This is a genomic window from Pseudomonas agarici (assembly GCF_900109755.1).
Taxonomy (GTDB): Bacteria; Pseudomonadota; Gammaproteobacteria; order Pseudomonadales; family Pseudomonadaceae; genus Aquipseudomonas; species Aquipseudomonas agarici.
Map to the genome: position 1 here is coordinate 1 of NZ_FOAR01000033.1, position 53,339 is coordinate 53,339.

Below are 53,339 nucleotides of genomic sequence, written 5' to 3' on the forward strand. Positions count from 1 at the left end.
CGACAATCACCCCGGCTTTGCCGCATAACGGGCAAGGGGTGGTTTTATCGCCGAGCCGCAAGACGCCTCGACCACCGCCTTGCGTGGCACTGGGCAGGCTGCTGATACACACCGCGCCAGTGGTGGTCCGATCACCGTCCAGGCCTTGTCCCATGCCGTTGACACTTCCTCGACCCATGATTCAGCCCTCAATCGATGGCAGGCAAGCGAATTCCTCGCAGCCAGCCAGTGGCGGTTCGGTAAAAGCCGACGGATTCAGCGTGCCGAAAACTTCAAGGGAGGTTGGGTGGGTGTAGCGCTGCTGCAAAGGTATATTCATTTTGTTATTCCTAGTCCTTTGGGCTTTTTGGGCGGCTGTTCCTGCGTCACGTTGTTGTGTGCCTGTAATCGGACGAATATCAGGGCAATGACTGCAAGAAGAGCGGCTGGCCGTTCAAAGGCTAGCGTCCGGGTCGCCAAAAGTAAGTAGGACGCGTCTGAAACAGACTTTGGGGTGGTGTGCCCCACAAATGAATGCTTTATGGAGGGCCCATCGGTTGCAGCCAATATAAGCACGTGGAAATGGAGTGCCAGCTCACTCGCGGCTAATGTGGGCGAGGAAACTATCGGTCACAATTGATGAGCAAAAAACGGCGTCGATGACAAGTCCCTATAGCTGCACCCATCCGCGGCTCATAATCATCAGCACGGTGGCTCACAATCACCGGAGTCCTTGTCGAATTATTGCTGACCATTCCTTCCTCATGATCGGAGTTGTCCGACAGCTAAAAAACTAAAAGTTCGTACAATGCGAAGCCTGATTCTCATTCGAAAAGTTACGGAGACAGGTGTCTTGATAGCTTTATCTGTAAGGCTATTTGTTTTCGTCTGTATGAATAATGAGAAGTTCCCCTCGAAGCTTTTGGCGTTCGGGTGTTATGTGTTTTTCAGGCTTTATAGTTTTTGAATACATAGGGTTGGACATCATGAGCAGAGTGTTCGTGATTATTAATGGGTGACATCAATAAGGAAACGGCGTGTACCGCGTTGGGATAGCGTTTCATCGCCAAATATGACTCTGGAGTTGGATTACATGATAAAAAAACTTTCAAGTTCGGTATCGATAGGGGGTTCTTCCCTGGCCATGCTAGCGGCGCTGATTGCTTCGCAACAGGTGGCGGCGCATGGTTATCTGAGTGATCCACCTTCACGGGCCTATGCCTGTCAGCAAGGCCTCAACAAGGAGTGTGGAGGCGCTCAGTACGAACCGCAAAGCGTCGGTGAGACGTTCAAGGGATTCCCGGCGGGGGTGGGTGGAAGCCCGCTTCAAGGTCCCATCGACGGCAAGATTGCCAGCGGCGGTTCCGCCAACTTCGCCGCGCTGGACACCCAGAGCGCGACGCGTTGGCATCTGACCGAAATCAAGGACCGTGATATCGAGTTCACCTGGCAGTACACGGCGGCGCACCCGGCGACCAAACATGAGTATTTCATGACCCGCGCCGGATGGAACCCCAATCAACCCTTGAGCCGTGCCTCGTTTGACGCGACGCCCTTCTGCGTGGTCGATGGTCAGAATGCGCTGCCGGTTTCCGGCACCCGGCATGCCTGTGTTATTCCTCCGGACAAGACCGGCCATCACATCATCCTGGGGGCGTGGACGGTAGGTGATACCGATGCGGCCTTCTATAACGTGGCCGATGTGAACATCCTGGCCGAGGCGGTCGCGCCGGACGGCTGGAGCACCGTCGGTCACATCACGCCGGCGCCGGCTGCGTTGTGGGTGGGAGATGCGGTCAAGGCCCGGGCGTTTGGCGCCGATGGCGAGATCAATGAACGGCGTGTCGAGATCGCCATCGATACCGCTGAAGAAGGCCGGCCTGAGAACTGGTCGTTCAAGTTGGCCGAGCAGATCAATCGCACCCAGGAACTGGTCCGTGCGGGTGTGCGTGACGAAGACGGCAATATTCATCCGATCAAGGGTGCGAACAAAGTCTTCGCCAAGGCCGAAAGCGGCGTCAAGCGCTACGAGTTGCAGATGGAGCTGAAGGAAGATACCGAGGCCGATCTGCGCATCTCGGCGGTGAGCAACGACTACTCGCTGGACAAGGGGCGAGTGACCTTACCCGTGCCGATCTTTGGCAACCGCGCGATGAACGTCGAAGTCACGGTCTTCGATGCCAGCAACAAATCGGTGGGTTCCACCACACTGCAGGTGCAAGCCGGTGCGGCCTGGTTGAACGTGGATGTGCGTAGCATGCCGGGCACTCATCAGCTCAAGCTGGTCGGTACGACCGTCGATGGTCGCACTACGCGCCAGGACTTGGTGTCCATCGAACTGGGCGGCGAAGGGAGCGACCAGCAATACGATGCGGTCTATCCGCAAGGTATTGCCGACTACAAGCCTGGCACGACGGTACTTCAGGGCGACACGGTCTATGAGTGCAAACCTTTTCCCGCAGGAGATTGGTGCAAGATCAATAGTCACCACTATGTACCTGGGCATGGTTCCAATTGGCAAGATGCCTGGATAGTCAGATAACGCGAGTATCAAGCACCTGAGGCAGCTTGTGGGTAAGTTGCTTCAGGTTCGTGTGTCGGCTTTTTATTGTGTTATCGATAATTTTTGAGCGTTTTTTAGTAGTGATATTTGTGAATGTTTATTTTTGGTTTGAAATGGATGATTTCTATAAATAATAAATTTATATCTTCGGATAAAACGGCAGTACTTATACAGATGAATAAATCGACGCCCTGGCGCATAGGCCGATGAATACCCGGATGATGCGGTATGCCGCGGTTCTGCCGCGAGTGCTGCTGTGCTTGGCGCCCCTGGTATATGGCGCTTGGTTGGCGTGGCATGAGTGGGTATTTCGTCAGGCAATGCCAGCGGCTCCGGTCTTCAACTTCATCGCTGCGGCACCGGCACAAAGGCCCGAGCCACTCGACCCGGTGGCGGTTGCAACGGTGTTCGGCCTGTCGACCTCCGATGCGCTGGCCCGTAGTGCCGAGCCGCTACAACTGCGCGCCAGTTTTGTCGCCAGCTCAGGCGCGTCACGGGCGTTGCTGGCCGGGGCACAGGGGCAGCGAATCTATCAAGTTGGCGACCGCCTGCCCGGCGGCAGTGTCCTGCGTCGGATCGAGGTTGGGCGCGTGGTGCTCTGGCGTAATGGGCGCGAGGAGTGGTTGGCCCTGGAGCAACCCGTCAAGCGGCTGTTGCTGGCGGCCGGCCCGAGTACCGGTGCCGAGTCTTCTATTTATCTGCGGCCAACGTCCGCCAAGCCTCAGAGTGAGTGAATGAACCCGTCCGCCAGAACCGCCATGGGGTGCCTGATCGTCCCCGGCCTGCTGTTGTCGATGCTGCTTGGGGGCACTATGGTTGAGGCCGAGGAGCCCCGATGGCAACTGGCAATGAACGATGCCGAGTTGCGCGATGTGGTTCGGGAAATGTCTTCGATTCTCGCCACCACGGTGGTCCTCGACCCGCGGGTGCAGGGTCGTATCACCGTGCTCTCGGAACAGGCGCTGGATCGTGAGGGTGTGCGTCGGCTGTTCTATTCCGTGCTCGATGCCCACAACTTCACGGTCATCGATGAGGGTGATCGTATCCTGGTCGCGCCGGTGGCGGATGCCCGTACCCGTGCCAGTAGCACCGATAGCCGTGTGGCCGAGACCGGGCAGTTCGTCACCGAAGTGGTGACACTGAACAACAGTGTGGCCACCGAAATCGCCGGGCTGATGCGTCCGCTGGTGTCGGTCAATGGTTATGTCGGTCCTTCGGCATCGGCCAATGCCCTGGTCATCACCGATGGTGCCGGCAACGTCCGGCGTATCGCGAGGATCGTCCGGCAATTGGATGCCGGCCACAAAAATGCCCATGCCGTCGTGCCACTCAAGCATGGCCTGGCCACTGACCTGGCTCGCGTGATGGAACAATCCCTGGGTAAGCAGGGGGCTGAGTCAGGCAGCCAGGTGATTGCCGATACGCGCAACAATCGCCTGCTGCTCATCGGCCCCGAGGTGGTGCGCAAACGCCTCGGCGAGCTGGCGCGTTCACTCGATACCCCCGCGCCGGCCCTCTCGGACAACGCCCGGGTGATCCGCCTGCGCCATAGCGATGCCACGCAGTTGGCCGAGGTGCTGGATGCCATGGGGCCGGGGCTCGGCCAGGATGCCGGCGGTGCGGCTGGCCGGGACAGCTCGTCCAGCAAGGCGTTGGTCAAGGCCGACGAGAGCCAGAACGCGCTGATCGTGATTGCCGAGCCAGCCCAGGTGCGCACCCTGGAGAGCATCGTGCGCCAACTCGACCAGCCGCGTTCGCAGGTGCTGATTCATGCGGCGATCGTGGAGATTACCGGGGATATCAAAGAGGCTCTCGGCGTGCAGTGGGGCGGCAAATCCGGCAGTGTTCAGGGCAGTATCGCCTTTCCCGGCACGGACATTACCCTGCCGGGTTTCGAGGCCGGTACGCTGCCGCGCGAAGGCGGCACTGTATTGCGTTTCGGTTCCGATCGTTTCGGCATGCTGGTGTCCGCCCTGGCTAGCAACACCCGCAACAATGTGCTGTCCACCCCCAGCCTGCTGACCCTGGACAACCAGGAGGCGGAGATTCTGGTTGGCCAGAACGTGCCGTTCAAGAGCGGCTCCTACCAACCTACCGACGACGGCAACGGTAAGCCCTATACCACGGTTACGCGCCATGATATCGGCATCAAACTGAAGATCCGCCCGCATATCAATGAAGGATCGACCCTGCGCTTGCGGGTCGAGCAGGAAAACTCCGAACTGACCAAGAGTGCCGAGATTACCGACGACCTGATCACCAACAAACGCTCCCTCAAGAGCACCATCCTGGTCGACGACGGCGAAATCATCGTGATCGGTGGCCTGATCAAGGACAGTATTCGCATCCAGGAAAGTGGCGTGCCGTGGCTGCGCAATATCCCGTACCTGGGCGCGCTGTTTCGCTGGAACAGTGAAACACACGAAAAAACCAATCTCATGGTGTTCCTCCGACCGAGCATCGTGCGTGGCAAGGAAGACCTGGTCGAAGTCAGCGCGCAGCGCTACAACCGATTGAGGGAACTCAGCCGGCCTTCGGCCCGCCAGGGTAATTCGCTGCTGCTGCCCAGCGATCCGGGGCAACTGTTCGACGGTCGTGAAGACGAGGCGATCGATCTGCGTCGGAACCAGGCGACAACACCATGAGAACACAATTGCCGTTCGGCTTTGCCCGGCGTTTTGGCGTGCTGCTGGAAGCCCAGGGCGAGACAGCGTTGCTGTCGATACGCGACGATACGCCGCTGACGGCCTTGTCCGAGGCGCGGCGGGTGCTCGGCCGGGACTGGCCCGTGCAGGTACTCGACGAGCCGATGTTCGCGGCGCGTCTGGCTGCCTGCTACAGCGATGGTCAGAGCGCCGCCGAGCAAGTCGCCCAGGGCCTGGACGACGAACTGGACCTGATCAGCCTGGCCGATCGAGTGCCGCAGACCGCCGATCTGCTGGAACAGGAGGGCGATGCGCCGATCATTCGCCTGATCAATGCCCTGCTCAGTGAAGCCGTGCGCGAAAAGGCCTCGGACGTGCACCTGGAGACCTTCGAGCACAGTGTCTCGGTGCGCCTGCGGGTGGACGGCCAATTGCGCGAAGTGTTGAGGCCCCGGCGTGAACTGGCCACCCTGTTGGTGTCGCGGATCAAGGTCATGGCGCGACTGGATATCGCCGAGAAACGAGTGCCCCAGGATGGTCGGATGGCCTTGCGACTGGCCGGGCATGAGGTCGATGTGCGGGTCTCCACCCTGCCCACGGCCCATGGCGAGCGCGTGGTGTTGCGCCTGCTCGACAAGCAGTCCGGGCGCCTGCAGCTCGAGCGCCTGGGTATGCCGGCGCAGACCCTGGAGCGTTTCCGGCAAATTCTCGGCAAGCCCCATGGCATTTTCCTGGTCACCGGCCCCACCGGCTCCGGCAAGACCACCAGCCTCTACGCGGCGCTGAGCCATCTCAACGACCAGACGCGCAATATCCTCACGGTCGAAGACCCCATCGAGTACCACTTGCCGGGCATTGGCCAGACGCCGGTCAATCCCAAGGTCGAGATGACCTTTGCCCGTGGGCTGCGGGCAATCCTGCGCCAGGACCCAGACGTGGTGATGGTCGGCGAGATACGCGATCAGGAAACCGCCGCCATCGCCGTGCAGGCGTCCCTGACCGGGCACCTGGTGCTTTCGACCTTGCACACCAACAGCGCGGCGGGAGCGGTGACGCGTCTGCTGGACATGGGCGTCGATGCGTACCTGCTGGCGTCATCGCTGGTCGGCGTATTGGCCCAGCGCCTGGTGCGCACCCTGTGCCCCGCGTGTAAGACACCCTGTGCCGTGGACCTGGCGGCCCGCCAGCGCCTGGGTCTGGCCCCGCAGGCCACGGCGAGGCTGTTCAAGGCCGTGGGCTGCGAGCTCTGTCAGCAAGGTTATCGCGGGCGGACCGGGATCCATGAGCTGATCAGCATGACCCCGACCCTATCCGAGTTGATCCACCGTGGCGTCGGCGAACCGGAACTGGCCCGCCAGGCCCGGAGTGTGGCGCCCAGCCTGTTCCAGGACGGGCAACGGCTGGTCCTGGAAGGTCGCACCAGCCTTGATGAGCTGCTGCGCGTGACGCAAGAGGATTGAGAATGCCGACCTTCGATTATCACGCCCAGGACGTTCACGGTCGCCGCTGCCGTGGCCAACAGCAAGCCGAGAGTGCCCGGCACGCCCGGCAGTTACTGCGCGAGCGTGGCCTGTTGCCAAGCGAACTCAAGGCGGCCCGCGAGCCCGGTACCGCGCTCGGCGGCCATGGTGGCGGGACACGCCTGGGGGCGGCTGAGTTGGCGTTGTTGACGCTGCAATTGTCGACCCTGATCCAGGCCGGGCTACCACTGGAAGAAGCCTTGCGGGCAGTTGCCGCGCAGAGCGAGAAGCGCCGGGTCAGCAGCCTGCTGGCGGCAGTTCGGGGCCGGGTCATGGAGGGCTATGAACTGTCCTCGGCCCTGGCCGGTTTCCCCCGGGCCTTCCCTGAGTTGTTCCGCGCCACGATTGCCGCCGGCGAGCGCTCGGGGCACTTGGGGCAGGTGCTGGAGCAATTGGCGCACTACACCGAAGCTCGCCAGCAATCACGACAGAAGATCCAGTTGGCGCTGGTCTATCCGCTGATCCTCCTGTTGGCGTCCCTGGGCATCGTTGGCTTTCTGTTGGGCTATGTGGTGCCGGATGTGGTGAAGATCTTTATCGACGGTGGTCGTGAGTTGCCCTGGTTGACCCGTGGGCTGATCGGCCTGAGCGACGGCCTGCGTGAATACGCGCTGCTGATCCTGTTGGGCCTGATGGGTCTTGGCCTGCTGCTGCGCGGCGCGTTGAGTCGTCAGCCCGTGCGCCTGCGCTGGCATGCCTGGCTGTTGCGCCTGCCCCTGGCGGGTGGGGTTTTTCGTGCGGTGGAGGCGGCACGCTTTGCCAGCACCCTGGCGATTCTCTGCAAAAGTGCGGTGCCGCTGGTGGATGCCCTGGAAATCTCCGCCACGGTGATCGGCAACTTGACGATTCGTGCGCGCATGCTCGAGGTTGCCCGGTCGGTACGCGAGGGCGGCACTCTGACCCGGGGCCTGGAGCAGAGCGGCGATATTCCGCCGTTGATGCTGCACATGATCGCCAGCGGCGAGCGTGCAGGCGAACTCGACGGCATGCTGGCGCGTGCCGCCGAACAACAGGAGAAAACCCTCGCGGCCCGTATTGCGCTGGTCGTGAGTCTGTTCGAACCGGCGATGCTGGTGGTGATGGGCGGCGTTGTGCTGCTGATCGTCATGGCCATTCTGCTGCCGATTCTCAGCCTCAACCAAATGGTGAATTGACCCATGAAAGCTTTTGGAACCTCTGTGCAACGCGGCTTCACCCTGATTGAAATCATGGTGGTGGTGGTGATCATCGGTGTGCTCGGGGCACTGGTGGTCCCGCAGTTTATGGGTCGTACCGACCAGGCCAAGGTCACGGCTGCCCAGACCGATATCCAGTCCATCGGCACCGCGCTGGAAATGTACCGTCTCGACAATTTCAACTATCCCTCGACGCAGCAGGGGCTGGAGGCCCTGGTACGCAAACCGTTGGGCACGCCGGAACCGAAGAACTGGAATCCCCACGGCTACCTGAAGCGTCTGCCGGTCGACCCCTGGGGCACGCCCTACCAATACCTGAGCCCAGGCACCCGCTCCAAGTCCTACGACCTCTATTCCTTCGGTGCCGACGGCGTGTCCGGCGGCGAGGAACAGGCTGGCGATATCGGCAACTGGGGAAGCTGACCGATGCACGGGCGTTCGCGTGGCTTCACTTTGCTGGAGTTGTTGGTGGTCGTGGTGATCATGGGCGTGGTGGTCGGTCTGATCGGCTTCTCCATGAAACCCAGCCCGGCCCGCCAGGCCCGCGATGAAGCCGGCGCTCTGGTGCAACTGCTGCAACAGTTGCGTGAGCTGGCCGTGCTCGATGGCCAGGAGTTCGGCTTGCGTGTCGATGCGGGTGGCTATCAAGTGGTGGTCTTTGAACATCCTGACTGGCGTTCGGCGGGCGCGCCTTATCGGTTGCCCGATGGGCTTTACTTCCGCCTGGAACTCGAAGGGCGACCGCTGAAACTTGGCAGCCGCCTGAACCAGCCACAGCTGCTGGTGCTCAGCAGTGATGAAATGAGCGCCTTCACCTTGCATTATGAAACGGCCCAACGGCGTTGGCTGAGTGTCTCGGGGGACGGTCTTGGCGATCCGGCCATCGATGAGAGCTGAGCGCGGTTTTACCTTGCTGGAAGTCATGGTCGCCTTGGCGGTATTCGCTCTGCTTGCCGCCGCCGTGCTGTCGGCCAGTCAGTATGTATTGCAGCAGGCCGGCACCCTGCAGGAGCGTCTTTTCGCCAGTTGGCTGGCGGATAATCAGTTGACCGAGCTGCGTCTGCAACCTTCTGTGGCGCCGGGTCGGCAGCAACTGGTGCGACACTTCGACCGACGTCAATGGCGCCTGAGTCAAAGCCTGACACCAGCGTTCGATAAACGCCTGATCAAGGTCGAATTGGAAGTCCGCCTCGGCGACAGCCAGCACGTGGTGTATCGCGGCACAGGCTGGTTGCCGAACGTGGAGGGTTTGTCCCGGAATGAATAGGTCAGCCGGCTTTACCTTGCTGGAGCTGGTTATCGCCCTGGCGATTTTCAGCCTGCTAAGCCTCGGCTGCTGGCAGTTGTATGACGGGCTATTGCGGGTCCAGAGCCAGGTGTCCCAGCACCAACAGGCGTTGCGCAACCTGCAACGGGCGATCAGCGTGCTTGAACGGGATGTCTTGCAGGTCGCCGTGCCCAGGGACGCGGCGTTGCTGGGATTACGTCAGGGCGTCCTGAGCCTGCAACGGGGCAACTGGCGCAACCCTCTTGACCAGCCGCGCAGCGAGCGCCAGGAGATCAGCTATCGCCTCGAAGCCGGTACATTGTGGCGACACAGTCGCAGCCCCGAGTCGGCGACAGTCCAGCGACAGGTCCTGCTCGCGGATGTACGGCGATTGCAGTGGCGATTCTACGACGCCAAGCTCGGTTGGCGTGGCGACTGGCCAACCACGGCCAGTCAGCCTCGGGCCCTTGAGATCACCTTGTCCACCGGACGCTTCGAACAGATCCGCCGGGTCATCCCGTTGCCGGAGGGCCCATGATGCCAATGCCACAGCGTGGGGTGGCGTTGATCAGCGTGCTGTTGATCATGGCCCTGGCGCTGCTGCTGACCGCCGGCCTGCTGCGCAGCCATCGCCTGACCTTGCACAGCAGCGCCCAACATATCCATCAGGTGCAACTGCGACAGTGGGCACTCGCGGTGGAAGATTGGGCCGGGCAGCTTCTGCACAACCCACAGCTGGCCGCGACGCAGAACATCAACTTGTCCCAGGAGTGGGCTCGCCAGCCAGTGGCTTTCAACATTCCCGACGCCCAAGTGCGGTTGGAAATCGAGGACCTGGCCGGGCGCTTCAACCTGACCCCGTTGCTCAGGCCCGGCAAGGCCGACGAAATTATTCTCGCTCGTTGGGCACGGTTGCTTGAATTGCTGGAAATTCCAGCCATCGATCTTACGCCGCTGCGGGGCACCGAAGTCAGCGACCCGAGTCAACTGCGGCTGATTCCTGGCGTGGACCGGACGAGCCTGCAACGCCTGTTGCCTTGGATCGCCCTGTTGCCGGGCGATGCGACCCTGAATATCAACACCGCTGGCGTGCTGCTGCTGTCGACCCTGGAAGGCGTGGCGGCCACCGAGGCCCGGACGCTGATCCAGCAACGTCCCGCCGAGGGATACCTCGATGCAGGTGCTTTTGCGCTGGTCTCCGGTCTTCAGGGCCGGGGCATCGCCAGCCATGGCTTGGGTGTCGGCAGTCGCTGGTTCAGAGTTACCGTGGACGTCAGCGCCGGACGCAATCACCTACGGCTGGTCAGCGATCTGGAGCGCGACCCGAAAACCCATCGCATGCGCGTAGTACAGCGCCGTTTTCCAGCCCCGACCCACAGTGAACCGCCGTCATGAACCACTGGCTTTACCTTTATCCCTCCGGGCTCGATATGCCGGGTACCGACTGGCCGGTTGCTTGCTGGCGGGGCGCCGAGGAGCCGAACGAAATGACCCTCGTCGAGGCCGCCAAGGCATTGGCGGGACAGTCCATACGAGTGGTCCTGCCGATGGAAGCGTGTAGCTGGTTACGCAGCGAGCCATGGCCCGGGCGGCGGCAACCGACCGTCCAGGCGCTGGCTTATGCGATTGAGGAGCAATTGGCGGATGACTTGGAAAACCTGCATATCGCCGTGGGCCTGGCTGACCAGGCGCGTCGTTACCCGGTGCTGGTGATCGATACGGGGTGTCTGCGCGCTATCGTCGACCTGCTAGAGGGGTTGGACCTGCACCTCGCCAGCGTCCAGGTCGATGCTGAATTGCTGCCGGCTGATCAGGCCTATGGCGTCTGGTGGGGCGGTCGCTGGCTGTTCGGTGGTGCAGCGCAGGTACGCCTGGCGTTGCCGGCGTCGACGTTACAGTGCCTGCGCCCGCGACTGCCGGTCGATGTTTGCTGGTTGGGACCGTCGCAAGCGTCCGAGGTCCGGGCGCTGCTGACATCGGCGCAGAGCACGGACTTGCTCCAGGGTGCGTTTCGACGCACCGGCGGTCGCCGACCCTGGCCGCTGTTGCTGGTTTCGACGCTGGCGCTGTTCGCCCTGTCCTGGGGCTTTACCCAGGCACGCAGCCAGTACCTTGAAGACACCGCCGCGCATTTGTATGAGCAAAGTGTCCAACGTTTTCAAGCGCTCTACCCGGAGCAGACCCGTATTGTCGATCTGTCGGCGCAACTCAAGGGGTTGGCTGCTGGCGATGCACAAGCACCCCGGCAAATGGCGCGCCTGGTGCAACTGGTCGAACAGGTGGTCGGTGGCGCCAGCGTCGAGGTGCAGCGCATCGAGTACCGGGCCACTAAAGGTTGGACGGTGGTGCTGACGGCGAACAGTTTCACGGAGTTGGAGCAACTGCGTGAACGCGGACGACAAAGCGCGCTGCCGGTCCATCTGGGCAGCGCGAGCAAGGACCGCCAGCGCGTGCAAGCGGTGCTGACCCTGGAGGAGAACGGATGATCGGGCGTCTGTATGCTGCTGTTGCGCCAATGCTGGGCGAGCGTTGGCGAGGCTTGGCCCGGCGAGAGCGCCAGCTATTGGGCGGGCTGGGTATTTTCCTTCTGGCGGTGATACTGTTCAGCGGCCTCTGGCAGCCGACGCAACAGCGTCTGGAGCAGGCACAACGGCTGTATCAACAACGCTTGGCCCTGGCCGCCGAGGTACAGCGTGCCCGACCGGCGGCGGTACGGTCGGCCTCGACGCAACCGTTATCGACCCGTCTCGGCGAGACCGCGTTGGCCGCCGGGCTTGAATTGCAGCAATTGGACCAGGAGGGGCAGTCGCTGCGCGTGACGATCTCGGGAGACGCCCTGACCCTGCTCGGCTGGCTGGACCAGATCGAACAGGGCGCAGCGTTGTTGCAGACCCTGAGCCTGGAAAAGCGCGACAAGCTGCTGGAGGCGAAGGTAGTGTGGACGAGCCCTTAGTTCAGCCGGCCAAGGTTCAGGTTGGATGGTTAGCGGGCAGCACCGGCAATCGCGCCAGCTTCAGCGCCACCAGCAAGGCCACCACCAGCAGTCCACCGATAAACAGGCCAATGCCGTTCCAGCCCGCGTAATGCCAGGCCACGCCGCCCAGGGTGCCGGCGACGCTGGAGCCGGCGTAATAGCTGAACAAGTAGAGCGACGACGCCTGACCCTTGGCTTTCAGCGCCCGACGCCCGATCCAACTGCTGGCCACCGAGTGAGCACCGAAGAAACCGAAAGTGAACAACAGGACCCCGACGATCACCACTGTTAGAGGCAGGGCCATGGTCAGCGCGATCCCCACCAGCATGATCAGGATCATCGTCCACAGCACCTTGCGCCGGCCCAGTTTGTCGCCCAGGGAACCAATTTTCGCCGAACTGTAGATCCCTGACAGATAGACAATCGACAGCAGGCCGACAAAGGCCTGGCTCAGGCTGTAGGGTTCGGCCAGCAGGCGATAGCCGATGTAGTTGAACAGTGTCACGAAGGCACCCATCAACAGAAAACCTTCGAGGAACAGCCACGGCAGGCCGGCGTCGCGAAAGTGGATGGTGAAGCCATTGAGCAAGTTGCGGGTATTGAGCCTGCTGGGGCGGAAGTTGCGCGATGGCGGCAGGATCTTCCAGAACAGGGTCGCCGCAATCAGCGCCAGGCCGCCGATCAGCAGCAGGGCGGTGTGCCAACTGACGAAGTCGATCAGTACCCCGGCGATCAGTCGCCCGCTCATCCCGCCGATGGCGTTGCCGCCGATATACAAACCCATCGCCAGGCCAATGTGCTGGGGGTGAATCTCCTCGCTCAGATAGGTCATGCCGACCGCCGCCAGGCCGCTCAACGACAGCCCCACCAGCGCTCGCATCAGCAACACGCTCTGCCAGTTGGGCATGAACGCTCCGAGGAGGGTGAACAGTGCCGCGCCGAACAAAGCGACCACCATCACCGGCTTGCGCCCCAGGCTATCGGAAATCGGCCCGGTGATCAGCAGGCCGATGGCAAGCATCGCGGTGGCCACCGACAGGATCAGGCTGCTTTGGGCGGCGTTGATACCGTATTCCTCGGACAGCACCGGCATCATCGGCTGCACGCAGTACAGCAGGGCGAAGGTGGCGAAGCCGCCGCTGAGCAGTGCCAGGACCGTGCGCCTGAACGCCGGAGTACCTTTTTCGATATAGCTGACATTGGGTTGGGCGACAACATCGTCCGGCGCGCCAGGGGAAATTTCGTGGAGCAGTGAAGCAACAGCAGTTTTCACGGAGGACCTCGGGAGGAGCGGCCGATCAGGCAATGGAAAAAGCATATAGCTGGCTAACTATTCTTTCCAATATATTGTTCGATCTGTCTGATAGGTTTGGCGATTCAATGAGGTATTTGTGCAATGGGAGCAGGTGCGCCACTTCATTGCGTGGTCGAGGATGCTGGTCAGGGCATTCACCTCGACCTTTTTTTGCGGAATCGTTTTCTCCACCAACGGCGAAAAAAATCAGGACCAGCGACGAAACACCAACGAGGTGTTCACACCGCCAAAGGCAAAGTTGTTGTTCATCACATATTCGTTGCTCATCTGCCGAAACTTGCCGCGCAGGTAGTCCAGCTCGCCGCATTGTGGGTCGAGCCGGTCGAGGTTCAGGGTATGGACGTAGCTGTCGCGGTTCATCATCTCGATGCTGAACCAGGACTCCAGTGCGCCGCAGGCGCCCAGGGTGTGGCCCAGGAAACTCTTCTGCGAACTGATGGGCATGCGGCTGCCGAACAGGCTCTGGGTCGCCAGGGTCTCGGCGATATCGCCTTGTTCGGTGGCGGTGCCGTGGCCGTTCACGTAGCCGATGGCATCGGGGCTAAGACCCGCGTCCTCCAGCGCCAGCTCCATGGCCCGACGCATGGTGGTCTGCTCCGGTCGAGTGGCGTGCTGGCCGTCGGCGTTACTGCCGAAACCGACGATTTCCGCGTGAACAGTGGCGCCTCGAGCCTGGGCATGTTCAAGCTCCTCAAGCACCAACATACCGCCGCCTTCACCGATCACCAGGCCGTCGCGGTCGCTGTCGTAGGGACGCGGGCTGGTGTGCGGCGCATCGTTTTTCAGGCTGGTGGCGTAGAGCGCGTCGAACACCATGGCTTCGGTCGGGCACAGCTCTTCGGCGCCGCCGGCGAGCATCAGCGGCAGGCGGCCGAACTTGATCGCTTCGTAGGCATAGCCGATGCCCTGGCTGCCGCTGGTGCAGGCACTGGAAGTGGGGATCAAGCGCCCAGTGAGGCCGAAAAAGATGCTGATATTGGCCGCCGTGGTGTGGGGCATCATGCGCACGTAGGAGTTGGCGTTCAGTCCCTCGGCCACGGAGTTGATCAGCATCATGCCAAAGGCCTTGATCTCGTCGGTGCTGCCGGTGGACGAACCGCAGGCCACGCCCATGCGCCCGTCGCGGATGCTCGTGTTGTCCAGCAGACCGGCATCGGCCAGGGCCATTTCCGCAGCGCCGACGGCGAAGCGCGAGACCCGGCCCATGCTCCGCAATTGCTTGCGGGTCCAGTGGGAGGGCACCGCATAGTCATCGATGGGGCCGGCCAGGCGAGTGTTCAGTTCAGTGAAGCGATCCCACTCATCCATGCGCCGGATGCCGCTGCGGTTGGCGCGAAAGTGGGCTTCGATACTGGCCCAGTCGCTGCCCAGCGAGGTAATGCCAGCCATGCCGGTGACGACGACGCGCTTCATCAGCACAGGCCTCCGTTGACAGCCAAAACCTGGCGGGTGATATAGGCCGCTTCCGCCGACATGAGAAAGTTTACCGCTCCGGCGACTTCTTCAGCAGTGCCCATGCGCTGTGCGGGAATCATTTTCAGCAGCTCTTGCACGGGCACGTTTTCATCGAGCATGGCGGTGTCGATCAGGCCCGGAGCGACGCAGTTGACGGTGATCCGGCGTTTGCCCAACTCGATGGCCAGGGCCTTGGCGGCGCCGATCAAGCCGGCTTTCGAGGCACTGTAGTTGACCTGGCCGCGATTGCCGATCAACCCCGAGACCGAGGTGATGCAGACGATCCGCCCGGCGGCGCGGCGGCGGATCATCGGCATCATCAGCGGATGCAACACGTTGTAGAAGCCGTCGAGGTTGGTGCCTAGCACCTGGTCCCAGTCGTCTTCGGAGAGGGCCGGAAAGGCGCCGTCGCGGGTCAAGCCGGCATTGAGCACCACGCCGTAGTAGGCACCGTGGGCCTCGACATCGGCTTCGAGAATTGTTCGACAGGTCGGGCGGTCGGACACATCGAATTGCAGCACCCGGGCATTGCGCCCCATGGCCTGGATTGCGGCTTGTACCGCGTCGGCTTCGGCGCGGCCACTGCGGCAATGCAGTACCAGGTCATGGCCGGCCTGGGCCAGGCGCAGGGCGATAGCGCGGCCAATGCCACGGCTGGACCCGGTGACCAGAATGGATTCAGTCATGCTTGGATTCCTCTGATTCGTTGAGATAAGCGGCGGCCAGTGGCGGACGGAACACGTTCAGGCGGGCCGAGGCACGGATAGCCGGGCCGGTCAGCAGGCATTCGAACACGCCCATGCCGTTGCCGTCTTCCAAGGAGCGTTGGGCGTGAATGGTCAGCTCGCTGCCTACTGGGAAGTGTGCCACGTTGCACTCGAACTTGCGGGTGCCGAGCAGGAATCCAAGCTCCACCGGCCGGTTCGCGCCACGGGCGTGGCAGCCGGCATAGGCGGCCACGCTTTGGGCCATCAGTTCGATTGCGATCCAGGCCGGTAGGCTGCCGTCCTCGCGACTGAACAGGCCGTCTGGGCGCACGGTGAGACGCGTATGGATCTGTTCTTCATCGAACGCCAGGACTTGCTCGATCAGGATCATGTCGCCGGCGTGGGGCAGCAATTGGGCGAGCGACCAATCGATCATGGCGCGTCTCCGATAATCAGGCTGACGTTGTTGCCACCGAAGGCAAACGAGTTGCTCATTAGCCGGCGTGGGGCCGTGGGATCGAGACGCTGGTGTGCGTCGACCCAGTTCAACGGCGGCAGCGCCGGATCCGGCTGGCCGTCCCAGATATGAGGTGGCAGCGCGCCGCTCGGGTTGTCAGCACTCAGGGTCAACCAGCAGAACGCCGCTTCCAGCGCCCCGGCGGCGCCGAGGGTATGGCCGGTCATGGGCTTGGTCGAAGAGCATGGCACGCCGTCTGGGAACAGGCCGGCCACCGCCAGGCTTTCCATGGCATCGTTGTGCTGGGTCGCGGTGCCGTGCAGGTTCAGGTAGGCGATCTGCGCCGGCTGCAGGCCGGCTTTGTGCAGGGCCTTGGCCATGGCACGCGTCGCCCCCTGGCCACTCGGTTCCGGGGCTGAGATATGGTACGCGTCGCTGCTGGCACCAGCGCCCAGCAGGGCCAGCGGCTGCGCCTCGGTGGCCCGTCTGCTCATCAGGAACAACACGGCGGCTTCGCCGATATTGATACCGTTGCGGTTGACCGAGAACGGATTGCAGCGTTGCCCCGACACCGCCTCCAGCGAAGTGAAGCCGTTGAGGGTCAGTTTGCACAGACTGTCGACTCCGCCGCACAGGACAGCATCGCACAGGCCCAGGTCGATTAGGCGCTGGGCGCTCATCAGCGCGCGGGCGCTGGAGGTGCAGGCGGTGGAAATCACATAGGCCGGGCCGCTCAGTTGCAACCAATCGGCGAGAAAGTTGGCCGGGGCGCCCAGTTCCTGTTGCTGGTAGTCGTAGTCGCCAGGGAATTGCCGGTTGCGCAAATAATCGGCGATACCGCGACTGGCCTCATCAATGCCCGAAGTGCTGGTGCCCAGGACAATACCGATGCGGTCGCGACCATAGGTGTCGATGGCTCGCTGGATCGGCTCGGCGATCTGCAACGTGGCCTCCATCAGCAACTGGTTGTTACGACTGCGTTGTGCGCTGAATTCAGGCGGGATCGCCGCCAGCTCACCGCGCACGGCGGCAACCGGCAAGACCCGATCAGGAACCCAGCCGCTTTCGTCGCGGATGCCCGAGCAGTCGCCGGCGAACAGGTTGCGGGCGATTTCGCGCTTGCCGCGGCCAAGGGCACAGATCAGCCCGAGTGCATTCAGGTAGGCGGTCATGGTGTGCCCTCGTTCAGCGGGCTGATGCGGTAATGCAGACCTTGCGACAGCTCGAGGCTGAAATCCAGCGGCTGTCGATAACGAACCTGCCACTGTTCACCGAGGCTGCGTTGTGCCGGCTGCTGGCGGGCAGTCGGATAGTTATCAGGCAACTCGGCGGGCGGTGTCAGCGCGAACAGCAGCGCGGCGAAGAGTTCGAGGGCCTGCGGGTTGGGTGGCAGCAGGCCGTCGGCCTGCCAGTCGCCGTCATGCAGGCGCTGGCGTGCCAGTGGGATACCCAGCGGGTCCATCAACGACCAGCGCAGGCCACCGGCTTCGCGCTGGATCACCAGCAGCCAGTCCTGTCGTGCGCCGTCCTGCTCGCGTTCGATATGCAATTGCAGAGGCAGGGGCAGGGTCGGCGTATGCGCGGGCAATGGCAGTCGGCTGGCGCAGGCGCCCAGCAACAGGAAGCAGCTCAGCAGCAGTGCGCGAATCATTCGGTATGACCTGCCAGTGGCTTGCGCGCGACCACGTTGCCCCGCGTTTCCTCGCTGTAGGTATCGCTCAGGTATGGATTGTTCATGCCGGCGTGCTCGCACAGATTTCAGAGAGCATCCGCAGGCGGCGCTTGGATTCACTGACAAACGGATTGCGCTCGTCCCAGGCATAACCGGCGAGGATCGAGCTGATCATGGCGCGGATTTGCGGTGAGCTGTCAGGGTGATAGATCACATCCTGGAAGGTCCCGTCGTACCAGCCTTCGACGTAGCAGCGAAAGGTGTCGACACCGCGCTTCAACGGTTCGGCGAACTGGCTTTGCCAATCGACACGTTCACCCTGCAAGTGGCGGTGCAGCAGGCCGGCGGCCATGCTGGCCGAGCGCATGGCAATGGTCACGCCCGAGGAGAATACCGGGTCGAGAAATTCCGCGGCATTGCCCAGCAGGGCGAAGCCTGGGCCGTGCAGACGCTTGACGTTGGCCGAGTAGCCGCCGATGGCCCGTGCCGGGGTGTCCCACACGGCGTTTTTCAATACCCGTTGCAGGCTGGGCGTTTCGGCGATAAAGCTTTTCAGGCTGGCGTCCAGATCATCGCCGCGACCGGCAAAATGCCCGGCGGCGGCGACGACTCCGATGGAGCAGCGGCCATCGCTGAAGGGAATGGTCCAGAACCAGATGTCCCGTTGCTTGGGGTGAGTGGTGATCAGGATCTTTTCCCGCTCGAAAGCCGCCGCGTCGATCCGATCTTCGACATGGGCGAAGATGGCCTGGCGTGCCGGGAAGTTCGAGGGTGCCTCAAGGTCCAGCAGGCGCGGCAGGACACGTCCGTAACCGCTGGCATCGAGGACGAAGCGGGCCTCGATCAGGTACTCGCGGCCATCTTCGCGTCGGGCTCGCAACTGTGGCTGCGAACACTCGAAGTCGACGCTGACGATTTCCTCGCCATAACGGATTTCCACGCCTTGCAGGGCGGCTTGATCGGCCAGCAGTTGGTCGAAATCAGCGCGCTGGACCTGGAAGGTGGTCGGCTTGCCCTGGCTGAAGGTCTGGCCGAAATCGAAGGCGCTGTAGCGCTCTCCCCAGGCGAAGGCCGCGCCGTTCTTCAACTGGAAACCGGCGGCGTTGACAGCATCGAGCATGCCGGCCTCCTCGACGAAGTCCAGGCAGTGCGACAGCAGGCTTTCACCGATGGAGAAACGCGGGAAATGCTGGCGCTCGACGATCAGCACGTCATGGCCGTTGCGCTTGAGCAATGCGGCGGCGATGGCGCCGGAAGGGCCGGCGCCTATCACCACGACTTCGCGGTGTTGCGTTTCAACTATTGGCACACAAGCTCCTTGCCGGTTTCGGCGTTATGGGTGGGCGATTGGCGTCCGGCCCAGGGCGCCAGCAGGAAACTGAAGACCAGGCCGAGGCTGACCGAGAGGCCGAAATTGCTGATGGCCGGGGTGTTGGAAATCGCCAGCAGACCAAACGACAACCAGGTAGTCAGCGCAGCGAGCAGGGTGCCCAGCAGACTGACGGCGGCGCCGCCGATCTGCTCGCGCATCAGGATCGCGTAGTCGACGCTGATGGCCGTGACCAGCAGCAATCCGAACAGACTGAATAAGGTCAGTGGCTGGCCCAGCCACCCGAGACTGGCGAGGCTGCACAGCGCCGCCAGCAGCGGCAGTGCGACAATGCGCAAGGCACCGCCGAGGCCGAACGGCAGGATCAGCAGCAGCACGATCAGTACGCAGGAGGCGAGCTTGAGTTCTGCGGCGCTGACCTGGGCGGCGGCGAACACCCTGTTCAGGTCGCCGAGACGATCCACCAGTTGTACCCCCGGCAGGTCCACGGCCTGGACCCGCAGCAGCTCGGCGTCGTTCAGGCCCTGCAGGCTGACCATGCCCGCCACGCCATCGGCGTAGGGGCCGAGCCAGAGGGCGCGCCAGGGTTCGGCCAAGGGCCCGACCAGCGCGCTGTCGATGTCCTGGATCGGCAGCGCCTGTAACTGGCTCAGTTCGCGATGCAAGGCCGCCAGCGGCACGCCCAAGTCGAGTAGCGGTTGCCAGTGGTCGGGCAGTTGCTGGAGCGCGTCGCGCAGGTGTTGTTGTTCGCTGGGCGGGCTGACCAGTTGGTTCAACGACAGATAGCCTTGCAGCTTCTCCAGGCCCACCAGTTGTTCGAGGCGCTTGCCCAGTGCCGCCGAACGCTGCAGCAGTTGCGGTTGATCGGCGGCGCGCACGAGGAAGAACTGGCTGGTCGGCTGATAGCCGGTGATCCGCGCAATGGCCTGGGCTTCGGCCTGCAATTGCGGTGGCGCGCCGACCCACTGGCGGATGTCGTTCTTGCTGTGTAACTGCCATAGGCCGGCGGCACAGAACACGATCAACAGGCCTAGCAACAGGGGGTTGCCGAGCTTTCTCAAGAGTTGTTCACGCAGCCCCAGCAACCCTTCACAGATCCGCAACGGCCACTGCGCGGGGCGCAGGTCGGTGCCCTTGAGCAGCGCCGGCAGCAGGCATACCGCACTGAGATAGGCACCCAGCAGTCCGGCAGCGGAAAACACGGCAATCTGGGTCAGCGCCGGAAAGGGGGTCCAGGCCAGTGCCAGATAACCGATGCAACTGGTGGCCAGGCTCAGGCTCAGGCCGGGCAGGATGAGGCGCAGGGCCGGCCAACTGTGCCAGGGTTTCAGCGTCCAGCTCTTGGACAGGTAATGCAGCGGGTAATCCACCGCGACGCCGATCAGGCTGGAACCGAGTACCAGCGTCATCACATGCATATGGCCGAACAGCGCCACGCAAGCCACGGCGCCGAACAGCATGCCCACCAGGACCGGGACAAACGCCAGCAGCACGCGCAAGCGACGGAAGGCCAGCAGCAACAGCAGGAGAATGCCCAGGGTGGCGCCACCGCCGACCCAGGTGATTTCCCGGGTCGCCTGTTGCTGGCCGTTGGCGGCGTACAGCAGGCCGCTGGCGGCCAGCAGTTGCACATCGGCCTGGCTCGCTTGCTCGCGGCTTTGCCTGAGCAGTTCGGCCACTTGCAGCGGCAACTGCATATCGAAGGCGTTGCCGGTGGTCCGCGCCCGCAGCAATACCCAGCTCTTGCCGTCGGCATCGGCCACCAGGGCACCGCTGCCGATATCCAGTTGCACGGCGCCGCGTTGCGGCTGGCTGTTCTGGATACGTCCGGTCAGGCCCAGCCAATCATCCTGGCTCGGCACCAGATCGAAGCCGGCGAAAGGGTCATACAGCGCCTGTAGCCGTTGCTGGATAAAGGCCGCCGGATCGTCGATCAACTGCTGGCGGTCCTTCGCCGCGAGCATGGCCAGGCGCCCTTGCAGCAGTTGTTGGCGCAAGGCAGGTAAATCGGCTTGCAGATCCCAGTTGACCTTCTCGAACAGCCCGCTGGCCTGCCATTGCTCACCCAGTTGGCGCGCCATGGCGATGGCCTTCTGGCGATCGAGGTGGCCGACCAGCACCAGCATTTCCCGGTTCAATGGTTCCTGCATGCGTTGGTCGGCTCTGAGTTCCAGTGCCTCGGGCGAGGAGCCCGGCACCAGTTCCATCAAGTTGGCCGACAGCGGCGCGCCGTGCCGCCATTGCCAGCCGGCGAGCGCCAGCACGGCCAGCAGCAGGATCAGGAACAAGCGCGGCAGCAGGCGTTCACTCGGCAAAGTCATGCTGCTCCGCATCGCTCAATGGGCGGTTCGCCGTGCTGTCCAGCATGCGCAGGACGGTGCTGTCGCCCTGGGTTTCCAGCAGCTCAATGCGCTGTACCCGTTCGCCACCCTCAATGTTGATCCGGGTGAAGATCTGTTTGAGCAGTACCGAACGCGGAATCAGAGTCAACTGCCACGCCTTGGCCTCGCCTTGCAGTTGCAGTTCGAAGTCCCGTTGCAGGCCGCTGCTGTCGCCTTGCAGCACGGCAATGAACAGACGGTTCTGTTCGGCGCCGGCGCTTCTGTTCGGCAGCATCCGCCAGCCATCGGCATCACGCCGGGCAATGCCCTTGGCGCTGATGCGGTAGTCCTGTTGCAGCGGGCTCTTGAGCAGCCAGAGCAGGCCATGGTCCTTGGCGAGGACGAAAGTGCCTTGGCTGGTCAGCGGCTGTGGCAGCGCCCGCAGGTGTTTTTCCTGAATGAACCGACCGTGGATCACCGAAGGCTTGGCCAGTTGTTCGCTCAGTTGCGGCAGGTCGAAGGCGGCGGCTTGGCTCGACAGGCCAAATGCCAGAATCAGGACCAGGAAAGCTGCCTTGAACCCTGTAGTCATGCCAGCACCTTCTCGACCGCGTCGACAAACACCCTTGGCGAGGCCAGCAGCATCTCGCGGCTGCTTAGATTCACCGCCACTTGCACCGTGCTGGCGCGGGTCAGGCGTTCGCCGCTGGCAAGATCGCTGATCAGGTAGTTGACCTTCAGACGGTTCTCCCACTCGATCAGATCGGCCCGCACCTTGATCTTCTGACCGAACACCGCACCGCGCACGTAGCGCAGTTGCAGGTCGATCACCGGCCAGGCGTAGCCGGATTCGAGCATCTGTGCGTAGTTGTGGCCGATACGATCCAGCAGTGCGCAGCGGGCGACTTCCAGATATTTCACGTAGTGGCCGTGCCAGACCACGTTCATGGTGTCGACGTCGAAGAACGGCACGAGGATTTCGCTATCGACCTGAAGCACGCCACGGCTACGCATACAGACTCCAGCGTCGCTCGGCGATGCGTTGCAGGCACAGGCGCAGTTCGGCTTCCAGGGCGCGATCCTCGATCACCGGCGGGAAGTCCTTGGCCAACGCTTCGTGCATAGCCGCCAGGGCCGGCGGCAGCGGGCGGGCGTCGGTGGCCCGGTTGCGCAGCCAGACCCCCTGGTTGGCGGCCAGCAGGGTGGCGGCGGCGACCTGCTCGGTCAGTTCCAGCACACGGATCGCGTCGCGGGCGGCGATGGTGCCCATGCTGACCTTGTCCTGGTTATGGCATTCGGTGGAGCGCGAGAATACGCTGGCCGGCATGGTGTTTTTCAACGCTTCGGCGGTCCAGGCGCTGGTGCCGATCTGCACGGCCTTGAAGCCATGGTTGAGCATCGCCCGCTCGGCCTCGCAACCCGACAGGTTGCTCGGCAAACCATGGTTGTAGCGCACATCCACCAGCAGGGCGAACTGCCGGTCGAGCAAGTCGGCGACGTTGGCCACCAGGGTCTTGAGGCTGTCCATGGCAAAGGCGATATGCCCTCCGTAGAAATGCCCGCCGTGGAGCACGCGTTCTTCTTCGGCGTCGATGATCGGGTTGTCGTTGGCGCTGTTCAGTTCGGTTTCGATAAAGCCGCGCAGCCAGCCCAGGCTGTCGGCCAGCACGCCGAGGACGTGGGGCGCGCAGCGCAGTGAGTAACGGTCCTGCAGCCGGTGCAGCGGCGCGGTCGGGGCATCGATGGCCAGGTCTTCGCGCAGCCAGGCGGCGACTTGCATCTGCCCTGGGTGTGGCTTGGCGGCGAACAGGCGCTCGTCGAAATGCTCTGGATTGCCCTGCAACGCCACCACATTCAGCGCGGTGATACGGGTTGCCAATTGCAACAGGTAGTCGGCACGGGCGAAGGCCAGGCAGGCCAGGCCGGTCATCACGGCGGTGCCGTTCATCAGCGCCAGGGCTTCCTTGGGCCGCAGGACCAACGGCTCCCAGCCGAGCTCGCGGTGGACGTCACGGGCCTGGCGGCGTTCGCCACGCAACAGTACTTCACGTTCGCCGGACAGGGTTGCGGCCACATAGGACAGCGGTGTCAGGTCGCCGCTGGCGCCCACCGAACCCTCCTCGGGAATCAGCGGCAGGATGTCCCGGTCGAGAAACGCGTGCAGGCGTTCCAGCAATTCCACGCGCACCCCGGAGACACCGTGGCACAGCGACTGCAAACGGGCCGCGAGCACGGCGCGGGTGGCCTGCGGATCGAGCAGCTTGCCTAGGCCGCAGCCGTGGAACGTGTAGAGATGACGGGGCAGTGCCTCGACATGCCGCAAAGGCACCGCCACCACGCAAGAGTCCCCGTAGCCGGTGGTGACGCCATAGATCACGCCTTCCTTGTTCAGCAGTGAGTCGAGGAATTGCGCACCCTTGGCGATGCGTTGGCGGTAGGCCGGGTCGTTTTGCAGTTGCGTCGGCGCCTGACGGTTGGCCAGGACCAGCACGTCTTCGATGCGCAGCGGGAGTTCGCCGAAGGTTACCGGCTCAAGCGGATACGTCGTCATCGGTCTTCCAGAAAGGGTAGAAATTGAACCATTGGAGGGGCGCCTGCAGGCAGTACTGGCCCAGGCGCTCGGCATAGCGGGCGGCCCATTGGGCGATCACCTGTTCGCGGTCGCCGCGCTTCCATTGCACCATGTCGGTGAAAGGTTCGAGGGTGATGCGATAGCGGCCCTGGAGTTTCAGGCAGAACAGCAGGTTGACCGGGCATTTGAGCAGTCCGGCCAGCAACCAGGGGCCTTGGGGGAAGGTCGCCGGGTGACCGAGGAAATCCACCCGCACGTTGCGCCTACCGTGGAGCGCAACACGGTCGCCGGCAATCGCCAGCCACTCGCCACGGTCCAGGCGCTGGCTCAGTTGCAGCATGACTGCCGGGTCCAGCTCGCTGACCTGGATCAAGCGCAGGTTGGTCGCGCCGGCCTCGCCCAACAGTCGATTGAAACGTTCGGCGTGCTTGGTGTGGACTAGCACGTTCATCGTGACTTTCCCCCCCAGTTCGGCGAGGGCACGGCAGACTTCCAGGTTGCCCAAGTGGGCGCCCACCAGCATCTGCCCACGTTCGCCGCGCAGTTGATCGCGCAGCAGCGCCGGGTCGACGATCTCGATCTGCTCGAGGCTCAGCTTGCCATTCCATACATCGAGTTTGTCCAGCAGCGCGTCGGCAAAGGCCATGAACTGCCGGAAGACCGTCAGCAGGGTCGGTCGCAGGGCGCCCTGGCCGCTCCAGGCAGCGAGGTGCTGCTGGTATTGCCAGGCACTGCGCCGGGCAGTGCGCCCGAAGAGGAAGAAGTACAGGACGATGCCGTGCAACACCGGACTGAGCATCCGCCGTCCCAGAATCTTGACGCCGAAGGCGGTGAGTTTCATCAGCCAGAAGCTACCGCGTTCCTGGCGATCGGCCCAGTGTCGCTGTGCGTCCTTCATGCTTGCCACCTTCGCCAGAGAATGCTCGGCAGGCGCACCAACATGCCGAAAAACAGTCGGGTGTGCATCCAGGCAATCAACGTGTTGTCGTGGAACAGGCGAAAGTGCGACAGACCGTCCTGCGGGTAATGAACGCGGGTCGGTAGCCAGCGCATGGGCTGGTTGCGCCAGGACAGGCGCACGAGGATTTCCGGGTCGAAGTCCATGCGCTTGCCGAGTCGGGCCCTGTTGATCAGGGCCAGCACCGGCGGCAGCGGGTAGACCCGCAAACCACACATGGAATCGCGGATCTGCAACGACAGGCTGTTGATCCAGACCCAGACATGGGTCAGGTAGCGGGCGTAGAGGCGGCCCTTGGGCACGCTTTCATCGTATTGCGGGTAGCCGCAGATCAATGCTTGGGGATGGCTGCGGGAGGCGTCGAGAAAGCTCGCGACAGCGCGCAGGTCATGCTGGCCGTCGGCGTCCACCTGCAAGGCGTGGCTGAAGCCCAGGCGCGAAGCTTGCCGCAACCCTGCCATGACCGCGCCACCCTTGCCCTGATTGATTGGCAGCTTGACCAGGAAGATCCGCTCGTGTTCAGCCAGTTGCTCCAGCACCGTGGCGCAGGCCGGGCTGCTGGCGTCGTCCACCAGCACGCAGGGCAGGCCGGCCGCCAGCAACGCCTCGACCACGGCCGGCACCGCAGCCTCGTGGTTGTAGACCGGGATTACCGCGCAAGGTTGGTGCGGGATGCTGAGTGGATCAAGATCAATCATGCGCTGCCTCCAGCACGATCCGGCCGCTGGAGCAGGCGGCGCTGGCGTTGCGAAAGGCGAAGTGTAGTTTGCTGCGTATCGGGTCGAAGCGCAGGCTCAGATCGATCCGATCGCCGGGGCGGACCAACTGTTGGAACTTCAGCACTTCCATGCCGGCGAATTTTGCCGGCAATTGGAGTCGCTGGCGACCCAGTTCGAGTGCCCAATCCACTTGCACCACGCCCGGCAGCACCGGGGTGGTGGGGAAGTGGCCGCTGAAATAGGCGAGGTCCGGCGGCACGGCCAGTTGCAGCAGCCATTCGCCATCCGTTTCGTTCTGGGCCAGTATCTCCGGACCTTTGGGGCGTGGAGCCTGCAACAGTGCCTGGACATCGGCTTGAGGCAGCTTGCCCTGGGGGTTGAGCGGCAGTTGCCGCAGCAGACGCCAGCGACGTGGCAGCGCCAGTACCTCGCAATGTTTCAGCAGGTGTTGGCGCAGGGTGTCGGTCAGCGTCCGCCGACCTTGGTTGCGCAGGGTGTGCAGCCCTCGGTCGGAGAGCACCAGCAGTGCGCCGAGGTAGGCTCGGTTCTCCTGCACCACGCCCAGCCGTGCTTCGGCGACCCAGGCGTGCTCCTCCAGGGCCTGTTCGAGCATGGGCAGGGAGATGCGTTTTTCCTCCAGCTTGACGATGCGGTCCAGGCGACCCAACAGCTCGAAGCGACCATCGGCTTCGAAGCGCACGGCATCCGCTGTCTGCTCGACATGCCCGACTGGTAGGTACGGTGAAGCCACCCGCAGGGCACCCTCGGCGTCCTGGTCCAGTTGCACATCGGCGAAGGGACGCCACAGCCGGGCGCCCTGGCGCCAGGCGATACCGCCGGTTTCCGAACTACCGAGGATTTCCGTCGGCCATTGGCGCAGGTGTTGTCGCAGGTTGCTGGCGGCGTCTTGCGGCAAGGTGTCACCGGAGGAGAACACCCGGCGTACCTGGCTCAGGGCCGGCCAGTCAAGATTATCGCCCATGCGCTTGAGCAGGGCCGGGCTCGCCACCCAAGCGAACTGCGAGTGCCGGCGACTGGCGCGTTGCAGGTCCTCGGGGAAGGCCAGTTGCGTGCGCACAAAGGGGCGTCCGGCACACAGTGGCCAGAGCACGCGGAACAACAGGCCGTAGATATGCTGGGTGGCGACGCTGCCGATGACACAGGCCTGGTCGAGGTCGGCGCCCCATAGGTGTTCGAGGGCCTGCACTTCATTGGCCAGTTGTCGCAGGCTTTTTTCGATGCGCTTGGGTTCGCCGCTGGAGCCGGAGGTGCACAGGCTCAGGCGACAGGCATCGAGATCGAGCGCGGCGGGGCTCAAGGGCTTTGCCTGCAGGTCATTGAGGGTTGCGCTGTCGGTCAACCACAGGTCGACATCCGCTGACCAGCGCTGGCGTGTCTGTTCTTGCAGATCGGCCACCAACAGCACGGCAACCCCGGCCCGCCAGGCGCCGAATAGGGCAATCGCCAGTTCTCCGGCGTCTTCCAGGTGCAATGCCATGCGCTCGACGCCACGGGCCCGCAGCCCGGCGGCCAGGCCCAGGGCCTGCCGGCACAGGTCGGCATGCTCCAGCGGCGGGTCCATCGTCACGGCCCGTCCGGCGTGTGTCTTGAGCAGCAACTGCTCAAGGTTTATCCAATTCATGCACTGCCTCTTACGCGTTGGCGTATCAGCCATTCAATGGCAAACAGCAGGCCCATCAGCCCATAGGCGATCAGGCCGTTGTACAACGCCCACCAACTCAGCGGCGCCCACAGGGTCAGTGCGGCTGCGAGCAGGCCGTTACAGAGAAAAAAACAGCTCCAGGCGCAGGTCACCCAGCGGGTGTAGCGAATTGCTATCTGTGGCAGCTCCGGCTCGCTCAGGCGTGCCAGCCGCTCGGCCATCGGTGGGCCGAATTTCAGGCTCAGGCCGAACAGACCGAGCATGAAACCGCTGATCAGCACCGGATACCAGCGCAGCAACGACGAGTTGTTCAGCCAGGCCAGCAAACCGCAGAACGCCATGGCGCACAGTGCCATCCACAGGCTGGCGGGCTTGCGTGCGCCGGTCAGGGCACGGGCCAGCCACAGGCCGCCGAGCAATATCCCGAACTGCCAGGGCGCAAAATGCTCCATGCCCAAATACACCGCAAAGGGATACAGCAGGCCGGCCAGTAGTAGGCCCAGGCCGGTCAGTCGGCTCATGCGGTCGGTTGGACCAGGCGAAACACAGCCTCGACCACGTCGTTAACGGTGCGTACCGACTTGAACTCATCGGCAGCGATTTTCTTGCCGGTCTGACGCTTGATGTGGTCGATCAGGTCCACGGCGTCGATGCTGTCGATTTCCAGATCCTGATACAGGTTGCTGTCCAGCGTGACGCGCTCAGGTACCAGCTCGAAGAGTTCGACCAGGGCATCGCGCAGCGTATTGAAGATGTCTTCACGGGTTTGCATGGTGGTGTCTCAGGCTGCCTGTTTGGCCGTGACGAAAGCCGCAAGGCTGGCCACGCTGGAAAAATGGTCGCGGGTGTCCTTGGCGTCGCCATCGATCTTGATGCCATAGCGTTTCTGGATCGCCAGGCCGAGTTCGAGGGCGTCCACCGAGTCCAGGCCCAGGCCTTCGCCAAACAGCGTTTGCTCGTTGCCGATGTCCTGGGCACTGATGTCTTCGAGGCCGAGGGCATCGATGATCAGTTCCTTGATCTCATGGTGCAGGACGCTTGTCGGATCGCTCATCTGTGGCGAGCTCCTTAATGAAGTAATGGTGCAGAAAATCGTTGAGCCTGCGCGAAGCCTGAGGCGCGGGGCCTTGGCTGGCGAAGGCCTGTGGGTCTATATCGACTCCGACGCGAAAACTGAAGTGTACCCGGCGTCTGGGAATGCGATACCAGGGTTCGGCCTTGGTCAAGGTGGAGGGGCTGACCTTGATCACGACCGGGGTGATCATTCTCGCACCTCGCAAGGCAATCGCGGCGGCGCCGCGATGAAAGGCCGGCGCCTCTCCCGGCGTGGTGCGTGTACCCTCGGGGAAAATGATCAAGGTCTGGCCCTCTTGCAGCGCCGCAGTAGCGGCCTCGAGCATTGTCATGCTGCCATCGTTGCTGATGTACTGGGCGCAGCGCACTGGTCCTCGGGTGAACGGGTTCTGCCAGAGACTCTGCTTGACGACGCAGTTGGCGTTACGCACCAGGCCGATCAGGAACACCACGTCGATCAGCGACGGGTGGTTGGCGATAATCATTTGTCCGGGGCGTCCGAGCCGTTGCACGCCCTCGACTTCGTAGGTCAGCACGCCGGTCCGTGCCATGAATCGGATCAACAGCCAGAACAGCCGGCTGACCGTTTGCCGTGCGCGCCGGTATGAGTGCCGTGCATCGCCGGGCAGAGCGTTGAGTAAGGGGAAGATAACCAGGCGCAGGCACAGGCCACCCAACCCGAACAGGGCGAAGCTGACAGCGGTGGCCAGCAGGCGCCAGTAATAAGCGTCTTGAGGCTTATTCACGTTCGGCGCCGCCAGTTCCATGCCCGGGTCTTCCATCTGTGTTGGCAGATCGGGTCTGGGCCGAGCAAGGTACGCACCAGATTGAGGGCATGAGGCCATTGGCTTCTGACGCCTTCGTCCTGGCAACGGTCCAGGGACAACTGCCATTCGTCGCCCGGTGTCAGCAACAAACCGACGGCATAGGGGAACGGTACGTCGTCGATCCAGCGGCTGTAGGCTTCGGGCGGTTGTTCTTCGGTGATCACCAGCAATACCGCCGGAGCACCTTCACCGAGCAGTGCCGCCGCCTCCAGCATGCCATGCTCCAGGCCGTCGCCATTGGCGGCCAGCGCGCTCATTTCGCTGGTTTCGCCGCGTATGATCGACCACAAGCCGACAATGGCGTTATGTACCGAGAGACTGAACTGCGTGGGCGAGAGTGGCTGGTCGGCAGCCAGATCGCTGAGAATTTCCAGTGTGCGTAAGGTTTCGCCGTGCCGGGAGATGAAGACCAGTGGCAGTGCCTGGTGCCCCTGCGCCAGCGGCCAGCCGACGCTGAAGGCCATGCGCGCCAGGCGGCTGAGGCGGCGGCGTTGCATAGCTGGCAGGAACGACACATCGGGAGCCGCATCGCTCGGCGCAAGCACCGTGGGCTGGCGGCTCCAGACCTGCCAGTCGGCCACGCTCTCGAGGCCCGGGGCCCAGGCACCCCATTGGGCAATATTGAAGTTGATCACTGAGTAATCTTCCCGCCCCTGCGGGCTTGCTTGAACGCCACGGCTGGCTCCTTGACCGACATTCCACTGGGCGTGGCGCCATGGCCGAGTGGCGCGCATTATCCCGGTGCCACGGACTTGTAGCAAACAATGGGCTACATTTTGCCCGATAAAATCTACAAATGGCCAAAGCACCCTGTGTCATATGCCCATTGTCGATATTTTCGGCGATATGTCTGTCGGTCGTTTCCTTGATTTGAGTGGAGCGTTCGAGAGTTTGCGCAGTTATTGCCGATGATGGAATAGTACTTGTCTCCTCTAGGGCCAAGCCCTCTACACTCGGTTATTCATTGATGCACGGAGGTCCTGTCATGCGGCGTGTGGTATTCAATCAGAAGGGTGGGGTCGGCAAGTCGAGCATTGCTTGCAATCTGGCGGCGGTCAGCGCCAGCGAGGGCTATCGGACCCTGCTGGTGGACCTCGATGCCCAAGCCAATTCCACGCAATACCTGACCGGCCTCACCGGTGAGGACATTCCCATGGGTATTGCCGACTTCTTCAAGCAAACCCTGTCGTCCGGGCCGTTTTCCAAGAAGGGCCAGGTGGATATCTATGAAACCCCCTTCGACAACCTGCATGTGATCACCGCCACTGCCGAACTGGCCGACTTGCAGCCCAAGCTTGAGGCAAAGCACAAGATCAACAAGCTGCGCAAACTGCTGGACGAGTTGGCGCAGGATTACGAGCGGACTTACCTGGATACCCCGCCAGCGCTGAACTTCTATGCGGTTTCAGCGCTGATTGCCGCTGATCGTGTACTGATTCCCTTCGATTGCGACAGCTTTTCCCGGCAGGCGCTGTATGGCCTGCTGGCGGAAATCGAAGAGTTGAAGGAAGACCACAACGAAGGCCTGCAAGTGGAAGGCATCGTGGTCAATCAGTTCCAGTCGCGGGCCAGCCTGCCGCGACAGATGCTTGACGAGCTGATCGCCGAAGGGCTGCCGGTGCTGTCGGTATACCTTAACAGCTCGGTGAAGATGCGCGAGTCCCACGAAGCCAGCAAGCCGTTGATTCACTTTGACCCGCGTCACAAGTTGACCCAGCAGTTTGTCGAGCTGCACAACCTGCTGGAAGATAACGCCTAAGCGGCGATCCCCTGGCTGCGCAGCCACGCCAGTAGTTGTGGCAATGGAAAAGCTCCGCTCTGTCGCGCCACTTCCCGGCCGTTCCTGAACAGGATCAGGCTGGGAATCGAGCGAATCCCCAACTGCGCGGACAGTTGCGGGTTGGCTTCGCTGTCGAGCTTGGCCAGTCGGCATTTGCCCGCGAGCTGACCCGCCGCCTGCTCGAATATCGGCGCAAAGGATTTGCACGGCCCGCACCAATCGGCCCAGACATCCACCAGCAACGGCAGGTCGCCCTTGATCTGGCTCGCATAGTCGCCCTGTTTCAACTCGAAAGGTTTGTCCAGCAGGACCCCGGCCTTGCAGCGCCCGCATTTTGGCTGATCGCCCAAGCGGTCGGCGGGAATGCGGTTGAGACCGTTGCAGTGGGGGCAGGGGATCAACAGGGGGGCGGACATGGCAGGGCTCCAGATAAATGGCCAGTGGACTCTATCTGGAGTCGTGAATGGGCTTTATCAAGGTTTCAGGTTAAATGGAGGGAGGAACGTTGATGAACGTCATGACCCAACAGGCTTTCGGGCATTGGCATTTTGTCGGGCCGCTGTTGTGCAAGCCGAAAAACGAAGCCGACTACGATGCGTTGGTCGGCATGCTCGATGAATTGCTCGAGCTGATCGGCGAGGACGAGTCGAGCCCGCTGATGAGCCTGGTGGATATCCTCAGTGATCACATCCAAGCCTATGACCAGGAGCACCGGCCGATGCCGAAGGCCAGTGGCGCCGATGTCCTGCGGGAAATGATGCGCGAGCATGGCCTGACCTAGAGCGACCTGCCGGGCGTGGGGCCGCAATCGGTGGCTTCGGAAATCCTCAGCGGCAAGCGCCAGCTCAACCTGCGCCAGATTCGCTGGCTGGCCGAACGCTTCGGGGTGCGCGACCAGACCTTTATCTGAGCCGGTTCAGGACGAACAACTGATCTCCAGGTGCTTGCCCCATTCCGGTGGCCGCTGGGCATAGGCTTGCATCCCCGCTTGTTCCTCGAACGGGTTGCTCAGCACCGCGTGTAGCCGCCGCACTTCCTCGTAGTGGCCACCCTCCGCTGCATCGATGGCCTTCTGCGCCAGGTAGTTGCGCAGGATGTAGAGCGGATTGACCGCGTGCATCCGCGCCTGGCGCCGGGCTTCGTCCTGGTCCGGTTCGCGGGCGACGCGGGCCTTGTAGCGTTCCGCCCAGGTATCGAAGCCGTTGAGGTCGATAAAGTCGTTGCGCAGGCGGGCCGTGGCCAGGGCGGCGGGTTCATTGCCCAAGCGGCGGAAGAACAGGCTGTAATCCACGCCACCGACCTGCATCAGTTGCAGCAGGTCCTCCACCAGTTTCTGGTCGTCCCTTTCTGCCGTGGTCAGGCCGAGGCGGCGGCGCATCAGGTCCAGGTAGTGGGCCTGGTACAGCGGTAGGAACAAGCCCAGGGTTTCGCGCAGGGCCTCGACCGTGATGAAGGGACTCAGTGCCTGGGCCAGCGCACTGAGGTTCCACTGGCCGATCGGCACTTGGTTGCTGAAGGAATAGCGGCCCTGGCCGTCGGAATGGTTGCAGATGAAATGGGCGTCGAAATCATCGAGGAAGGCAAAGGGGCCAAAATCGAAAGTGATGCCCAGGATTGACATGTTGTCGGTGTTCATCACGCCATGACAGAAGCCGTAGGCCTGCCACTTGGCAATCAGCTCGGCATTGCGCTCGACGATTTCCTTGAACATCGCCAGGTACGGCTCCGGCTGTTCCAGGCATTCGGGGAAGTGCAGCGCCAGCACGTGCTCGCCGAGTTGCTTGTGCTGCTCGGGCTGCTGGGTGTAGTAAAAATACTCGAAATGACCGAAACGGACATGGCTCGGCGCCAGGCGCAGGATCATCGCCGCGCGCTCCTGTTTTTCCCGCCAGACTGGAGTGTCGGAGCCGATTACACAGAGTGCCCTGCTGCTGGGGATGCCCAGGGCATGCAGGGCTTCGCTGGCGAGAAATTCGCGGATCGAGGAGCGTAGCACCGCACGACCATCGCCCATGCGCGAATAGGGGGTCTGGCCGGCACCCTTGAGATGCAAGTCCCAGTGCTCGCCCGCCTGGTTGTAGACCTCGCCCAGCAACAGCCCACGACCGTCGCCCAGGCGCGGGTTGTAGGCGCCGAACTGATGCCCTGAATAGACCATTGCCCGTGGCTCGGCCTCGGCCCATAACGTGTGGCCGCTAAATAGCTGGGCAAACACGGGTTGCTCGGCAACCGCCGGGTCAAGGTCGAGCAGAGCCATGGCCGCTGGACTGGCAACCACCAGGCGCGGGTTGTCGATGGGCTCGGGCAGCACATGGGTAGAAAAGCCGTCGCCCAGGCGGGCGAAGCGGTTGTCGAAGGTCAGTTCGTCGAGGGCTTTCAACGGCCATCTCCAGCAGAGTGTCCGAGTATTTTGCTGGGATTGGCTTCCCAGTGCTAGTCAAGCTTGTTCAGCGGCGACTGCTGATCCGGCTCGACCGGGGGCTTGGGCGCCAAGCTGCTTGTTTCGCCTTCGACGGGCACCAACTTGTATTCCTGGCCGTGCAGGTTCTTGAGGTAGACCTCCATCTGCCGGAACGAGATGTTGATGTGTTCTTTCTTGAACTCGCAGTTGATAAAACGGTTGACCTCGTCGATCACCGGGTTGCGGTCGCCCAGGTCACGTACATGCATGCGCAACTCGTGGTCCAGGGTGCTTTCGCCGAAGTTGAGGAAATACACATGGGGCTCGGGCTCCTTGAGCACCCGCGGGTTGTCGCGGGCAGCCTTGAGCAGCAATTCCTTAACCCGATCCAGGTCGGAGCCATAGTCCACGCCGAGCTTGAGGGTCACGCGGGTGACGGTGTCGGTCAGCGACCAGTTGATCAGTTGTCCGGTGATGAAGGTCTTGTTCGGGACAATAATGTCCTTGCGGTCGAAGTCGGTGATGGTGGTCGCCCGGATGCGGATCTTGCTGACCGTACCTGACAGCGTGCCGATGGTAATGGTATCGCCGATCCGCACCGGGCGTTCGAACAGGATCATGATGCCGGAGATGAAGTTGGCGAAGATTTCCTGCATGCCGAAGCCCAGTCCGACCGATAGAGCCGCTACCAGCCACTGCAACTTATCCCAGCTCACCCCCAGGGTCGAGAGGGTGGACACGAAACCGATGCCGGCGATGACATAGGACAGCAGGGTGGTGGTGGCGTAGGCGCTGCCCTGGGCCAGTTCGAGCTTGGACAGTACCAGCACTTCCAGCAGGCCGGGCAGGTTGCGCGCCAGGGCAAAGGTGATACCGACGATCGCCAGGGCACCGATCACGTTGCCAATGGTGATCGGCACCATGCTCATGGTGGCGCCGGTACCGCTGGTGTATTCGTAGAGGGTGATGTTGTCCAGGTACGAGAACACCGTGATCAGGTCCGACCAGACCCAGTACAGCGCCGCGACGAAACCGCCGAGCAGGATCAGGCGGATCAGGCGCAGGGACTGCTGGTTGACCTGTGCGATATCCAGGGCCGGCTCTTCGACCGTCGGCTCGCCATCGCCGGCGTCCTTGGCAGCCTGGCGTTTGCTCAGGGCGCGCTGATAGGCCAGGCGGCGTGCCGCGACGGCCAGGCCGCGCACGAAGGTGGCCTCGATCACCAGCCAGAACATTAGCAGGTAGAGGGTGTTGATCAAGCGGTCGCTGAGCTTCAAGGCGGTGTAGTAGTAGCCGAAGCAGACCGCGACGAACAGGGCGATGGGCAGCGCGGTGAACACCACGCCCACCAGTTTGCGAAACAATGAGGCATTGTGGTGATTCGGGCTGCGCAGCAGTAACCGGCTGAGCAGCCAGGCCATCAGTGCATAACAGGTCAGGACCACGGCAATGCCGAGCACGTCGTCGGCCAGCGCGGCCGGTTGGTGTTCGGCCACCGCCACCACGGCCACCAGTGCCATGACCACGAAGCCGAGGCGACGGATCCAACCCTGGAGGAACTCGACCTGGGGTTTTTCCCAGTGGAAATGCAGTTCGGCCACGCCGCCCGGCGCGAGGATCCGGTAGGCGGTGTAGAACACCAGCCAGGCTTGGGACATCTGTAACAATGCGGCACCGAGGTTGGCGTTCTGGCCTCGGGCATCGATCTGCAAGGCATAGCCGCAGAGCGCCAGGCCCAGGGCAATCGGCAGCGCCAGCAGCACGTTGACCAGGATCGCCTGCGGCGTATGCCACTGGCTGTCTCGCTTGAAGTGGCCGATGTCCTTGTGCACCTTGCTCAGTTGCGCGTACAGGTGGCGGCGCCGCCATAACAGCGCACCGATCAACAGCAGCAAGGGCAGGAACAGCAGCGGCCGTTGCAGCAGGCCTTCGCTCAGCTCGCTCAGGCTGGAAGCCCAGGGCAGGGTATTGAGCTGTTTTTGCAGGCGACTGGGTACGCCCTCCAGCCATTCCAGGTCCAGCGGCTTGTTGCTGGGGATCCAGAACATCTGCTCGTCCAGGGTCGCGCGCAGGGCCTGGGCGGTGTCGAGCAATTGTTTCTGGTTCAGTTGCAGGGTGATCGATTCGTTGAGCAAGGCGCTCAGTTCGCGATTCAGGCGCTCCAGCAGATCGCCACGGGTCACGGCGAGGTCAAGCAGGGTGCGCCGTAGCTGCGGGTTGAGCTGCTCCGGTGGCTGGGTCGCCAGCAGGTTATCCACATAAGTACTGGGGCTGTTGATCAGCTCGCGCTGTTGGTTGACCTCGAACTGGTACAGACGGATATCGGCGATCTCATCCGCCAGGTTCTTGTCCAGTTGCAGTCGCGGCAGGGCCTGTTTTTGTTTGTAGAGAATTTTCGACAGCAGCAGGCTGCCCTTGAGCACGCTGATCTGTTCGTCCAGGGCCTGGTCGCTCTGGGTCACACTATCGAGTTGCTGCTTGGCCCGTAGGTTCTGCTGGGTCAATTCGTTGAGGCGGTCGGTACTTTTGAGCAGGTAGTCGGAGAGCTTGAGGTTGGTCGCGCTCTCGGTCGCCAGCAGGCTGCTGTCACCGGCCTTCTGGGCTTCGATGGATTGCTGGGTAACGGTCTTCTGGGACTGGGCCAGGCGTTTCTGGTTGATCAGCGTCTGCATATCCTGGATTTCCTGTTCCAGGCGTGCGGTCTTTTCCATCAGCAGGTCGTGCTGGCTGTTGCCCAGGTCCTGCAACTGGCTATTGCCCGCCAGCTCTTGGCGGCGCAGCAGGATCAAGGCGTTGATCGAGGCCAGTTCTGCGTTCAACTGGTTGCGTTGGTCGCCGCTTAGCGTCTTACCGTTATCCTTACCTAGCTTGAGGGTGGTGTTGATCTGTTGGATGCGGGTCTGGCTGCTGCTGATCTCCGACTGTGCCCGCTCGGGACGGGTCTGGGCGGTGATGATCAGGCTATTGGCGTCGGCCAGGGCCTTTTGTAGCTCGCCCTGCTGGGTGGTGCGCTCGGACAGCAATTGTTCGAGTTGCGGGACCGATTGGTTGGCATAGCGCTGGGCGACCGGGACCACTTTGGTGACTTTCAGGCGTGCCAGTTCACGTTGGTTTTCGTTGGTCTGGCGTGGAGCCTCGGCCACTTGTTGCTTGGTCGCGCTCAGGCGCTTATCGTAGTCGTCGGCGCTCGACAGCCAGCTCAAGGTCTGCTGGAGCACCAGTTGCAGGGCTTTCTGATCGGCGTCAGGCAGTTTGCGCTCGGCGATCTTGTCCAGGCTCTGCTGGACCGACCCGCTGGTGGGTGGCTCGGCGGCCTGTAGCGCGCCGACGGCAAGACTCAGGCCCAGCAGGGTCGTAACGAAAAGAGAGCGCATGAAAGACATAGGTACTGGTCGAGCCTGATGAAGAGAATGGGCAGTTTAGAGGAAGAGTCCCGGCCCTGGGCGACTTCCTTCGGGGAATCTGACGCCCACTTTGCCGATCTTGTTCCCGTCCATGACTGCCACCGTCCAGAGGGTGTTGTTCCACTCCACCTGGTCGCCGACGATTGGCGCGCCGCCGACCTTGTAGGCGATAAAGCTGCTCAGCGGCGTGTTCGGGTCGACGCCTTCGAGTTTCAGACCATAGAGCGCCGAGACCGCGCCCAGTTGGGCGTCGCCTTCGAGCACGAAATCGCCGAAGAAGCGCAGATCGAGGCCGCGCTCTGGCGCCTGGCTGAACAGTTTGCCGAGCGCCGACAGGTTGTGCTCGTGGCCGATGACACACAACAGGTCGCCGACTTCCAGGGTGGTACTACCCGACGGATGGAGCAGTTGCTGGCCTCGGAACAGTGCGGCGATCCGCGTGCCTTCGGGCATTTTCAGCTCGCGCAGGGCGGCGCCGATGCACCATTTCTCGGCGCCCAGGTGGTAGACGAACAGTTCCCACTCGCTGGTGACATGAACCTCCAGCGCGGCGCGAGAAATCGGCGCCGGCTCCGGCGGCACCGTGACCTTGAGCAACTTGGCGACCCACGGCAGGCTGGTGCCTTGCACCAGCAGCGATACCAGCACGATAAAGAACGCCAGGTTGAAGTACAGCTGCGCATGGGGCAGGCCGGCCATCAACGGGAACACCGCGAGAATAATCGGCACCGCGCCGCGCAGGCCGACCCAGGAAATAAAGGCTTTTTCCCGGCCATGGAAAGCCTTGAACGGCAGCAGGCCGATCAGTACCGACAGCGGTCGGGCGAACAGGATCATCCACAATGCCAGGCCCAGGGCCGGCAGGGCAATGGGTAGCAGGTCATGGGGCGTGACCAACAGACCCAGCACCAGGAACATGCCGATCTGCGCCAGCCAGGCCATGCCGTCGAGCATGTGCAGGATGCCATGGCGGCTGCGCACCGGGCGGTTGCCGATCACCAGACCGCACAGGTAGACCGCCAGGAAGCCACTGCCGTGCAGGGCGTTAGTCAGGGCGAAGACCACCAGGCCGCCGGCAATCACCAGGATCGGGTACAGGCCGTTGGCCAAGTTGATCCGGTTGACCAGTTGTAGCATCAGCCAGCCGCCAACCAGGCCGATGACGCTGCCGATGCCGAATTCGCGAACCAGATGGCCGAACAGGCTCCAGTGCAGGCCGGTCTGGCCGCTGGCAAGCATGTCGATCAGCGTCACGGTGAGGAACACCGCCATCGGGTCGTTACTGCCCGACTCGATTTCCAGGCTGGCGCTTACCCGTTCGTTCAGGCCCTTGCCGCCCAGTAGGGAAAATACCGCGGCGGCATCCGTCGAGCCGACGATGGCGCCGATCAACAGGCCTTGGATGATGTTCAGGTTGAACAGCCAGGCGGCGGCTATACCGGTCAGTGCAGTGGTGATTAGCACGCCCACGGTCGCCAGCGACAGTGCCGGCCAGAGGGCCACGCGAAAACTCGCGACCCGCGTGCGCAGGCCGCCATCGAGCAGGATCACGGCCAGGGCCAGGTTGCCCACCAAGTAGGCGGTTGGGTAGTTGTCGAAAATGATCCCGCCGCCGTCGACGCCAGCGGTCATCCCCACGGCCAGGATGATCACCAGGATGGGGATACCGAGGCGCGAGGACAGGGAGCTCACCAAAATGCTTGCGCCTACCAGCAACGCGCCGATCAAGAACAGGCTGTTGATGGTCGTTGCATTCAAAGGCAGTACTCCAGAAAAAGCGAGAAGGGCAGTGCGCGGACTGACCATGCAGTCTACGTGCCAGCGATTCTAACTCGTTGAAATGCACTGCTGTCAAAAAGCTTTGGAGTCACTCATTCCATATAGCCGGGCAGGTATTGCCCGCGCGTCGACAATCTCGGGCTGATGGAAGTAGCGGTGCCTGGCAAGATTGATTCGGGTGATGGTGGGGCCAGGCAGTGATGGTGGATTGCGGGTAACGGTGGTCGCGACGACAGAATGCGGTGTAGGGGTTTTTTCTGATATTTGAACGAGTCGGTTGTCGTCAAAGTAGTCCTTCGAGTTTTTTGAGGGAGTACTTTATGTTGGAAAGACTGTCAGACACTCAGCTTTTCACCGCCGGGTTTTTACGGGACGCCTTGCCGTCAACCGTGTCCGAGTCGCTGAAAACGGTCACGAATGTGTCTCAGGCACTGCAGAAGGTCTCGGCGTCTGCCGTTTCGCCCGATATCACTCTTGATTTGCCGTATGCCGAAGCGATTCAAACCGTGGCCAATCGTTATGGGGTCGTGCTCGGTATTCGCACGCCCAATCCCCTGAGCGCGAGCCTGCTCAGGGAAGGGTTTTCCTCGAAGTGCTTTCATGTAAAAGCCAAGTCCAGCGGTACCGGGCCCACGGCCGGTTTTATTGCGCTCAATCCTGCGTACTCGAAGGTGACGGCGGCGCAAGTCGCTCAGCAGCAATACGGCATCGACAGTTCATTGCGCGCTGGCGCCGGGGCGGTGAACCTGGTGCTGTCTCAGGCGCGTATTCACGAGTTGCTGGCGACCGGGCATCTGACGCCCGTGGGGGAGGGGTATCAGGTCGAGTATCCCTCGGGTGCCTGCGTTCGGTTCCACATCGACATACAGGGACAGGTGCTCGACGAGACCGGGCCAGTCAAAGTGCTGAGCAATCCGGGCGATGACAGGGCAATCACGGCGGACTATGACCTGTTCTCGATTTATCCGCGCCAGACGCAAAGTGACAACGTTCGGCCGTTGCGCGTCGCGCCGATATTGGCGAAGACGGCTTGCGAGGCACTGAAGCTGCGAGCTATGCCGTTGCTTACCGGGCAGCCTGCTTTCCGGGGGGCACAGGAACATGAGGACATGGGCAATATCCATCGTTTTGGCATGGCGATCGTGCGGTCGCTGAACCAGGAAATTGCCGGAGCGGGCTATGCCGGTGGCAACCTGGTCTGGCACAACGACGAAACCGGTAATCCGTTTTCCCCAGGGTTCGACGCACGGGATGCGCCGATTTTCTTTTTTCCCAAGGGCCGTCAAAGCGGTGTGACGCCCGCACCTCGACAGGTTTCATCGAGGGAGGAACTGCTGGAGTTGCAAGCCCGCCTGCGCAAAGAGGGATTTGGTGTGGAATACAGTCCCCGGTTCGGGTTCTGAAGGGCAATGAAACCAGGCGCCTATTGTCGGCGCCCGGTCTTTCGGGCGATTTAACCGATGGTCATCAGGCTGGCGTTACCACCCGCAGCCGCAGTGTTGACGCTCAGCGCACGTTCGATCACCAAGCGTTCCAGGGCAATACCGGTTTCGCCCTGAGACAGGCCCTGCACGCCGACAATCGCTCCAGCCCGTTTGGCCACCTGCTGACAGACCGCCCGCAACTGGTCGGAATGACCGTGATGCAGCACCGCATCGAAGATCGCCTCGTCCTTCTGCCAGTCGGCCACCTGCTGGATGCGCGCCTGGACCTCTTTGGGTAGCCGGGCATGGAGCGCCTTGCCCAGCTCTCCCTCCGGCCATACCGCTGAACTGCCCACCGCCAGAACGGCGGCGAGCTGGCTCAGCAGGTCCGCTTCAACGGCTGCCAGGCACAACACGTGCTCGCGGGGCAGGATGGCATAGGTGTTGCGCTCGCCGGTCGGGCCGACCAGCGGGCGAGTGATGCCGCTTTGCGATTGCGCGGCAAACTGGGTGCACAACTCCGCCAGCTCCGGTTGCTGGTTGGCGCGTGCCCAGGTTTGTAGTGCGATCAGCGGCTTGCTCATGGCGTCGCGCAAGCGCATATCCGGCGCATTCAGGGCATCGACACGCACGAACGATTGCTCGATGGCATCGCTCGGTCGGGTCGCCAGCAGGCGATACAGGTACAGTGGGCCACCGGCTTTAGGACCGGTGCCCGACAGGCCTTCGCCGCCGAACGGTTGGACACCGACCACGGCGCCGACGATATTGCGGTTGACGTAGACATTGCCGGCATTGACCGTGTCGATGACCTTGGCGATGGTTTCGTCGATCCGTGTGTGCACGCCCAGAGTCAGGCCGTAGCCTGAGGCATTGATCTGTGCGATCAACGAGTCGATTTCCTTGCGCTTGTAGCGCACCACATGCAGCACCGGGCCGAAGATTTCCCGCTGCAGTTCGTCGAAGCTTTCCAGTTCGATCAGGGTCGGCATGACGAACGTGCCGCGCTTGCACTCCTCGCTGTCAGCGATGGCCACTTGGTAGACACTGCGACCTTTGTCGCGCATGGCCTGGATATGTTTCTCGATACCCGCCTTGGCCTCGGCGTCGATCACCGGGCCGATATCCACGGACAAGCGTTCCGGGTTGCCCAGGCGGCATTCAGCCATGGCGCCCTTGAGCATTTCGATCACACGCTCGGCGCAGTCTTCCTGCAGGCACAGCACGCGCAGGGCTGAGCAACGCTGGCCGGCACTGTCGAAGGCCGAGGAGACGACATCGATGACCACCTGTTCAGTCAACGCCGAGGAATCGACGATCATTGCGTTCTGCCCGCCGGTTTCGGCGATCAGCGGAATCGGTCGGCCCTGATTATCCAGGCGTCCGGCGACATTGCGCTGCAGCAGGCGGGCGACTTCGGTGGAGCCGGTGAACATCACGCCTTTGACGCGCTCGTCGCCAACCAGGCGCGCACCCACGGTTTCACCACGGCCCGGTAGCAGTTGCACCACACCTTGTGGAATCCCCGCTTCGAGCAGCAGGCGCACGGCCTGGGCGGCGATCAGTGGGGTCTGTTCAGCGGGCTTGGCCAGCACCGGATTACCGGCGGCCAGTGCGGCAGCCACCTGGCCGCTGAAAATGGCGAGCGGGAAGTTCCACGGGCTGATGCAGACCACCGGTCCCAACGGACGGTGGGCGTCGTTGCTGAAGTCATTGCGGGCCTGCACTGCGTAGTAGCGCAGAAAGTCCACGGCCTCGCGGACTTCGGCGATAGCATTGGCGAAGGTCTTGCCAGCTTCCCGGGCCAGCAGGCCCATCAGCGGCTGGATCTCACCTTCCATCAGGTCGGCGGCACGTTCCAGGATCGCGGCGCGCTCGGCCGGCGGGGTGGCCTGCCAGATCGGCGCGGCGCTCAGCGCGCATTGGACGGCATTGTCGACGTCTTCGACCGTGGCTTCCTGGACATAACCGACCAGATCGCGCTGATCCGAGGGATTCAACACCGCCGTCGCGGTTTCGTTGCTGGCGTCGCAGCCCAGCATCGGCGCGGCCTTCCAGTTGTTATGGGCGCTGGCCAGCAGTGCACAGGACAGCGAGGCCAAGCGATGCTCGTTGGCCATGTCGATACCCGCCGAGTTGGCGCGCTCGGGACCATACAGCTCGCGTGGCAAGGGAATGCGCGGGTGTGGCAAGCCGAAACCACCTTCCTGCAACGCCATCTGCTCGATGCTGCTGACCGGATCGGCCACCAGTTCCTGAATGGAGATGGACTGGTCAGCGATGCGGTTGACAAAGGAGGTGTTGGCTCCGTTCTCCAGCAGCCGACGAACCAGATAGGCCAGCAAGGTTTCGTGGGTGCCGACCGGGGCGTACACGCGACACGGACGGTTCAGCTTGCCTTCGGCGACCTTGCCCACCACTTGTTCGTAGAGCGGTTCGCCCATGCCGTGCAGGCATTGGAACTCGTACTGGCCGGGATAATAGTTCTGCCCGGCGATATGGTAGATGGCCGACAGGGTATGGGCGTTGTGAGTGGCGAACTGCGGGTAGATGACTTCCGGGACCGACAGCAGCTTTCGCGCGCAGGCGATGTAGGAAACGTCGGTGTACACCTTGCGGGTATACACCGGATAGCCTTCCAAGCCTTCGACCTGGGCGCGCTTGATCTCACTGTCCCAGTAAGCGCCTTTCACCAGGCGGATCATCAGGCGGTGACGACTGCGGCGAGCCAGGTCGATGACGTAGTCGATCACATACGGGCAGCGCTTCTGGTAGGCCTGGATCACGAAGCCTATGCCGTTCCAGCCGGTCAGTTGCGGTTCGAAGCACAGGCGTTCGAGCAAATCCAGCGACAGCTCCAGGCGGTCGGCTTCTTCGGCGTCGATGTTCAGGCCGATATCATATTGCTTGGCCAGCAGGGTCAGCGACAGCAGGCGCGGGTACAACTCGTCCATCACCCGCTCGTACTGAGCACGGCTGTAGCGTGGATGCAGCGCCGAAAGCTTGATGGAGATGCCCGGCCCTTCATAAATGCCACGACCGTGGGAGGCCTTGCCGATGGCGTGGATCGCCTGCTCGTAGGACGCCAGGTATTTCTGCGCATCGCGTTCGGTCAGGGCCGCTTCGCCGAGCATGTCGTAGGAATAGCGGAAACCCTTGGCTTCGAAACGGCTGGCGTTGGCCAGCGCCTCGGCGATGGTTTCGCCGGTGACGAACTGTTCGCCCATCAGGCGCATGGCCATGTCGACGCCCTTGCGGATCATCGGCTCGCCGCTTTTGCCGATGATCCGGCTCAGGGACGAGGTCAGGCCGGCTTCATTGTGGGTAGCGACCAGCTTGCCGGTCAGCAGCAGGCCCCAGGTGGCGGCGTTGACGAATAGCGACGGGCTGTTGCCCAGGTGCGGGTGCCAGTTGCCGGTGCTGATCTTGTCGCGAATCAGCGCGTCGCGGGTGCCTTTGTCGGGAATCCGCAGCAGCGCTTCGGCCAGGCACATCAATGCCACGCCCTCCTGAGACGACAGCGAAAACTCCTGTAACAAACCCTGGACGATACCGGCCCGACCACCGACGCTCTTCTGGTTGCGCAGCTTTTGCGCGATGTTCGAGGCCAGCTTATGGGTGGCCTCGGCCATGGCCACCGGCAGGCGCGCCTGTTCCAGCAGCATCGGCACCACTTCCGACTCGGGGCGCCGGTAAGCGGCAGTAATGGCCGAGCGCAGCACCGATTGCGGGAGGATGCTTTCGGCAAATTCGAGGAAGCACTGATGGGCATGGTCGGCCTGAAGCTCACCGGCGTCGTCGGTTTCACCCCGGACGGTGCCGCTGAGTTCGCTCAGGGTTGCACCGCTCTCGAGTTTTTCCAGGTAATTGAAAATGGCTTGCTTGATCAGCCAGTGGGGGGTGCGATCAATCGAGTGGGCTGCTGCCTTAAGGCGCTCGCGGGTCGGGTCGTCGAGTTTGACCCCAAGGGTGGTCGTAGCCATTTTCTTATCCTCATGGTTGCCACTGTTGCGCGGCATTAGCTGTCGGCAAGAGTAGCTTCGGGATAGTCAAGGTGCAACCGGGTGCAACCATTTTTTACGCGAAAAGAACCGCGGTTGATCGAAAGATTTTTTCCGGCACGTGGGTGCCGCTTCGATCTTAAGTTTTTCAATTATTAGTACTTTGTTTTTTGCTCCGAAAGGGAGCAAGAAACAATCGGAAAAGCCGGAAACGCCTAAGGGTGCAACTTAAACAGACGAAACAGGTTGCACCTTGTTTGTTTTGTTTAATAGCATGCATGGTCAAGGTGCAACCTCTTGCAAGCGGGGTCATCGGCTGATGGTTTTCCTGGGAAAATATCAGTCATAAATGCTCGACTCGTTCAACCGTCTGACAGCCAGTGGTCATTGTGTCGGTTGCGGGTCGCCGCTAAATAAAAACAATGCCAGGACTTTTGAATGAGTGTAAGCAACCCAACCCTGATCACCTTTGTGATCTACATCGCCGCAATGGTGTTGATCGGTCTGATGGCCTATCGCTCCACCAATAACCTTTCCGACTATATTCTCGGTGGCCGCAGCCTCGGCAGCGTGGTGACCGCGCTGTCGGCCGGTGCTTCCGACATGAGTGGCTGGCTGCTGATGGGCCTGCCAGGCGCCATCTACCTGTCCGGTCTGTCGGAAAGCTGGATTGCCATTGGCCTGATCGTCGGGGCCTACTTGAACTGGCTGTTCGTCGCCGGTCGTCTGCGAGTCCAGACCGAGCACAACGGTGATGCGCTGACCCTGCCGGATTACTTCTCCAGCCGTTTCGAGGACCGCAGTGGCTTGTTGCGAATCATCGCCGCCGTGGTGATCCTGGTGTTCTTCACCATCTACTGTGCCTCGGGCATCGTCGCCGGAGCGCGGCTGTTCGAAAGCACCTTTGACATGCCCTACGAAACGGCTTTGTGGGCCGGTGCGGCGGCGACCATCGCCTACACTTTCGTCGGCGGTTTCCTGGCGGTCAGTTGGACCGACACCGTGCAAGCCACACTGATGATCTTCGCGCTGATCCTGACGCCGATCATCGTGCTGCTGGCTACCGGCGGTGTCGACACCACCTTCCTGGCCATCGAAGCCAAGGATCCGAGCAACTTCGACATGCTCAAGGGCACCACCTTCGTCGGGATCATTTCGCTGATGGGCTGGGGCCTGGGCTACTTCGGCCAGCCGCATATCCTGGCGCGTTTCATGGCGGCGGATTCGGTCAAGTCGATTGCCAAGGCCCGGCGCATTTCCATGACCTGGATGATCCTGTGCCTGGGTGGCACCGTGGCAGTGGGCTTCTTCGGTATCGCCTATTTCTCGGCGCATCCCGATGTGGCCGGTCCTGTCAGCGAAAATCCCGAGCGGGTATTTATCGAGCTGGCGAAAATCCTCTTCAATCCGTGGATTGCCGGCGTACTGCTGTCGGCGATCCTGGCGGCGGTGATGAGTACCCTGAGCTGCCAGTTGCTGGTGTGTTCCAGTGCCCTGACCGAAGACTTCTACAAGGCCTTCCTGCGTAAATCCGCCTCCCAGCTTGAGCTGGTCTGGGTTGGCCGGGCGATGGTGCTGCTGGTGGCGGTAATTGCCATCGTCTTGGCGGCGAATCCGGAAAACCGCGTACTGGGGCTGGTGAGCTACGCTTGGGCCGGCTTTGGCGCGGCATTCGGTCCGGTGGTACTGATTTCGGTGATCTGGAAGGACATGACCCGCAATGGCGCATTGGCCGGGATTCTGGTTGGCGCGATCACGGTGATTGTCTGGAAACACTTCAACCTGCTGGGGTTGTACGAAATCATCCCAGGTTTCCTGTTCGCCAGCCTTGCGATCTATATCGTCAGCAAGTTGGGCAAGCCTTCGGCGCTGATGCTGCGGCGTTTCGACGCAGCAGAGAAGCAGTTCCGCCAGGACCGCTGATGGCGTGGGGTTGAGACCCTGAACACAGCGTGATCGAAAAACGGCTCGTCTCTTTATGGGGATGGGCCGTTTTTTTTGGAAGGGCGAAAAATGCAGCCACCACGACTCAGTTCCTCCAATAGTGCAGTGGCAATAGCGCCATGCCGGAAAGCAACAGTGAAATATGGGGGCCTATAACGGCCCTCTTCAAACCTTCGGGAAACTGATGCACTTGCTCTAGATCGATAACGCTGCATCGAGGGTGCAACAGGGGACGTGAGAGAATGGCGACTACTACAGAGACTCTCCTTGTTCGCCCTATAAACTCTTCTCCCCAGCCGACTTTCGAGTCCATGACCAAGGAGCATTTATCCAATAGTTTCTCCATTCGCTACAGCTTCCAATAGGCAAGAGTCGTCAGGATCAATATATTAATGATCAGCCAGAGCATGACACCGGCAGATAGCCAGAATGAGAGTGGGAGGGTCATGGAGTTGTTCATTTGTATAATGGCTCGCCGGGTTACGAGTCAGCTTTTCCAATACGGAGATAGCAATATCATTATGCAGCAGAGCACTATTGAAATATGGACGCCTACGACCAGTCTCTTAAGGCCTTTGGGGAATTGACGTATTTGCTCTAGATCGATAACAGTGCATCGAGGGTGCAGTAGAGGGCGTGAGAGAGCGGCTGCTACCATGCTGACTCTTCTTGTTCGACCCATGAACCCCTTGCCCCAGCCGATTTTCGAATCAATGATCAATGAGCATTTGTCCAATAGCTTTTCCATTCGATCCAGCTTCCAATGGGCAAGAGCCGCCACGACCAGCAGGTTAACGATAATCCAGAGCATGACAGCACAATCTATGCAGAATGAGGGGGGGAGAGTCATGGGGCTGTCCATTGATATAGTTTCTCACCCGTCCTTTCACCGGCTCCTCCAACCAAGCCGCCGAACATTGCTCCCCCGGCTACTCCACTGACAACAAGACAACTCAAAGCTCCTGGGCCTGTGGTAATGCCTAGGATCGTAACGCATACCCAAACACTGGCAGGGCCAGCAATCAAGCCTCCCGCGACGTTGCCGGCCAGCTTGCCGCTTTCGACGAATTTGGCCTCTCGGCACTGTTCTTCTCGCCCGCTGGAACAGGCTTCTCTTATTTCCAGTGCGGTAGCCGTGGTGTCCAAGGCGATTCCGATAGGCGTTCCTTTTTTAAGATGGTTGGCGGTCCTGGATATACTGTCTAATGTCGAGGCATAACTTTTGATCTCGCCACTCTGGACGTAGCTCCGGGTGGAAATACCCAACATTTTCTTGATCGATCCTCTATTGCGCAGCCCTGTGCCGTAGCGGGCGAATCCTTCCAATTGGGCATCCAGCTTGGCGAATAACAGCCTTCTTTGCGCGAGGAATTCATCCCTGCCGCCACTTCTGCTGAGGGAGTGTTTATGCAGCGCTTCGATTTCTTGCAGTGTGCTGCTCACCGCTGTCAAGTGTTTGTTCCAGGCATTGCTTGCGCTGCCGAGGCCCAGGGCGGCGTTGCCCAGTAGCATCTGCAAGAGATCATAGTTTTCCAGGATAAAGCCGTCCGAGCGTGCCAAATTGCTTGCCAGAGCGTGCCTGACCCTCCAGCCGGCCTCCATCAGGCGGGCCTCTTCGGCGGTACAGGACATTGTTGAGTCGTCGCCGACGATAACAATCTGACCTGGCAGAACCATCATATTGTGAATATGGGCGTTCAGGGTGTCGAATTTCGTGGCGGCGTTTCTACCCAGTGACAACGATGATTTCAACATCGAGTAGCCTTGTATGCGCTCGTTGATAAAGGCGTAGGGTTGGGTCATGGCAGTTTCGTTCCGGGGTAAGTTGAACTTCCGTGCTTATTGGCACGCGAAGCCAACTTGATATCCCGTGACCGTTGTGTTGCCTATCAGCAGGTTCCTATCAAGTTGTGTGAAAAATCCAAAAGTTTGATATGAAAAAAGTTGTAGGAGGTTGTTGCCTACATGAGATGGCTATCGAGCCTGCTCGGCGTCCGCTTGATTCACGAAGATCAGTACGCCAAGGATCGCCATGTAAAACCTGAAAGCAGATTCCTGGCCATTCCAGATCGGCGATTGCCACATCAGGAACCATTCCCCGCCTACCACCATGAAGCCGAAGAACCAGACCAGGAAACCCAGGGTTGCGCCGCCAACGACCCACTTCTTTGCCTGGGCGAAGGTGGCGGCATCGGCCTTGCGCGCTCGCCACAGTGACAGTGCGCCCAGGGCCAGCAGCACGGCGGTCAGACCTTCGCCGAAGATGATCAGCCAGTAGGCGGCATGCCACAGCACCGGTGTGGTGATCGCACGGTACATCGCGGCATTGTTCGCGAAGGTGGTGTCCATGCTCAGTACATGGCTGACAAAGGCGAAGTTGGAGCCGTAATCGGTGATGTTGTTGAAGGTGACCATAAAGGCGAAGGCGGCAAGGGTGAGGCTCAGGATAATCTTGGCGTAGCGGACGGTCATTGTTTTCAGGTCCTTCATGGGTGGGGAAACGACGTTATCACGGCAGATAGCGGGAAGTATGTCAGCGCCCAGCCCTGCCGTTTGTACGTTGCGACCTGACGGCGGCTGGACCACAGGGTAAACTTCGCCTCCTTCGCAGGAGTCGCCATGAACTACCGTCACGCCTTTCACGCCGGCAATCACGCCGATGTCTTGAAACACCTGGTCCTGACCCGCCTGATCGCGCTGATGGCGCGCAAGGAGCAGCCGTTCGCCTACCTCGACAGCCATGCCGGTATCGGCCTGTATGACCTCAAGGGCGACCAGGCCAGCCGCACCGGCGAATACCTTGAGGGGATCGGTCGCTTGTGGGGCGAACAGGATCTGCCGGCGGTAACTGCCGACTATCTGCGCGTGCTGCACGAGATGAACCCGGATGGCCAATTGCGTTATTACCCTGGTTCGCCAGAACTGGCGAGGCGCTTGAGCCGTGCCCAGGACCGTGTGTTGCTCAATGAAAAACACCCGGAAGACGGCAAGCTGCTCAAGGACAACATGAAGGGTGATCGAAGAGTGGCGGTGCACCTGGGCGAAGGCTGGCATGTCGCACGGGCGCTGTTGCCGGTCGCGCAGAAGCGTGCGGTGCTGCTGATCGATCCACCGTTCGAACAGCTCGACGAGATGCAGCGCTGTGCCGCGTCGTTGAAGGAGGCCATTAGTCGCATGCGCCAGACGGTGGCGGTGATCTGGTATCCGATCAAGGATCAACGTGCCCTGAAGCGTTTCTACCAGGACTTGGCCGGCACCGGCGCGCCGAAGTTGCTGCGCGTGGAGTTGCTGGTGCACCCTTTGGATACGCCGGCGAGCCTGAACGGCTCGGGCCTGGCGATTGCCAATCCGCCGTGGGGCCTGGAAGAAGAGTTGCGCCAATTGCTGCCGTGGCTGGCGCAAAAACTGGGGCAGACCCAGGGTGACTGGCGGATGGACTGGTTGATTACCGAGTAACTGTTGGGGCGCTCAGAGCCTGGCGCCCGCTCGCGACCCTTGCCAGCAGGGCTTCAGATTGGGCAGGTCACTCCCGTGCCACGGATGCCACAATAACCTTCGGGATTTTTCGCCAGGTATTGTTGGTGATAAGCCTCGGCGTAGAAGAAGGTCGGCGCCTCCTCGATTGCTGTAGTAATGGTGCCGAGGCCGGCCTTGGTCAATTCGGCCTGGTAGACTTGTGCGCTGTTCTTCGCGGCTTCCAATTGGGCCGGCTTGGTGGCATAGATCACCGAGCGGTACTGGGTGCCGATATCGTTGCCCTGGCGCATGCCCTGGGTGGGATCGTGCAGTTCCCAGAACAGTGCCAGTAGCTCTTCATAGCTGACTTTTTCCGGTTCATACACCACCAGCACCACTTCACTATGGCCGGTCAGGCCCGAGCAGACTTCTTCGTAGGTGGGGTTGGGCGTAAAGCCGCCAGCGTAGCCCGCTGCGGTGCTGTACACCCCTTTATATTGCCAGAAGCGTCGTTCCGCGCCCCAGAAGCAACCCAGGCCGAAGATCGCGAATTCGACATTGCCAGGAAACGGACCCAGCAGCGGGTGGTCATTGACGAAATGTTTGTCCGGTACCGCGATCGGGGTTTCGCGGCCAGGTAGAGCTTGTTCTTTGGTAGGGAGCACGTTTTTGTTCACCAGAATTTCCGAGCGCAAGGCCATATCGCAGTCCTCTCAGTCAGGTTGGGATAAGCTGTAGTGTTGTAGTAGACCGCCAGTGTGCCCGAGTGTTACAGCGCTGTCAGGCTAAAGGACCGCGCGGATAACGTCTGAGCTGGCGGACCAGTTCGATTCCGGGGATCGGCCGGTCGAATAGATAGCCCTGGCCGACGTCGCAACGGTGGCGACGTAGGAACGCCAGTTGCGCGGAGGTCTCGATGCCTTCGGCCACCACTTTGAGCTTGAGGTTGTGGGCCATGGCAATCACGGCGGAGGTGATTTCCATGTCATCCTGGTTATCCGGGATTTCATGGATGAAACTGCGGTCGATCTTGATGATATCGATCGGGAATTTCTTCAGATAGCTCAGGGACGAGTAGCCAGTGCCGAAATCATCCATGGCCAGGGTCAGGCCGAGTTTCTTCAATTGGTCGAGCTGCCGGTGGGTGTCTTCGGTAGCTTCCAGCAGCAGGCCTTCGGTCAGTTCGAGCTCCAGCAGCGACGGTGGCAGTTGCTCTTCCTTGAGGATACTGGCGATGGACGCCACCAAGTCGGGATCGGAGAACTGCTTGGGCGACAGGTTGATCGCCACCTGCAGGTTGCCCAGGCCACGAGCGGTCAGTTTCTTGCTCATGCGACAGGCTTGGCGGGCGATCCATTTGCCGATCGGAATAATCAGGCCGGTTTCTTCGGCCACGCTGATGAACTGGTCCGGGCGAATCATGCCCTTTTCCGGATGATTCCAACGCAACAGCGCTTCCATTCCCAGCAGGCGCCCGCTGCGCAGGCACAACTTGGGTTGGTAAAACACGTCCAATTCGTTCTGGGTCAGAGCGCGGCGCAGGTTGTTCTCGACGAACAACTTGTAGCTGGCTTCGGCGTTCAGCGCTTCGGTAAAAACCTGGACTTGATGCTTGCCGTTGGCCTTGGCCTTGTGCAGCGCCAGGCCGGCGTTGCGCATCAGCGTCTGTGGGTCGCGTCCGTGCAGCGGTGCGCTGGCCAGGCCGACAGAGCCGGTGACGCTGATCAACTGGTTATCGACGAACATCGGCTTGTCGAGGGTGGTGAGCAATTGGTTGGCGATCTGTTGACCGGTCTCCAGGTCGGTGTCGTCCAGCAGCACCGCGAATTCGTTGCTGGCAAAGCGTGCCAGGCTGCCGCTCGGACTCAGGCTGTTGCGCAGGCGTCGGGCCAGGCTGATCAGCAGCTTGTCACCGGTCTGGTGGCCGAGGCTGTCGTTGATCCGCTTGAAGTTGTCGATATCCACCAGAAGCAGGCTGATGGGCGAGTCGCTGTCCCGGGCGAAGCGCTCGTCGAGGTTGCGGATAAACGCCGGGCGGTTGCCTAGATTGGTCAGGTTGTCGGTATAAGCCAGGCGTTCGATGCGCTGCTGTGCGAGCTTGGTCTGGGTGATGTCTTCGTAGATGCCGATGTAGTGGGTCAGCTCGCGGTTGTCACCGTAGACCTTGGAAATCGACAGTTGGCCCCAGTAGGGTTCGAGGTTCTTGCGCCGGCTCTTGAACTCGCCCTGCCAGCTGTTGCTCTTGGCCAGACTCGACGCTGCGTCAAACAGCAGTTCGCTGAGGTTTTCCAGGGCCGGCAGCTCAGAGAGTTTCTGGCCGTGGACTTCCTCGGTACTGTATTGGGTGATGGCGGTAAAACTCGGGTTGACGTACTCCACCACACCGTCGCAATTGACCAGCAGAAAAGCATTGGCGCTTTGCTCGACCGCGCGCTGGAACAGGTGCAGGGCGCTGGTGGCGGTACGCCGGTTGTGATTGTTGATGACTTGGGCGAACTGGTCCGCCAGCTCTCCGGCAAAAGCGATTTCATCCGATTGCCAGGCACGGGTCTGACCGGTCTGTTCCAGGCACAGCACGCCGACCACCTGGCCGTCGATACGGATGCTGGCGTCGAGCATGGCGTTGATATCTTGGGGTCGCAGGCTTTCGGCCATCTTGCGTGTGCGTGGGTCGCGAATGGCGTTATGGGCGTCGATGGCGCGGCTGGTATGCAGGGCTTCCAGGTAGTCGGGGAAGTGACTCGCATCGATCACTTGCGGTACCACGTATTCCTGGCTGGCGCGATGATAGGCGGAGATCGGCACCAGGCGCTGGTCTTCGAGATACCAGATACTCGCACTGTCGATTGCGTAGATATCGCAGGCACTGCGGGTGATCAGCTCAGCGGCTTCGCGCAGCGAGTTGTTCAGGCTGTAGCGCTGGCGGGCCAGGCGCAGGATCAGGTCTTGCTGGGCGCGCACCCGGTCCAGGTGTTGCAGTTGTTCCTGCTGGGCGCGCTGGTTCAATTGGAGGGCGATCTGCAAGCGACTGTTTTGGGTTTCCAGGTCGGCCACGGGCAATCCCGGCTCCTGGTCGAGCAATCCCTCGACCACTAGCAGGTAGCCACGCAACAGATGGCGATTGTGTTGTTTGTAGGCTTCGCCCAGTTCCAACAAGGTCAGCGGACCCAGTGTGGTATGCAACGTATAGCGGATCAGGTAATGCGGGTTTTCCACCAGTTGCGCCTGGATGGCCTCATGCAGGCGATAGCGAGCGTCGGGCTCCATCAGGCTGGCGTAGGGCGAGCCGACCAAGGCACAAAGTTCGATGGCCGGCTGGCCGAACTGGCGTTCGCAATTGGGGTCGAGAAACAACAGCGCCCAGCTGACTTCATTCAGCCGTTCGAAACGCAGCATACCGAGCCGCGAGGGCACCGGTAATTGCGTCACGACCTCGGTCGCCAATCTATTGGCGACATCGGGTTGGCTTTTCATTGAGAGCTCGCTTCAAGAGTACTGATCACGCGGGTAATGACCCTTTTTCTGGCGCGTTAGGCAAGGTTGCATTAAGCGCGTCGGGCTGACAAGCAGAACAGTGGCTCCGTGCCTTCAATGTATCGGCGAGGGGGGAGATTAGTTCAGCGGAGCGCGATGGCGGCGGGTGGTTTTCGCTGTGGGCCAGTGGTTGTAGGAGGGTTCTGGTTTTTTCAGGTGTCGTCCAAGTCGGCAGTGCTCGAAAGCACAATCGTTCCTTCCTCTTTTCGCTCAGGAGCAACGGATGTCCGGCATGGCGCATCAACCCGTGTCATATCGCCCGCACTGCCAAGGGCATCTGGAGCGAAGGCTCAAACCAGCACGATGTGGGGAAAAAAGCCCCGCCAGTCCAGACTGTGTGAAAACACACTAATGGTGGTTCCAGCAAACGCCCCGACTTGTTCGGGGCGTTTGCTTTTGTGCTCACAGCAGACGAAAAAAGGC

General features: G+C 61.6%; 45 protein-coding genes and 1 pseudogene. 17 read left to right on the forward strand and 29 right to left on the reverse strand.

The window, feature by feature from the left end:
- Positions 1-181: 181 nt before the first annotated feature.
- On the reverse strand, positions 182-319 hold the full coding sequence (locus BMX68_RS26040; RefSeq protein ID WP_017130064.1) for a hypothetical protein: 138 nt from the start codon (positions 317-319) through the stop codon (positions 182-184).
- A 753-nt stretch (positions 320-1,072) separates the two neighbouring features.
- Between BMX68_RS26040 and BMX68_RS22495 the strand changes: the two genes are divergently transcribed.
- From BMX68_RS22495 to BMX68_RS22550, 12 genes are all read left to right on the forward strand, one after another.
- Positions 1,073-2,521 (forward strand): lytic polysaccharide monooxygenase, encoded by a 1,449-nt coding sequence (locus tag BMX68_RS22495; protein WP_026012974.1) that lies wholly within the window; start codon positions 1,073-1,075, stop codon positions 2,519-2,521.
- A 239-nt stretch (positions 2,522-2,760) separates the two neighbouring features.
- Positions 2,761-3,276: a type II secretion system protein N gene (locus BMX68_RS22500; protein WP_017130066.1), complete on the forward strand. Its 516-nt coding sequence runs from the start codon at positions 2,761-2,763 to the stop codon at positions 3,274-3,276.
- Positions 3,277-5,187: a type II secretion system secretin GspD gene (gene gspD, locus BMX68_RS22505; RefSeq protein ID WP_026012975.1), complete on the forward strand. Its 1,911-nt coding sequence runs from the start codon at positions 3,277-3,279 to the stop codon at positions 5,185-5,187.
- Positions 5,184-6,647 (forward strand): type II secretion system ATPase GspE, encoded by a 1,464-nt coding sequence (gspE, locus tag BMX68_RS22510; RefSeq protein ID WP_026012976.1) that lies wholly within the window; start codon positions 5,184-5,186, stop codon positions 6,645-6,647. The genes gspD and gspE overlap by 4 nt, the downstream gene beginning before the upstream one ends.
- Positions 6,648-6,649: 2 nt before the next feature.
- Positions 6,650-7,861, forward strand: coding sequence for a type II secretion system inner membrane protein GspF (gene gspF / locus BMX68_RS22515; RefSeq protein ID WP_017130069.1), 1,212 nt, complete (start codon positions 6,650-6,652; stop codon positions 7,859-7,861).
- A 3-nt stretch (positions 7,862-7,864) separates the two neighbouring features.
- A complete protein-coding gene (gspG, locus tag BMX68_RS22520; protein ID WP_017130070.1) occupies positions 7,865-8,305 on the forward strand; it encodes a type II secretion system major pseudopilin GspG in 441 nt (146 codons plus the stop codon).
- A 3-nt stretch (positions 8,306-8,308) separates the two neighbouring features.
- On the forward strand, positions 8,309-8,779 hold the full coding sequence (gene gspH, locus BMX68_RS22525) for a type II secretion system minor pseudopilin GspH (protein WP_017130071.1): 471 nt from the start codon (positions 8,309-8,311) through the stop codon (positions 8,777-8,779).
- Positions 8,769-9,149 (forward strand): type II secretion system minor pseudopilin GspI, encoded by a 381-nt coding sequence (gene gspI, locus BMX68_RS22530; RefSeq protein WP_026012977.1) that lies wholly within the window; start codon positions 8,769-8,771, stop codon positions 9,147-9,149. The genes gspH and gspI overlap by 11 nt, the downstream gene beginning before the upstream one ends.
- Positions 9,142-9,687 (forward strand): type II secretion system minor pseudopilin GspJ, encoded by a 546-nt coding sequence (gene gspJ, locus BMX68_RS22535; RefSeq protein WP_017130073.1) that lies wholly within the window; start codon positions 9,142-9,144, stop codon positions 9,685-9,687. Before gspI ends, gspJ begins: the two co-directional genes overlap by 8 nt.
- Positions 9,684-10,544: a type II secretion system protein GspK gene (locus BMX68_RS22540; RefSeq protein ID WP_017130074.1), complete on the forward strand. Its 861-nt coding sequence runs from the start codon at positions 9,684-9,686 to the stop codon at positions 10,542-10,544. The genes gspJ and BMX68_RS22540 overlap by 4 nt, the downstream gene beginning before the upstream one ends.
- Positions 10,541-11,635 (forward strand): type II secretion system protein GspL, encoded by a 1,095-nt coding sequence (gene gspL / locus BMX68_RS22545; protein WP_017130075.1) that lies wholly within the window; start codon positions 10,541-10,543, stop codon positions 11,633-11,635. The genes BMX68_RS22540 and gspL overlap by 4 nt, the downstream gene beginning before the upstream one ends.
- The gene (locus tag BMX68_RS22550) at positions 11,632-12,102 is read left to right on the forward strand and encodes a type II secretion system protein M (RefSeq protein WP_017130076.1); all 471 of its coding nucleotides are present in this window, start codon (positions 11,632-11,634) and stop codon (positions 12,100-12,102) included. Before gspL ends, BMX68_RS22550 begins: the two co-directional genes overlap by 4 nt.
- A 16-nt stretch (positions 12,103-12,118) precedes the next feature.
- Here the strand turns inward: BMX68_RS22550 and BMX68_RS22555 are convergent, their stop codons facing one another.
- The 19 genes from BMX68_RS22555 to BMX68_RS22645 all read right to left on the reverse strand — a co-directional run bounded on the left by BMX68_RS22555 (position 12,119) and on the right by BMX68_RS22645 (position 29,828).
- Positions 12,119-13,396, reverse strand: a complete 1,278-nt coding sequence (locus BMX68_RS22555; RefSeq protein ID WP_017130077.1) for an MFS transporter — start codon at positions 13,394-13,396, stop codon at positions 12,119-12,121.
- A 228-nt stretch (positions 13,397-13,624) separates the two neighbouring features.
- Positions 13,625-14,851, reverse strand: coding sequence for a beta-ketoacyl-ACP synthase (locus tag BMX68_RS22560; protein WP_017130078.1), 1,227 nt, complete (start codon positions 14,849-14,851; stop codon positions 13,625-13,627).
- Entirely contained in the window at positions 14,851-15,579 is a 729-nt protein-coding gene (locus BMX68_RS22565) for a 3-ketoacyl-ACP reductase FabG2 (protein ID WP_017130079.1), read from the reverse strand. The genes BMX68_RS22560 and BMX68_RS22565 overlap by 1 nt, the downstream gene beginning before the upstream one ends.
- Positions 15,572-16,036 carry a hotdog family protein gene (locus BMX68_RS22570; protein ID WP_017130080.1) on the reverse strand — a complete coding sequence of 155 codons (465 nt, stop codon included), beginning with the start codon at positions 16,034-16,036 and terminating at the stop codon, positions 15,572-15,574. Before BMX68_RS22570 ends, BMX68_RS22565 begins: the two co-directional genes overlap by 8 nt.
- Positions 16,033-17,229 (reverse strand): beta-ketoacyl-[acyl-carrier-protein] synthase family protein, encoded by a 1,197-nt coding sequence (locus BMX68_RS22575; RefSeq protein WP_017130081.1) that lies wholly within the window; start codon positions 17,227-17,229, stop codon positions 16,033-16,035. The genes BMX68_RS22570 and BMX68_RS22575 overlap by 4 nt, the downstream gene beginning before the upstream one ends.
- Positions 17,226-17,708, reverse strand: a complete 483-nt coding sequence (locus BMX68_RS22580) for a hypothetical protein (protein ID WP_017130082.1) — start codon at positions 17,706-17,708, stop codon at positions 17,226-17,228. The genes BMX68_RS22575 and BMX68_RS22580 overlap by 4 nt, the downstream gene beginning before the upstream one ends.
- 82 nt (positions 17,709-17,790) lie before the next feature.
- Entirely contained in the window at positions 17,791-19,038 is a 1,248-nt protein-coding gene (locus BMX68_RS22585) for an NAD(P)/FAD-dependent oxidoreductase (RefSeq protein ID WP_017130084.1), read from the reverse strand.
- Entirely contained in the window at positions 19,029-21,380 is a 2,352-nt protein-coding gene (locus BMX68_RS22590; RefSeq protein WP_017130085.1) for an MMPL family transporter, read from the reverse strand. Before BMX68_RS22590 ends, BMX68_RS22585 begins: the two co-directional genes overlap by 10 nt.
- Entirely contained in the window at positions 21,364-21,972 is a 609-nt protein-coding gene (locus BMX68_RS22595) for an outer membrane lipoprotein carrier protein LolA (protein ID WP_017130086.1), read from the reverse strand. Before BMX68_RS22595 ends, BMX68_RS22590 begins: the two co-directional genes overlap by 17 nt.
- Entirely contained in the window at positions 21,969-22,394 is a 426-nt protein-coding gene (locus BMX68_RS22600; protein WP_017130087.1) for an acyl-CoA thioesterase, read from the reverse strand. Before BMX68_RS22600 ends, BMX68_RS22595 begins: the two co-directional genes overlap by 4 nt.
- Positions 22,387-23,931 (reverse strand): HAL/PAL/TAL family ammonia-lyase, encoded by a 1,545-nt coding sequence (locus BMX68_RS22605; protein ID WP_017130088.1) that lies wholly within the window; start codon positions 23,929-23,931, stop codon positions 22,387-22,389. The genes BMX68_RS22600 and BMX68_RS22605 overlap by 8 nt, the downstream gene beginning before the upstream one ends.
- Positions 23,912-24,850 carry a lysophospholipid acyltransferase family protein gene (locus tag BMX68_RS22610; protein WP_017130089.1) on the reverse strand — a complete coding sequence of 313 codons (939 nt, stop codon included), beginning with the start codon at positions 24,848-24,850 and terminating at the stop codon, positions 23,912-23,914. The genes BMX68_RS22605 and BMX68_RS22610 overlap by 20 nt, the downstream gene beginning before the upstream one ends.
- Positions 24,847-25,608: a glycosyltransferase family 2 protein gene (locus tag BMX68_RS22615; RefSeq protein ID WP_017130090.1), complete on the reverse strand. Its 762-nt coding sequence runs from the start codon at positions 25,606-25,608 to the stop codon at positions 24,847-24,849. Before BMX68_RS22615 ends, BMX68_RS22610 begins: the two co-directional genes overlap by 4 nt.
- Positions 25,601-27,271: an ApeI family dehydratase gene (locus BMX68_RS22620; protein ID WP_017130091.1), complete on the reverse strand. Its 1,671-nt coding sequence runs from the start codon at positions 27,269-27,271 to the stop codon at positions 25,601-25,603. The genes BMX68_RS22615 and BMX68_RS22620 overlap by 8 nt, the downstream gene beginning before the upstream one ends.
- Positions 27,268-27,813, reverse strand: coding sequence for a COG4648 family protein (locus tag BMX68_RS22625; RefSeq protein WP_017130092.1), 546 nt, complete (start codon positions 27,811-27,813; stop codon positions 27,268-27,270). Before BMX68_RS22625 ends, BMX68_RS22620 begins: the two co-directional genes overlap by 4 nt.
- A complete protein-coding gene (locus tag BMX68_RS22630) occupies positions 27,810-28,064 on the reverse strand; it encodes an acyl carrier protein (RefSeq protein WP_017130093.1) in 255 nt (84 codons plus the stop codon). Before BMX68_RS22630 ends, BMX68_RS22625 begins: the two co-directional genes overlap by 4 nt.
- Positions 28,065-28,073: 9 nt before the next feature.
- Positions 28,074-28,346 (reverse strand): phosphopantetheine-binding protein, encoded by a 273-nt coding sequence (locus BMX68_RS22635; RefSeq protein WP_017130094.1) that lies wholly within the window; start codon positions 28,344-28,346, stop codon positions 28,074-28,076.
- Positions 28,315-29,133, reverse strand: a complete 819-nt coding sequence (locus tag BMX68_RS22640) for a lysophospholipid acyltransferase family protein (protein WP_017130095.1) — start codon at positions 29,131-29,133, stop codon at positions 28,315-28,317. The genes BMX68_RS22635 and BMX68_RS22640 overlap by 32 nt, the downstream gene beginning before the upstream one ends.
- Positions 29,109-29,828: a beta-ketoacyl synthase chain length factor gene (locus BMX68_RS22645; protein ID WP_017130096.1), complete on the reverse strand. Its 720-nt coding sequence runs from the start codon at positions 29,826-29,828 to the stop codon at positions 29,109-29,111. The genes BMX68_RS22640 and BMX68_RS22645 overlap by 25 nt, the downstream gene beginning before the upstream one ends.
- Before the next feature lie 350 nt (positions 29,829-30,178).
- On the opposite strand from BMX68_RS22645, the gene BMX68_RS22650 reads away from it, so the two are divergent.
- Entirely contained in the window at positions 30,179-30,952 is a 774-nt protein-coding gene (locus BMX68_RS22650) for a ParA family protein (protein WP_017130097.1), read from the forward strand.
- Here the strand turns inward: BMX68_RS22650 and trxC are convergent.
- Positions 30,949-31,389, reverse strand: a complete 441-nt coding sequence (gene trxC, locus BMX68_RS22655) for a thioredoxin TrxC (RefSeq protein WP_017130098.1) — start codon at positions 31,387-31,389, stop codon at positions 30,949-30,951. The genes BMX68_RS22650 and trxC overlap by 4 nt on opposite strands.
- A gap of 92 nt (positions 31,390-31,481) precedes the next feature.
- On the opposite strand from trxC, the pseudogene BMX68_RS22660 reads away from it, so the two are divergent.
- Positions 31,482-31,883: pseudogene (locus tag BMX68_RS22660) on the forward strand (helix-turn-helix domain-containing protein).
- Positions 31,884-31,889: 6 nt separating this feature from the next.
- Here the strand turns inward: BMX68_RS22660 and selO are convergent.
- The 3 genes from selO to BMX68_RS22675 are packed head-to-tail and all read right to left on the reverse strand — an operon-like array spanning position 31,890 to position 38,536.
- Complete coding sequence (gene selO, locus BMX68_RS22665; protein ID WP_017130101.1) at positions 31,890-33,353, reverse strand: protein adenylyltransferase SelO; 1,464 nt, start codon at positions 33,351-33,353, stop codon at positions 31,890-31,892.
- A 53-nt stretch (positions 33,354-33,406) separates the two neighbouring features.
- A complete protein-coding gene (gene mscK, locus BMX68_RS22670; RefSeq protein ID WP_017130102.1) occupies positions 33,407-36,757 on the reverse strand; it encodes a mechanosensitive channel MscK in 3,351 nt (1,116 codons plus the stop codon).
- Between the two features lie 36 nt (positions 36,758-36,793).
- Positions 36,794-38,536 (reverse strand): potassium/proton antiporter, encoded by a 1,743-nt coding sequence (locus BMX68_RS22675; protein WP_017130103.1) that lies wholly within the window; start codon positions 38,534-38,536, stop codon positions 36,794-36,796.
- Positions 38,537-38,877: 341 nt separating this feature from the next.
- On the opposite strand from BMX68_RS22675, the gene BMX68_RS22680 reads away from it, so the two are divergent.
- Positions 38,878-39,960: an anthrax toxin-like adenylyl cyclase domain-containing protein gene (locus tag BMX68_RS22680; protein ID WP_081503004.1), complete on the forward strand. Its 1,083-nt coding sequence runs from the start codon at positions 38,878-38,880 to the stop codon at positions 39,958-39,960.
- Between the two features lie 50 nt (positions 39,961-40,010).
- Here the strand turns inward: BMX68_RS22680 and putA are convergent, their stop codons facing one another.
- Complete coding sequence (gene putA, locus BMX68_RS22685; protein WP_017130104.1) at positions 40,011-43,964, reverse strand: trifunctional transcriptional regulator/proline dehydrogenase/L-glutamate gamma-semialdehyde dehydrogenase; 3,954 nt, start codon at positions 43,962-43,964, stop codon at positions 40,011-40,013.
- A 456-nt stretch (positions 43,965-44,420) separates the two neighbouring features.
- On the opposite strand from putA, the gene putP reads away from it, so the two are divergent.
- Positions 44,421-45,905, forward strand: coding sequence for a sodium/proline symporter PutP (putP, locus tag BMX68_RS22690; RefSeq protein WP_017130105.1), 1,485 nt, complete (start codon positions 44,421-44,423; stop codon positions 45,903-45,905).
- A gap of 867 nt (positions 45,906-46,772) precedes the next feature.
- Here the strand turns inward: putP and BMX68_RS22700 are convergent.
- Both BMX68_RS22700 and BMX68_RS22705 read right to left on the reverse strand, forming a co-directional pair.
- Complete coding sequence (locus BMX68_RS22700) at positions 46,773-47,729, reverse strand: hypothetical protein (protein ID WP_017130108.1); 957 nt, start codon at positions 47,727-47,729, stop codon at positions 46,773-46,775.
- Positions 47,730-47,900: 171 nt separating this feature from the next.
- Complete coding sequence (locus BMX68_RS22705; protein ID WP_017130109.1) at positions 47,901-48,398, reverse strand: DUF2165 family protein; 498 nt, start codon at positions 48,396-48,398, stop codon at positions 47,901-47,903.
- Positions 48,399-48,545: 147 nt separating this feature from the next.
- On the opposite strand from BMX68_RS22705, the gene BMX68_RS22710 reads away from it, so the two are divergent.
- Positions 48,546-49,382 carry a 23S rRNA (adenine(2030)-N(6))-methyltransferase RlmJ gene (locus BMX68_RS22710; RefSeq protein ID WP_017130110.1) on the forward strand — a complete coding sequence of 279 codons (837 nt, stop codon included), beginning with the start codon at positions 48,546-48,548 and terminating at the stop codon, positions 49,380-49,382.
- Positions 49,383-49,435: 53 nt separating this feature from the next.
- Here BMX68_RS22710 and msrA read toward each other — a convergent pair whose 3' ends face one another.
- A complete protein-coding gene (gene msrA, locus BMX68_RS22715; protein WP_017130111.1) occupies positions 49,436-50,083 on the reverse strand; it encodes a peptide-methionine (S)-S-oxide reductase MsrA in 648 nt (215 codons plus the stop codon).
- A 79-nt stretch (positions 50,084-50,162) separates the two neighbouring features.
- Positions 50,163-52,856 carry a sensor domain-containing phosphodiesterase gene (locus tag BMX68_RS22720; RefSeq protein WP_017130112.1) on the reverse strand — a complete coding sequence of 898 codons (2,694 nt, stop codon included), beginning with the start codon at positions 52,854-52,856 and terminating at the stop codon, positions 50,163-50,165.
- Between the last annotated feature and the right edge of the window lie 483 nt (positions 52,857-53,339).

What these genes read in the sequence shown, in the direction of transcription:
- BMX68_RS26040 (WP_017130064.1), bottom strand. Translation starts at nt 319, where the DNA reads ATGAATATACCTTTGCAGCAGCGCTACACCCACCCAACCTCCCTTGAA.
- BMX68_RS22495 (WP_026012974.1), top strand. Translation starts at nt 1,073, where the DNA reads ATGATAAAAAAACTTTCAAGTTCGGTATCGATAGGGGGTTCTTCCCTG.
- BMX68_RS22500 (WP_017130066.1), top strand. Translation starts at nt 2,761, where the DNA reads ATGATGCGGTATGCCGCGGTTCTGCCGCGAGTGCTGCTGTGCTTGGCG.
- gspD (WP_026012975.1), top strand. Translation starts at nt 3,277, where the DNA reads ATGAACCCGTCCGCCAGAACCGCCATGGGGTGCCTGATCGTCCCCGGC.
- gspE (WP_026012976.1), top strand. Translation starts at nt 5,184, where the DNA reads ATGAGAACACAATTGCCGTTCGGCTTTGCCCGGCGTTTTGGCGTGCTG.
- gspF (WP_017130069.1), top strand. Translation starts at nt 6,650, where the DNA reads ATGCCGACCTTCGATTATCACGCCCAGGACGTTCACGGTCGCCGCTGC.
- gspG (WP_017130070.1), top strand. Translation starts at nt 7,865, where the DNA reads ATGAAAGCTTTTGGAACCTCTGTGCAACGCGGCTTCACCCTGATTGAA.
- gspH (WP_017130071.1), top strand. Translation starts at nt 8,309, where the DNA reads ATGCACGGGCGTTCGCGTGGCTTCACTTTGCTGGAGTTGTTGGTGGTC.
- gspI (WP_026012977.1), top strand. Translation starts at nt 8,769, where the DNA reads ATGAGAGCTGAGCGCGGTTTTACCTTGCTGGAAGTCATGGTCGCCTTG.
- gspJ (WP_017130073.1), top strand. Translation starts at nt 9,142, where the DNA reads ATGAATAGGTCAGCCGGCTTTACCTTGCTGGAGCTGGTTATCGCCCTG.
- BMX68_RS22540 (WP_017130074.1), top strand. Translation starts at nt 9,684, where the DNA reads ATGATGCCAATGCCACAGCGTGGGGTGGCGTTGATCAGCGTGCTGTTG.
- gspL (WP_017130075.1), top strand. Translation starts at nt 10,541, where the DNA reads ATGAACCACTGGCTTTACCTTTATCCCTCCGGGCTCGATATGCCGGGT.
- BMX68_RS22550 (WP_017130076.1), top strand. Translation starts at nt 11,632, where the DNA reads ATGATCGGGCGTCTGTATGCTGCTGTTGCGCCAATGCTGGGCGAGCGT.
- BMX68_RS22560 (WP_017130078.1), bottom strand. Translation starts at nt 14,851, where the DNA reads ATGAAGCGCGTCGTCGTCACCGGCATGGCTGGCATTACCTCGCTGGGC.
- BMX68_RS22565 (WP_017130079.1), bottom strand. Translation starts at nt 15,579, where the DNA reads ATGACTGAATCCATTCTGGTCACCGGGTCCAGCCGTGGCATTGGCCGC.
- BMX68_RS22570 (WP_017130080.1), bottom strand. Translation starts at nt 16,036, where the DNA reads ATGATCGATTGGTCGCTCGCCCAATTGCTGCCCCACGCCGGCGACATG.
- BMX68_RS22575 (WP_017130081.1), bottom strand. Translation starts at nt 17,229, where the DNA reads ATGACCGCCTACCTGAATGCACTCGGGCTGATCTGTGCCCTTGGCCGC.
- BMX68_RS22580 (WP_017130082.1), bottom strand. Translation starts at nt 17,708, where the DNA reads ATGATTCGCGCACTGCTGCTGAGCTGCTTCCTGTTGCTGGGCGCCTGC.
- BMX68_RS22590 (WP_017130085.1), bottom strand. Translation starts at nt 21,380, where the DNA reads ATGACTTTGCCGAGTGAACGCCTGCTGCCGCGCTTGTTCCTGATCCTG.
- BMX68_RS22595 (WP_017130086.1), bottom strand. Translation starts at nt 21,972, where the DNA reads ATGACTACAGGGTTCAAGGCAGCTTTCCTGGTCCTGATTCTGGCATTT.
- BMX68_RS22600 (WP_017130087.1), bottom strand. Translation starts at nt 22,394, where the DNA reads ATGCGTAGCCGTGGCGTGCTTCAGGTCGATAGCGAAATCCTCGTGCCG.
- BMX68_RS22605 (WP_017130088.1), bottom strand. Translation starts at nt 23,931, where the DNA reads ATGACGACGTATCCGCTTGAGCCGGTAACCTTCGGCGAACTCCCGCTG.
- BMX68_RS22610 (WP_017130089.1), bottom strand. Translation starts at nt 24,850, where the DNA reads ATGAAGGACGCACAGCGACACTGGGCCGATCGCCAGGAACGCGGTAGC.
- BMX68_RS22615 (WP_017130090.1), bottom strand. Translation starts at nt 25,608, where the DNA reads ATGATTGATCTTGATCCACTCAGCATCCCGCACCAACCTTGCGCGGTA.
- BMX68_RS22620 (WP_017130091.1), bottom strand. Translation starts at nt 27,271, where the DNA reads ATGAATTGGATAAACCTTGAGCAGTTGCTGCTCAAGACACACGCCGGA.
- BMX68_RS22625 (WP_017130092.1), bottom strand. Translation starts at nt 27,813, where the DNA reads ATGAGCCGACTGACCGGCCTGGGCCTACTACTGGCCGGCCTGCTGTAT.
- BMX68_RS22630 (WP_017130093.1), bottom strand. Translation starts at nt 28,064, where the DNA reads ATGCAAACCCGTGAAGACATCTTCAATACGCTGCGCGATGCCCTGGTC.
- BMX68_RS22635 (WP_017130094.1), bottom strand. Translation starts at nt 28,346, where the DNA reads ATGAGCGATCCGACAAGCGTCCTGCACCATGAGATCAAGGAACTGATC.
- BMX68_RS22640 (WP_017130095.1), bottom strand. Translation starts at nt 29,133, where the DNA reads ATGGAACTGGCGGCGCCGAACGTGAATAAGCCTCAAGACGCTTATTAC.
- BMX68_RS22650 (WP_017130097.1), top strand. Translation starts at nt 30,179, where the DNA reads ATGCGGCGTGTGGTATTCAATCAGAAGGGTGGGGTCGGCAAGTCGAGC.
- trxC (WP_017130098.1), bottom strand. Translation starts at nt 31,389, where the DNA reads ATGTCCGCCCCCCTGTTGATCCCCTGCCCCCACTGCAACGGTCTCAAC.
- mscK (WP_017130102.1), bottom strand. Translation starts at nt 36,757, where the DNA reads ATGTCTTTCATGCGCTCTCTTTTCGTTACGACCCTGCTGGGCCTGAGT.
- BMX68_RS22680 (WP_081503004.1), top strand. Translation starts at nt 38,878, where the DNA reads ATGTTGGAAAGACTGTCAGACACTCAGCTTTTCACCGCCGGGTTTTTA.
- putA (WP_017130104.1), bottom strand. Translation starts at nt 43,964, where the DNA reads ATGGCTACGACCACCCTTGGGGTCAAACTCGACGACCCGACCCGCGAG.
- putP (WP_017130105.1), top strand. Translation starts at nt 44,421, where the DNA reads ATGAGTGTAAGCAACCCAACCCTGATCACCTTTGTGATCTACATCGCC.
- BMX68_RS22700 (WP_017130108.1), bottom strand. Translation starts at nt 47,729, where the DNA reads ATGACCCAACCCTACGCCTTTATCAACGAGCGCATACAAGGCTACTCG.
- BMX68_RS22705 (WP_017130109.1), bottom strand. Translation starts at nt 48,398, where the DNA reads ATGACCGTCCGCTACGCCAAGATTATCCTGAGCCTCACCCTTGCCGCC.
- BMX68_RS22710 (WP_017130110.1), top strand. Translation starts at nt 48,546, where the DNA reads ATGAACTACCGTCACGCCTTTCACGCCGGCAATCACGCCGATGTCTTG.
- msrA (WP_017130111.1), bottom strand. Translation starts at nt 50,083, where the DNA reads ATGGCCTTGCGCTCGGAAATTCTGGTGAACAAAAACGTGCTCCCTACC.
- BMX68_RS22720 (WP_017130112.1), bottom strand. Translation starts at nt 52,856, where the DNA reads ATGAAAAGCCAACCCGATGTCGCCAATAGATTGGCGACCGAGGTCGTG.